General features: G+C 46.2%; 56 protein-coding genes and 1 other annotated feature (2 of these 57 running past the window's edge). Of the genes, 14 read left to right on the top strand and 42 right to left on the bottom strand.

Features of this window, described 5'->3' with window-relative positions; translation table 11 throughout:
* From HU147_RS02830 to HU147_RS02810, 5 genes are all read right to left on the bottom strand, one after another.
* Window positions 1-675: the beginning of a M4 family metallopeptidase gene (locus HU147_RS02830; protein ID WP_224074793.1), read on the bottom strand. Its footprint begins 954 nt before the window's first position; 675 of the gene's 1,629 nt are visible here — the first part of the coding sequence; the start codon lies at window positions 673-675; the stop codon falls past the left edge of the window.
* 256 nt (window positions 676-931) lie between these two features.
* Window positions 932-2,176 carry a dicarboxylate/amino acid:cation symporter gene (locus HU147_RS02825; RefSeq protein WP_224074792.1) on the bottom strand — a complete coding sequence of 415 codons (1,245 nt, stop codon included), beginning with the start codon at window positions 2,174-2,176 and terminating at the stop codon, window positions 932-934.
* 245 nt (window positions 2,177-2,421) lie between these two features.
* A complete protein-coding gene (locus HU147_RS02820; RefSeq protein ID WP_224074791.1) occupies window positions 2,422-3,408 on the bottom strand; it encodes a quinone oxidoreductase family protein in 987 nt (328 codons plus the stop codon).
* Window positions 3,409-3,446: 38 nt separating this feature from the next.
* The gene (locus tag HU147_RS02815) at window positions 3,447-4,031 is read right to left on the bottom strand and encodes a TetR/AcrR family transcriptional regulator (protein ID WP_224074790.1); all 585 of its coding nucleotides are present in this window, start codon (window positions 4,029-4,031) and stop codon (window positions 3,447-3,449) included.
* A 138-nt stretch (window positions 4,032-4,169) separates the two neighbouring features.
* A complete protein-coding gene (locus HU147_RS02810) occupies window positions 4,170-4,886 on the bottom strand; it encodes a YebC/PmpR family DNA-binding transcriptional regulator (RefSeq protein WP_036801785.1) in 717 nt (238 codons plus the stop codon).
* A 201-nt stretch (window positions 4,887-5,087) separates the two neighbouring features.
* On the opposite strand from HU147_RS02810, the gene HU147_RS02805 reads away from it, so the two are divergent.
* A complete protein-coding gene (locus tag HU147_RS02805; protein WP_224074789.1) occupies window positions 5,088-5,831 on the top strand; it encodes an SDR family NAD(P)-dependent oxidoreductase in 744 nt (247 codons plus the stop codon).
* A gap of 49 nt (window positions 5,832-5,880) precedes the next feature.
* On the opposite strand, the gene HU147_RS02800 is transcribed toward HU147_RS02805, so the two are convergent.
* Window positions 5,881-6,120, bottom strand: coding sequence for a hypothetical protein (locus HU147_RS02800; RefSeq protein ID WP_224074788.1), 240 nt, complete (start codon window positions 6,118-6,120; stop codon window positions 5,881-5,883).
* Between the two features lie 13 nt (window positions 6,121-6,133).
* On the bottom strand, window positions 6,134-7,228 hold the full coding sequence (locus HU147_RS02795; protein WP_224074873.1) for a nitric oxide synthase oxygenase: 1,095 nt from the start codon (window positions 7,226-7,228) through the stop codon (window positions 6,134-6,136).
* A 146-nt stretch (window positions 7,229-7,374) separates the two neighbouring features.
* On the opposite strand from HU147_RS02795, the gene HU147_RS02790 reads away from it, so the two are divergent.
* The gene (locus tag HU147_RS02790; RefSeq protein ID WP_224074872.1) at window positions 7,375-8,160 is read left to right on the top strand and encodes an HAD family hydrolase; all 786 of its coding nucleotides are present in this window, start codon (window positions 7,375-7,377) and stop codon (window positions 8,158-8,160) included.
* A 570-nt stretch (window positions 8,161-8,730) separates the two neighbouring features.
* On the opposite strand, the gene serA is transcribed toward HU147_RS02790, so the two are convergent.
* Both serA and HU147_RS02780 read right to left on the bottom strand, forming a co-directional pair.
* Window positions 8,731-10,317 (bottom strand): phosphoglycerate dehydrogenase, encoded by a 1,587-nt coding sequence (serA, locus tag HU147_RS02785; RefSeq protein ID WP_224074787.1) that lies wholly within the window; start codon window positions 10,315-10,317, stop codon window positions 8,731-8,733.
* Entirely contained in the window at window positions 10,314-11,477 is a 1,164-nt protein-coding gene (locus tag HU147_RS02780) for a pyridoxal-phosphate-dependent aminotransferase family protein (protein ID WP_224074786.1), read from the bottom strand. The genes serA and HU147_RS02780 overlap by 4 nt, the downstream gene beginning before the upstream one ends.
* Before the next feature lie 67 nt (window positions 11,478-11,544).
* Window positions 11,545-11,773, bottom strand: a binding site (T-box leader).
* A gap of 237 nt (window positions 11,774-12,010) precedes the next feature.
* Here HU147_RS02780 and HU147_RS02775 point away from each other — a divergent pair.
* A complete protein-coding gene (locus HU147_RS02775) occupies window positions 12,011-13,441 on the top strand; it encodes a M20 family metallopeptidase (protein WP_224074871.1) in 1,431 nt (476 codons plus the stop codon).
* Between the two features lie 527 nt (window positions 13,442-13,968).
* Here the strand turns inward: HU147_RS02775 and HU147_RS02770 are convergent.
* The 16 genes from HU147_RS02770 to HU147_RS02700 form a co-directional block, all read right to left on the bottom strand.
* The gene (locus HU147_RS02770) at window positions 13,969-15,144 is read right to left on the bottom strand and encodes an acyl-CoA dehydrogenase family protein (RefSeq protein ID WP_224074785.1); all 1,176 of its coding nucleotides are present in this window, start codon (window positions 15,142-15,144) and stop codon (window positions 13,969-13,971) included.
* 38 nt (window positions 15,145-15,182) lie between these two features.
* Window positions 15,183-16,367, bottom strand: coding sequence for a CaiB/BaiF CoA transferase family protein (locus tag HU147_RS02765; protein ID WP_224074784.1), 1,185 nt, complete (start codon window positions 16,365-16,367; stop codon window positions 15,183-15,185).
* 32 nt (window positions 16,368-16,399) lie between these two features.
* Window positions 16,400-17,821, bottom strand: coding sequence for an SLC13 family permease (locus HU147_RS02760; protein WP_224074783.1), 1,422 nt, complete (start codon window positions 17,819-17,821; stop codon window positions 16,400-16,402).
* A 63-nt stretch (window positions 17,822-17,884) separates the two neighbouring features.
* On the bottom strand, window positions 17,885-18,577 hold the full coding sequence (locus HU147_RS02755) for a class I SAM-dependent methyltransferase (RefSeq protein ID WP_224074782.1): 693 nt from the start codon (window positions 18,575-18,577) through the stop codon (window positions 17,885-17,887).
* Window positions 18,578-18,605: 28 nt separating this feature from the next.
* Window positions 18,606-18,740, bottom strand: a complete 135-nt coding sequence (locus HU147_RS19385; protein ID WP_263427599.1) for a hypothetical protein — start codon at window positions 18,738-18,740, stop codon at window positions 18,606-18,608.
* Window positions 18,741-18,928: 188 nt separating this feature from the next.
* Entirely contained in the window at window positions 18,929-19,993 is a 1,065-nt protein-coding gene (locus tag HU147_RS02750) for a tartrate dehydrogenase (RefSeq protein WP_224074781.1), read from the bottom strand.
* Between the two features lie 34 nt (window positions 19,994-20,027).
* Window positions 20,028-20,693 (bottom strand): GntR family transcriptional regulator, encoded by a 666-nt coding sequence (locus tag HU147_RS02745; protein ID WP_224074780.1) that lies wholly within the window; start codon window positions 20,691-20,693, stop codon window positions 20,028-20,030.
* A gap of 89 nt (window positions 20,694-20,782) precedes the next feature.
* Window positions 20,783-21,670: an NAD(P)-dependent oxidoreductase gene (locus tag HU147_RS02740; protein WP_224074779.1), complete on the bottom strand. Its 888-nt coding sequence runs from the start codon at window positions 21,668-21,670 to the stop codon at window positions 20,783-20,785.
* 36 nt (window positions 21,671-21,706) lie between these two features.
* Complete coding sequence (locus HU147_RS02735; RefSeq protein ID WP_224074778.1) at window positions 21,707-22,261, bottom strand: Fe-S-containing hydro-lyase; 555 nt, start codon at window positions 22,259-22,261, stop codon at window positions 21,707-21,709.
* A gap of 15 nt (window positions 22,262-22,276) precedes the next feature.
* Window positions 22,277-23,119 (bottom strand): fumarate hydratase, encoded by an 843-nt coding sequence (locus tag HU147_RS02730; RefSeq protein ID WP_224074777.1) that lies wholly within the window; start codon window positions 23,117-23,119, stop codon window positions 22,277-22,279.
* Complete coding sequence (locus HU147_RS02725; RefSeq protein WP_224074776.1) at window positions 23,116-23,643, bottom strand: PaaI family thioesterase; 528 nt, start codon at window positions 23,641-23,643, stop codon at window positions 23,116-23,118. Before HU147_RS02725 ends, HU147_RS02730 begins: the two co-directional genes overlap by 4 nt.
* A gap of 29 nt (window positions 23,644-23,672) precedes the next feature.
* Entirely contained in the window at window positions 23,673-25,013 is a 1,341-nt protein-coding gene (locus HU147_RS02720) for an MmgE/PrpD family protein (RefSeq protein ID WP_224074775.1), read from the bottom strand.
* A gap of 51 nt (window positions 25,014-25,064) precedes the next feature.
* On the bottom strand, window positions 25,065-25,859 hold the full coding sequence (locus tag HU147_RS02715) for an enoyl-CoA hydratase/isomerase family protein (protein ID WP_224074774.1): 795 nt from the start codon (window positions 25,857-25,859) through the stop codon (window positions 25,065-25,067).
* A 49-nt stretch (window positions 25,860-25,908) separates the two neighbouring features.
* Complete coding sequence (locus HU147_RS02710) at window positions 25,909-26,835, bottom strand: hydroxymethylglutaryl-CoA lyase (RefSeq protein WP_224074773.1); 927 nt, start codon at window positions 26,833-26,835, stop codon at window positions 25,909-25,911.
* Between the two features lie 267 nt (window positions 26,836-27,102).
* Complete coding sequence (gene pcaC, locus HU147_RS02705) at window positions 27,103-27,498, bottom strand: 4-carboxymuconolactone decarboxylase (RefSeq protein ID WP_224074772.1); 396 nt, start codon at window positions 27,496-27,498, stop codon at window positions 27,103-27,105.
* Between the two features lie 104 nt (window positions 27,499-27,602).
* Window positions 27,603-28,628, bottom strand: a complete 1,026-nt coding sequence (locus HU147_RS02700; protein WP_224074771.1) for a DctP family TRAP transporter solute-binding subunit — start codon at window positions 28,626-28,628, stop codon at window positions 27,603-27,605.
* A gap of 408 nt (window positions 28,629-29,036) precedes the next feature.
* On the opposite strand from HU147_RS02700, the gene HU147_RS02695 reads away from it, so the two are divergent.
* Together HU147_RS02695 and HU147_RS02690 are read left to right on the top strand one after the other, a co-directional pair.
* Window positions 29,037-29,543 carry a TRAP transporter small permease gene (locus HU147_RS02695; RefSeq protein WP_224074770.1) on the top strand — a complete coding sequence of 169 codons (507 nt, stop codon included), beginning with the start codon at window positions 29,037-29,039 and terminating at the stop codon, window positions 29,541-29,543.
* Window positions 29,531-30,793 carry a TRAP transporter large permease gene (locus tag HU147_RS02690; protein ID WP_224074769.1) on the top strand — a complete coding sequence of 421 codons (1,263 nt, stop codon included), beginning with the start codon at window positions 29,531-29,533 and terminating at the stop codon, window positions 30,791-30,793. The genes HU147_RS02695 and HU147_RS02690 overlap by 13 nt, the downstream gene beginning before the upstream one ends.
* Before the next feature lie 48 nt (window positions 30,794-30,841).
* Here the strand turns inward: HU147_RS02690 and HU147_RS02685 are convergent, their stop codons facing one another.
* From HU147_RS02685 to HU147_RS02675, 3 genes are all read right to left on the bottom strand, one after another.
* Entirely contained in the window at window positions 30,842-32,140 is a 1,299-nt protein-coding gene (locus HU147_RS02685) for an amidohydrolase (RefSeq protein ID WP_224074768.1), read from the bottom strand.
* 30 nt (window positions 32,141-32,170) lie between these two features.
* The gene (locus tag HU147_RS02680) at window positions 32,171-33,700 is read right to left on the bottom strand and encodes an AbgT family transporter (protein WP_224074767.1); all 1,530 of its coding nucleotides are present in this window, start codon (window positions 33,698-33,700) and stop codon (window positions 32,171-32,173) included.
* Window positions 33,701-33,817: 117 nt separating this feature from the next.
* Window positions 33,818-34,990 (bottom strand): M20 metallopeptidase family protein, encoded by a 1,173-nt coding sequence (locus HU147_RS02675; protein ID WP_224074766.1) that lies wholly within the window; start codon window positions 34,988-34,990, stop codon window positions 33,818-33,820.
* Between the two features lie 133 nt (window positions 34,991-35,123).
* Between HU147_RS02675 and HU147_RS02670 the strand changes: the two genes are divergently transcribed.
* Window positions 35,124-36,356 (top strand): Zn-dependent hydrolase, encoded by a 1,233-nt coding sequence (locus HU147_RS02670; RefSeq protein WP_224074765.1) that lies wholly within the window; start codon window positions 35,124-35,126, stop codon window positions 36,354-36,356.
* Window positions 36,357-36,982: 626 nt separating this feature from the next.
* Here HU147_RS02670 and HU147_RS02665 read toward each other — a convergent pair.
* The 9 genes from HU147_RS02665 to HU147_RS02625 form a co-directional block, all read right to left on the bottom strand.
* Window positions 36,983-37,561 carry a TerD family protein gene (locus HU147_RS02665; protein WP_224074764.1) on the bottom strand — a complete coding sequence of 193 codons (579 nt, stop codon included), beginning with the start codon at window positions 37,559-37,561 and terminating at the stop codon, window positions 36,983-36,985.
* An 18-nt stretch (window positions 37,562-37,579) separates the two neighbouring features.
* Window positions 37,580-38,662 (bottom strand): toxic anion resistance protein, encoded by a 1,083-nt coding sequence (locus HU147_RS02660; protein ID WP_224074763.1) that lies wholly within the window; start codon window positions 38,660-38,662, stop codon window positions 37,580-37,582.
* A 21-nt stretch (window positions 38,663-38,683) separates the two neighbouring features.
* Window positions 38,684-40,297: a YceG family protein gene (locus tag HU147_RS02655; protein ID WP_224074762.1), complete on the bottom strand. Its 1,614-nt coding sequence runs from the start codon at window positions 40,295-40,297 to the stop codon at window positions 38,684-38,686.
* Window positions 40,298-40,309: 12 nt separating this feature from the next.
* Complete coding sequence (locus HU147_RS02650) at window positions 40,310-41,122, bottom strand: HAD family hydrolase (protein ID WP_224074761.1); 813 nt, start codon at window positions 41,120-41,122, stop codon at window positions 40,310-40,312.
* The gene (locus HU147_RS02645; protein ID WP_440137285.1) at window positions 41,119-42,228 is read right to left on the bottom strand and encodes a cysteine protease StiP family protein; all 1,110 of its coding nucleotides are present in this window, start codon (window positions 42,226-42,228) and stop codon (window positions 41,119-41,121) included. The genes HU147_RS02650 and HU147_RS02645 overlap by 4 nt, the downstream gene beginning before the upstream one ends.
* On the bottom strand, window positions 42,228-43,598 hold the full coding sequence (locus HU147_RS02640; RefSeq protein ID WP_224074759.1) for a phosphoribosyltransferase domain-containing protein: 1,371 nt from the start codon (window positions 43,596-43,598) through the stop codon (window positions 42,228-42,230). The genes HU147_RS02645 and HU147_RS02640 overlap by 1 nt, the downstream gene beginning before the upstream one ends.
* On the bottom strand, window positions 43,531-44,676 hold the full coding sequence (locus HU147_RS02635; RefSeq protein WP_224074758.1) for an HpcH/HpaI aldolase/citrate lyase family protein: 1,146 nt from the start codon (window positions 44,674-44,676) through the stop codon (window positions 43,531-43,533). Before HU147_RS02635 ends, HU147_RS02640 begins: the two co-directional genes overlap by 68 nt.
* Window positions 44,677-44,788: 112 nt before the next feature.
* A complete protein-coding gene (locus HU147_RS02630) occupies window positions 44,789-45,367 on the bottom strand; it encodes a TerD family protein (protein ID WP_224074757.1) in 579 nt (192 codons plus the stop codon).
* A gap of 14 nt (window positions 45,368-45,381) precedes the next feature.
* Window positions 45,382-45,996, bottom strand: coding sequence for a TerD family protein (locus tag HU147_RS02625; RefSeq protein WP_224074756.1), 615 nt, complete (start codon window positions 45,994-45,996; stop codon window positions 45,382-45,384).
* Window positions 45,997-46,344: 348 nt separating this feature from the next.
* Here HU147_RS02625 and HU147_RS02620 point away from each other — a divergent pair, with 348 nt between their 5' ends.
* From HU147_RS02620 to HU147_RS02595, 6 genes are all read left to right on the top strand, one after another.
* Window positions 46,345-47,283: a glycosyltransferase family 2 protein gene (locus tag HU147_RS02620; protein ID WP_224074755.1), complete on the top strand. Its 939-nt coding sequence runs from the start codon at window positions 46,345-46,347 to the stop codon at window positions 47,281-47,283.
* A complete protein-coding gene (locus tag HU147_RS02615) occupies window positions 47,273-47,683 on the top strand; it encodes a GtrA family protein (protein WP_224074754.1) in 411 nt (136 codons plus the stop codon). The genes HU147_RS02620 and HU147_RS02615 overlap by 11 nt, the downstream gene beginning before the upstream one ends.
* A gap of 4 nt (window positions 47,684-47,687) precedes the next feature.
* Window positions 47,688-50,276, top strand: a complete 2,589-nt coding sequence (locus HU147_RS02610; RefSeq protein WP_224074753.1) for a YfhO family protein — start codon at window positions 47,688-47,690, stop codon at window positions 50,274-50,276.
* 116 nt (window positions 50,277-50,392) lie between these two features.
* The gene (locus HU147_RS02605) at window positions 50,393-50,971 is read left to right on the top strand and encodes a superoxide dismutase family protein (RefSeq protein WP_224074752.1); all 579 of its coding nucleotides are present in this window, start codon (window positions 50,393-50,395) and stop codon (window positions 50,969-50,971) included.
* A 119-nt stretch (window positions 50,972-51,090) separates the two neighbouring features.
* A complete protein-coding gene (locus tag HU147_RS02600; protein WP_224074751.1) occupies window positions 51,091-51,969 on the top strand; it encodes an SDR family oxidoreductase in 879 nt (292 codons plus the stop codon).
* A 121-nt stretch (window positions 51,970-52,090) separates the two neighbouring features.
* Window positions 52,091-52,486, top strand: a complete 396-nt coding sequence (locus HU147_RS02595; RefSeq protein WP_224074750.1) for a YndM family protein — start codon at window positions 52,091-52,093, stop codon at window positions 52,484-52,486.
* Window positions 52,487-52,532: 46 nt separating this feature from the next.
* Here HU147_RS02595 and HU147_RS02590 read toward each other — a convergent pair whose 3' ends face one another.
* The 4 genes from HU147_RS02590 to HU147_RS02575 all read right to left on the bottom strand — a co-directional run bounded on the left by HU147_RS02590 (window position 52,533) and on the right by HU147_RS02575 (window position 54,995).
* Window positions 52,533-53,225 (bottom strand): YqjF family protein, encoded by a 693-nt coding sequence (locus tag HU147_RS02590; RefSeq protein WP_224074749.1) that lies wholly within the window; start codon window positions 53,223-53,225, stop codon window positions 52,533-52,535.
* A 56-nt stretch (window positions 53,226-53,281) separates the two neighbouring features.
* Complete coding sequence (locus tag HU147_RS02585) at window positions 53,282-54,106, bottom strand: manganese catalase family protein (RefSeq protein WP_224074748.1); 825 nt, start codon at window positions 54,104-54,106, stop codon at window positions 53,282-53,284.
* A 29-nt stretch (window positions 54,107-54,135) separates the two neighbouring features.
* The gene (locus tag HU147_RS02580) at window positions 54,136-54,408 is read right to left on the bottom strand and encodes a hypothetical protein (RefSeq protein ID WP_224074747.1); all 273 of its coding nucleotides are present in this window, start codon (window positions 54,406-54,408) and stop codon (window positions 54,136-54,138) included.
* Between the two features lie 167 nt (window positions 54,409-54,575).
* A complete protein-coding gene (locus HU147_RS02575; protein ID WP_224074746.1) occupies window positions 54,576-54,995 on the bottom strand; it encodes an organic hydroperoxide resistance protein in 420 nt (139 codons plus the stop codon).
* A 185-nt stretch (window positions 54,996-55,180) separates the two neighbouring features.
* Between HU147_RS02575 and HU147_RS02570 the strand changes: the two genes are divergently transcribed.
* Together HU147_RS02570 and HU147_RS02565 are read left to right on the top strand one after the other, a co-directional pair.
* Window positions 55,181-55,885, top strand: a complete 705-nt coding sequence (locus tag HU147_RS02570; RefSeq protein ID WP_224074745.1) for a type 1 glutamine amidotransferase domain-containing protein — start codon at window positions 55,181-55,183, stop codon at window positions 55,883-55,885.
* A 61-nt stretch (window positions 55,886-55,946) separates the two neighbouring features.
* Window positions 55,947-56,156 carry a hypothetical protein gene (locus HU147_RS02565; protein ID WP_224074744.1) on the top strand — a complete coding sequence of 70 codons (210 nt, stop codon included), beginning with the start codon at window positions 55,947-55,949 and terminating at the stop codon, window positions 56,154-56,156.
* A 442-nt stretch (window positions 56,157-56,598) separates the two neighbouring features.
* Here HU147_RS02565 and HU147_RS02560 read toward each other — a convergent pair whose 3' ends face one another.
* A protein-coding gene (locus HU147_RS02560) for a S1C family serine protease (protein ID WP_224074743.1) crosses the window boundary here: on the bottom strand, window positions 56,599-57,671 show its 3' portion. 115 nt of this gene lie beyond the right edge of the window; 1,073 of the gene's 1,188 nt are visible here — the last part of the coding sequence; its start codon lies beyond the right edge, outside the window — the gene reads right to left on this strand; the stop codon is at window positions 56,599-56,601.

The raw sequence follows: 57,671 nt of genomic DNA, 5'->3' as shown, positions 1-57,671 counted from the left end.
TTCGTGATGGTTGTCCACATGCATCAATGCATTATACTGGTCGATGGCTTTCCCGCTTTTCGCATCAATAAAGGCAAACCAGTTCCCTGGTTTTTCACCGAGGAAGTTGACGTTCACTTTATAGGCCAAATGATTGGTTCCTTCAAAAGGATAAATCACCAGTTCCGCTGAAGGAGTTTCTTCCAGTTGTGCTGGAGCGTTTACCGCCTGCTTCGCTGCTTCCACCGCTGCCGATTCACTGACAACTGCTGATGTGTCGATCTCCTCGGTTGCTTCCGGAACATGGCTGCCATTTACAGACACCAGTTCATCTTGTTTATTATAATGGACAACCACTTCTGCTCCTTCTACTGGAATGCCTTTCACGGTCTGGTTAAAGCGGATATGTTTCATGCCAAGCGAATCTTTCTGGATGTTTTTCACTTTCAAGTTCTTATCCGGTTGGGCTACGCCAACATGCTTTTCATTCTTCTTCAAATAATCCAAAGCATGGGCTGCCGTGCTGCCCACCTGCTTTTCACCAAACTTTTCTTTCACAAAAACGGGTACGCTGCTCGTTTCGTTCCCCACCTTGCCGGAATCATCCGGTGGCGCAGCCAAGACATTAACTGCAGAAAATGAACTAAGTACAAGAGCTGAAGATAATAAGACTGGAACAAAATAATTTTTCTTCAAATTTATTCCTCCCTTTTCATTCTGACATTAGTATAGAAAAGAATTTCTATTCGAACAATAATAAACTGAAAAGTTTTAATATTTGAATTATACGACCTATTAATTCGATTCTCGAATTATATCTATCCACTTAGCCTAAAAAACTGCAGCTGTAAATTTAAGGGATAGCTAGGCACTTAGACCTTCCTCAGAAATAGAAAAAACCTCCTTCTACTCGTCCGGAAATTCCGAGCGGAAGAAAGAGGTTCTTTTATTTTTACGCTTCTGCTTCTTCTGTTTTCAAGACACGCTTGCCTTCAGTTTCTGCCACATATACCGCACATGCCGCATCTCCTGAAATATTGATAGCTGTCCGTGTCATATCGAGCAAGCGGTCAATTCCGATAACGAGACCGATTCCTGCAACCGGCAAGTTGACACTTCCCAGAACCATAGCGAGCATAATAAGCCCCACTCCAGGAACTCCTGCTGTTCCAATACTGGCTAGTACTGCGGTTAATACAACCGTCGCCAGTTCAATAGCCGTCAAATCAACGCCATATGCCTGTGCTATGAACATGGTAGCCACACCCTGCATAATAGCTGTTCCATCCATATTGATTGTTGCACCGAGCGGCTGTACAAATGAGCTGATGGATTTTGGCACTCCCAAGTCTTTCTGTGCTACTTCCATAGATACTGGAAGCGTAGCTGTACTGCTTGATGTGCTGAAAGCCACCGTCATAGCCGGTGCGAACTTTTTGAAAAACCAAATCGGATTTTTCTTCGCCAAAAATGCAACTGTTCCGCCGTAAGTGAAAGCCGCATGGAGCAGCAATGCTGCTAAAATAACGACCATATACGAACCCATGGCTTTCATGGCAGAGAAACCTTGCGATCCTACAGCAGTCGCGATTAAACCGAATGTACCGTATGGCGCAAATTTCATAACTAAGCCGACCAGATACATCATAATTTCATTTCCTTGTTCAATTAATTTGACGACGCCTCTCGTTTTTTCTCCGAGCGCAGTCAAAGCCAAACCGACAAATACAGCAAACACAATAATTTGCAGCATATTGCCTTCTGTCATAGCAGCCAATGGATTAGCTGGAATAATGTTTAAAAGCGTTTCAGCTACTGCCGGAGCTTCTTCCACTTCGAATGAAGCGTTTTCAAGATCGAAATCACCTGCAAGCCCCGGTTTAATTACCGCTGCCAAACCAAGCCCAATTAAAATTGCAATAGTTGTGGTTACTAAAAAGTATGCAATGGTCTTAAAACCGATGCGACCAAGCTTTGCCGGATCACCAAGACCTGTCGTTCCAAGAATGATTGAAAACAGTACGAGGGGTACGACAAGCATCTTAATCAGGCTTAAAAAGATTTGGCCAAGTGGGACAAATAAATATGTATTTAAATTTTCGAATGCCCCGGGTGCGAATAAATTAATCAGCAAGCCCACAATTGCCCCGAGAACAAGTCCGGATAATACTTTCACAGTCAAACTATTTTTTTTCATGCATCTCTTCCTTTTTTTTCAGACTTAAACAATAGTTTAACCGAAACATAAAATAATATACAAGCTTTAAATATATCTTAATATAATGATATGTCATTATATTTAAATAGCGCTATTCAAAAACGCTACTATTATCATAAGTGCACTACTATTTTACTGAATTAAAAAGTAAAATAGTTGCTATTCTGATTATAACAAAAATAAAAAGCTTCTCTCCTTCAAGAGAAGCGGGGTTTCAGAATGCTTTAGGGCATCAGCAAAATCTTGCCGATGCTTTTTCGGCTTTCGATATGGGCATGTGCTTGTGCTGCTTCTGCCAGGGGAAAGCGTTTTGAAATCGCAATCTCCAATTTTTTCTCAAGCATCAACTCTGTTATTTTCGCCGCTGCCTCTTCCAAAAATTCAGGGCGCCGTTTCCGGTAAGTTCCTGTGCTGTAGCCGAGGACAGAACGGCAACTGGAATGCAGATCGGCAGTGGTAAGCGTGCCCGGCACCGACCCTGTATTGCCATGGCCAAATGAAACAATCCGGCCAAACGGAGCCAGACATTCCATGCTCTTTTCGAAATTTTCTCCAGCGACTGTATCCAAAATGACGTCTGCTCCTTTGCCGCCGGTCAATTGCTTGACCTCCTCAACAAAATCGCCTGATACGTAATTGATGACATGATCCGCTCCAAACCCTTTTGCGGTTTCTATTTTTTCATTGCTGCCTACTGTCCCGATAATTGTGCCTGCTCCAAATAGTCGAGCCAGCTGAATGGCCGTCGAACCGATGCCGCCAGCTGCCGCATGAATCAAAATGGTTTCTCCCGGAGCGAGGCGCGCTATTTTTCGAATAACATTGTACGCTGTAATGCCCACTGTCAGCGAAGCCGCCGCTGTTTCAATATCCAATTCATCCGGAACCGCATAAGTCAACGCTTCATCCGCTGCCACGTACTCGGCGTAGGACCCGTCTTTCGGAAAAGCCATCACCCGCTGCCCCGGCCTAAACTTCGTTACGCCGCTTCCCACCTTGATAATTTCCCCTGCGCAATCCAGTCCCGGGATAAATGCAGCACCCGCTTCGGCGCCGTGGTACTGGCCTTGGCGTGCCTTAATGTCCGCAAAATTCACGCTGATCGCCTGTACTTGGATCAGCACTTGATGCGAAGCAATTTCCGGTTTATCCACTTCCTGAAGCTGCAGCACTTCCGGCGCTCCAAGTTCCTTCACAACGATTGCTTTCATTTCCCCATCTCCCTTAGCTTGAAAGATCCTTAATCATCTTATGTTAAGATTTTCAATAAATAATCCGCATAAACTTGTTCGATTTCCTCTTTGCTAAATTCCCCTTCAGGCAAATACCATACCTGAATCCAATTGGCCGCCCCTAAAATAATCATCCGTGCCATTTTCTTCTGTGAAACCGAAAATTCGCCTTTTTGGACTCCCTGAAGAATCAGCTGATCGAAAAGCTCCGCATATTCGTCCAGTTTTTGTACAATGACATCCACATAATCACCCGAAAAAATTTGTTCCGGCTTTACCGCCAGGTTGAATATTTCTCTTTCTCGGATAGCGGTATCCAAATGGATTTTGATGGCTGCTTTCATTTTCTCACTGGAAGAGATGTCCTGTTGGCTGATTCTCCTCAATTGGTCCAAAACAGTGGTTAAAATCTGCTCGTGGCAATAAAACAGTAATTCTTCTTTATTCTTAAAATAATAATACAGGGAACCTTTTGTCATCAGCAATTCGGCCGCAATGTCTTCCATTGTAGTCTGGCGGAACCCTTTTCTCGAGATAACCAAACTGGCGGAACGAAGAATATCTTCTTTTTTCTTGGCCGTTTTTCTTTCCCTCAGGTTCATTTCAACACCTCATACCGTCATTTTCTCGTCACTTGCCTTCTAAGCTTTTTCCCTAATCTAAAATTCCCAAAACAATTTTGAAATCTTTATCATATAAAAAAGCTCTCCATTTTAGAATGAAGAGCTTTTAATATGTTATTAAGCTAAATCAACGTTATGGTAGACCTGCTGCACATCTTCCAAATCTTCGATGGCATCGATCATTTTTTCGAATTGGGCTTGTGCGTCTTCCGGCAATTCCAGTTCGTTTTGTGCGAGCATTGTCAGTTCAGCAACGGTAAACTCCGTGATGCCGACGTTTTTGAATGCTTCCTGGACAATATGGAATTGATCCGGTTCTGCATAAACGATCACCGAGTCTTCTTCTTCGCTGATATCGCGTACGTCAACGTCCGCTTCCATCAATAGTTCCAGCACTTCATCCGCCGTTTTGCCTTCGATGCCAAAAACGGCCGTATAGTCAAACATATAAGCAACTGAGCCGCTGACGCCCATATTGCCGCCGTTCTTGCCGAATGCCGCCCGGACATCTGAAGCTGTGCGGTTTACGTTATTCGTCAACGTATCGACAATTACCATAGAACCGTTCGGCCCGAAACCTTCATAGCGCAATTCATCATAGCTTTCTTCCGAACCGCCTTTCGCCTTTTCAATCGCTCGGTCAATGATAGCTCTTGGCACACTGTATGTTTTAGCGCGTTCAAGCACGACTTTCAGCGCCTGATTCGATTCTGGATCCGGTTCGCCTTGTTTTGCGGCAACATAGATTTCACGTCCGAATTTTGCGTAGATCCGGCTTGTGTTTGCGTCTTTGGATGCTTTTTTCTCTTTAATATTGTTCCATTTGCGTCCCATAGGGTTTCCCACTTTCTTTGAACTTTGAATGTGAAGAACGTTCACTATCTCCTATTATATAATAAACTCCACTTTCCTATCGACTTATATACTCAAAAACTTAATTGCTTGTTTTAAAGCAGGGTCTTCAGGGCAAGGTACTATAGAGAGGGCAACCATACTTTAAACCAGACTCGGCCAAAATCAAAAGGAGGAATTCATATGGCAGAAAACAAAGTGATCATCATTACAGGCGGAGCCAGCGGCATCGGACGGGAAGCGGCTTATCAATTAGCCGAAGCCGGAAACGCCATTGTCGTAGCCGATTTCAACGAAGAAGGCGCTAAAGAAACTGCAGCGAAGATTGAAGCACAAGGCGGCAAAGCGGCAACTTTCAAAGTGGATGTTTCCAAAGCGGAAGAAGTGGAAGCCATGGTTAATTACGCGGTGAAAACATTCGGTACATTAAATGGCATTTTCAATAATGCCGGCATCGGCCTTGTTAAACCATTGCTTGAGATGGATCCGGCTTCTTACCACAAAGTAATCGATGTCGATCAGCACAGCGTCTATTACGGCATTTACTACGGCGCAAAGAAAATGGTTGAGCTTGGAGCCAAAGGCACAATTGTCAATACCGCTTCCATTTACGGTTCCATGGCTGCAAAGGGCAGCTTCAACTACAATGCGGCAAAAGCCGCAGTGGTCATGATGTCTAAATCCGGTGCGCTGGAACTCGCTGAACACGGCATTCGGGTAGTCGGGGTCGCTCCCGGATTTATCGATACGCCGATTCTTGGAGAAGATGAAGAAATGAAAAAAGCATTGTCTGCACTTCATATGCACAACAAACTGATTCAGCCTGAAAAAGTGGCAAGCGTCGTGAAGTTTCTGTTCTCTGAGGAAGCTGCTGCCATCAATGGGTCTACCGTTGCTGTCGACGATGGCTTCCTGAGCTTTAAATAAGTAGAAACTCCATTTAACGCAATTAACGAATGACAGAAAAAAGCCGCCTTCAGTCAATGGCGGCTTTTTTGGCTTTGCTTTTATCCACCCGGAAATACTCCGAGATCTGGATAACGCGGACTTTTCCTGTATGCAGTTCATGGTAGATTCCTCTGCTGTCAGTAAACGAGATATATTGATCTCGTTCGCTGCGAATTAAAGCTTCCGCTTTTTCCTGGGACTCGACATGGATAAACCGGCGGATGTAATGCTCTTCGTCAAAAAAATACGTGACTTTGAATTCTTTCATACTGTTTCACTCCTTAGAGATGATAGGGAGCCTTCTGATAGAAGTAATTCGGTTTCACAATATCATTTTTATAGGGCTTAGGGAAAATATGAGTGGTTGCCGGCGACATCGGCGGAATCAGCCAAGCCCAGTTGCCGGTCAAGTCCCGCCCGGCTGTTTCTTCTTTTTTCTCAAAGCTTTTGAACTGCTTCGCAGCGGTATGGTGGTCGACAATTGTAACGCCGGCTTTTTGGAACGAATCCAGCACGGCAATATTCAATTCCACCAGAGCTTTGTCTTTCCATAGCGAACGGTTGGAGTCGGTATTCAGCCCCATGATTTCCGCAACAGCCGGAAGCAAATTATAGCGGTCTTCGTCGGCAAGGTTGCGCGCACCGATTTCCGTCCCCATATACCAGCCATTAAACGGCGCCATTGTATAATGGATGCCGCCGATTTCCAGCTTCATCTCTGAGATAATCGGCACCCCGTACCATTTGGCCTTCAGCTCTTTGAAACGGCTGATTTCGGGATGTTCCAATTCCACTTCGATAATGGATTCTTTCGGCAGTTCAAAGTAACAAGGTTCTTCCCCCTTCACTTGGATGACCAACGGCAATATGTCAAAATGGCCGCCTTCGCCTTGCCATCCCAATTTCTCGCATTGCTTCGTGAACTCCAGGGAAGTTGAATCTCCTATAATTTCTCCATTCCTTTCGTAGCCGGCGTAGCGGATCAGTTGATGGTTCCAAATGCGCATGGCATCTTCCCCATTTCGAGACGCCGGAAACACCGTGATCGCCGGACGGATTTTGCCGCCATTCGATGCAAATTCAATATGGTTCATCAAGGCGTCAAACGCGCCTTCGGCAGTAGACTGGCGGCGTTCATCAAAGACGGTCAGGGAATTCCAAAATAACCGGCCGATGCAGCGGTTGTTATTGCGCCAAGCCATCCGGGCGCCATGTTCCAATTCTTCAAATGTATGTGTGTACGTATTTGTCTGTTCAATTTCCTTGGCAATTTCAGCAATTCGGGTTTCGACTTGGTGTTCATTTTTTCCTAATTCGTAGTAGCAGACGGACAAAAACTCTGTTGCTTCATCGAGTAAAGCATTGGGTATCCCAATGACAGTCAAGTTCATCACTCCTCGCCCATATCATATCATCATCCTTTCAGTTTTTTCACTTCCCGCCCTTTCGCCTGCTTTGTTTTTTCCAGAAGGTGCAGTACACTTGAATTGAGTGAAAATACAGTCAAGAGGAGGCGGCACTGATCGTAAAAGCTATTTTTTTTGATTTAGACGATACCTTATTATGGGATAAGAAAAGTGTGGCGGAAGCGTTCCGGAAAACTTGCGAGCGGGCAGCGGAAAAGAGCGGACAAACTTGCACGGGACTCGAAGCAGCAGTCCGCGCAGAAGCGACTGCGCTTTATTCTGCCTATGCCACTTATCCTTTCACCCAAATGATCGGCATCAACCCTTTTGAAGGATTATGGGGAACTTTTGATGACGAAGGTGCCGATTTTCAGGAAATGAAAAAAATCGTTCCTGACTACCGGCGCGAAGCCTGGACAAGGGGATTAAAAAAGATTGGCATCGACGATCCTAAACTGGGTCAGGAGCTGGCCGATTACTTTCCTGAAGCCAGAAGGCAAAGCCCGATTCTTTATGAAGAAACGCTCGATGTACTCGAAGAGCTGAAAGGAAAATACGAGCTTCTGCTGCTGACGAACGGTTCTCCTGCCCTGCAGAATATCAAACTTGAAATCACCCCCGAAATTACGCCTTATTTCGACCATATCGTCATCTCGGGAGCCTTCGGAAAAGGAAAACCGGCTCCTGAGATCTTCGAACATGCCTTGGCGAAATTCGGCTACCGGGCAGATGAAGTATTAATGGTCGGCGACAATTTAATGACGGATATCATCGGTGCCGAAAGAGCCGGCATCCGCTCAGTCTGGATCAACCGGGAACAAAAAGCGCCGCACGAAAGCATCATCCCTACATACGAAATCAACCACCTGAAACAACTGCTTCCGATATTGGAAAGGTTATAAACTAGGAAGATACCCTCATTGAGGGCATCAAACTGTAAACAAATTTTAAATGAAATGAATACCCATGCATAAATCCAACCGGACCGGCCACTTCGCTTTCCGTGGGCTCAGCTTCAGTCTCCTCGTCGCTTCGAAAACCCGCTGCTCCTGCATCGCTACGCTAGCTCCGTCGCAAAGGCTTGCCCTCGCAAGCTTCGGCCAATGCCTTGCCTGCGGGGCCTTCAGCTTTCGCTGGTCCCACAGGAGTCTTCGTGGCCGGACCGGTTGGGCGTGTCACTTTCATTCGAAAGTAAACAATAGACCGAATGACGCTCAGCTTTTTAGTTACAGAAGAAAAGCGACACCTTTGGGTAGCCTCCACACTAAGGATCCGAAGTGAAAGCCGGCGACTCCTGCGGGACAGCGAAGTGCCGAAATCCACTCGGGACGCAAGTTCCGAGTTAGTTCGGCGCGAGCCCGCGGAACGCGTCCGGCTGTAACGAAGGATCCGGCTTTTCCGATTGTCTGTTTATTTACCTTTCACACCAAATTGAAAAAGAGACCCTCAATGAGGGTCTCTTTCAAGTTCACTTACATATTAATCGCTGTGACATGTTCAATTTCAGCCAAGCTTTCCAATTGCGCCAAGCCACTGTCTTCGGCTACTTTGTCGATTGACAGCATCATGATGGCGTCTCCGCCGGCATTTGAGCGGAATACCTGCATCGTTGCAATATTGACGCCTTCTTCGCCAAGCAAAGTTCCGACTCGTCCAATTACACCCGGACGGTCATTATGGCGGATGAAGACCAAATGTCCTTGAGGGACGATGTCCACTAAATAATTGTCTACTTTAACAATGCGTGCGCCTTGTCCGTTCAACAAGGTGCCAGCCGCTGTCCGCGTACCGTTGGCATTTTTCACTTCCATCGTAATTAAGTTCGTGAAGCCTTTTGCCGTAGTCGACTTGCTTTCATTGACCGTGATGCCTTTTTGATTGGCCAAATACAATGCATTCACGTCATTGACGTTTTCTCCGAGATGGCGTTTCAGCAAGCCTTTCAATGCGTTGCGCGTCAAGGGCCCGACTTCTACATTCGCCAAATCCCCTGAATACTGGATATTCACTTCTTCCGCCGTGCCATCGCTCAGGTCGGTCAGGAATCGCCCAAGGCGTTCCGCAAGATCAAAATACGGTTCGATTTTTGCCATAACTTCTTTCGGTACAGACGGCAAGTTGACTGAGTTGCGGACAGTGCCTGTCGTGAAATAGCTGATAACGTCATTGCTGACATCGACTGCGACACTTTCCTGCGCTTCAATCGTACTGGCGCCCAAGTGCGGCGTTGCCACCACTTCCGGCAAGTCAAGCAAACGGAAATCAACCATCGGTTCTTGTTCAAAAACATCTAATGCTGCGCCGGCCACTTTTCCGGCTTTGATGGCATCATACAGGGCGTTTTCGTCAATAATGCCGCCTCTCGCGCAGTTGATGATCTGGACGCCGTCTTTCATCAGCTTGAATGCCTCTGCATTGATCAAATGGCGGGTTTCCTTCAAAAGCGGTGTATGGACAGTGATAAAATCCGCCGCTTTGATGACGTCTTCCACCGAACCGAAATCAACGCCCATCTTCGCCGCTTTTTCAGCTGTCAGGAAAGGATCGTAAGCGATAACGTTCATGCGCTGGCCTTTTGCCCGAGCCGCTACTTCCGTACCGATCCGGCCGAGTCCGATGACGCCGAGCGTCTTATTCTTCAGTTCTACCCCGACATACGACTTGCGGTCCCAGTTCTGATTGCGCAAGGCATAGAAAGCTTGCGGGATTTTGCGTGCCATCGACATCAGCATCGCAATCGTATGTTCGGCAGCCGAATTCGTATTGCCATCCGGCGCGTTGACGACAATGATGCCGTGTTCTGTCGCTGCTTCCAAATCGATATTGTCCACCCCGACGCCGGCACGGCCGATGATTTTCAAATGCTGTGCTTTTTCGATGATGTCGCGCGTCACCTGCGTCTGGCTACGAACAAGCAAAGCATCAAAATCCTTGATCCGTTCTCCCAGCTGCTCGGGCGTCAAATTGGTTTCCATCACAATATTAAAGCCGTCCGCTTGGCGCAACGGATAAATGCCATCTTCGCTTAATGGATCGCTGATTAGGATATTGTATGTCATTGTGCCAACTTCCCTTCATTTAAGTAGATTTGCTGTGCAGCTCTTACGCCTTTTCCAAGTTCGATTTCTTTGCCGGCTTTCATGACGCCGATTTCCATGATTGCAATCGCCTGCAGCATATCAGCTGGTGAACAATAGCCCATATGGCCGACGCGGAATATGGTTTTCGCCAAATGCTGCTGGCCGCCTGCCACTTCAAAACCGAATTCCTGTTTCATGATTTTCCGGAACGCTTCTGCATCGAAGTCTGCAGGCTTAACTGCTGTGACCGTTGGAGAAGCGGCGGCATCTGTAGTGAGCAGCGGAATATCCAAAGCTTGGAATGTAGCCCGTGTCATCTTCATCATCAACCGGTGCCGTGCATATACCTGCTCCAGCCCTTCTTCCTCCATCAGCTGCAAGACTTGCTGCAAACCGAAAAGAATCGATAATGCCGGCGTAAATGGCGTGGTGTCTTTCAGGATATTATCCCGATGCTTTTTCAAATCGAGATAAAACCGCGGCTGCGGATTTGCTTCGATTTTCGCCCATGCGCGTTCGCTCGCCGCTACAAATGCGAGCCCGGCAGGAAGCATAAATGCTTTTTGCGAACCGGTCACTACGATATCGATTCCCCATTCATCCATTTTTGTCTCGGTTCCTCCGACACAAGAAACTCCATCGACAATAAACAAGGCATCCGATTCTTCTTTTACAGCTGCTGCAAGTTCCTGCACCGGGTTCAGCACGCCGGTTGAGGTTTCGCAGAACGTAGCGAACACCGCTTTCACTTCCGGATGTTCTTTTAGGAATGCTTTCACTGCTTCCGGATCTGCCGCTTGCCCCCAGTCCACATCCAACACATGGGTTTTAATTTCATAAGCTTTGCAGATTTTCGCAAAACGCTCACCAAAAGCACCTGTTACCACTACTAATACTTCTTCACCCGGTGCTACAGTGTTAACGACCGCCGTTTCAAGACCAGCCGTTCCACTGGCAGTTAAAATCATGACTTCCTGCTGTGTACCGAAAACACGCTTTAATTTCGGGCGGATATCCTGGATCATATCGGAAGTGCTTTGCCCTCTATGGCCAATCATCGGTTGGCTCATCGCACGGTTGACGCTTGGCGGAATGGGTGTAGGTCCTGGAATTCGTAAAATTTGTTGGTCAGTCAGCATATTGGTTTCCCCTTTCGTGTTTAGAAGCAGCAATAAAAAAAAGACTCCACGCCCCTCACATAAAAATGCAAGGGGCGAAGAGTCTTTCGATTCGCGGTACCACCCTAGTTCACTGCTTCAGGAATTGATGCAGCCTCATTGGTTCACATGCGTAACGGGCACGAGCCGGATGAACCTACTGAATTTCAGTCCATCTATTCAGGAGTGCTGCAAAGGACCGGAACCGCTGATTCTCACCACCCATCAGCTCTCTAAAGATTCCTATGTACTCCGCCTATCTCCATCGAAATAGTTTTTTGATATTTGAGTTGAATCCATCATATCAAATCCGAAAAAGTTGTCAATATAGAATAAATATTCAAACTACTTTGCAACCGTTTTCATCTTTCACGATGCCAGTAACCATGCGCCTTAAAAATTTTTGAAATATTTTTCGCCTCTGACGCAATCATTCAGAAAAAATCAATGATTTAAAATTTTTGCGGTTTTTTTGATATACTGGATATAAGAATTTTAAAGGAGGCTGCAATGTGATTAAAACTTTTTCTGTAGAAGATTACTTATCAGCGAATAGAGAGCGCTTTGAAGCAATCAGCGCCTATATATGGGAGCATCCGGAAACCCGTTACCAGGAATTTGAATCTGCCCGCTTTTTAGCAGATGAACTTGAAAAAGAGGGGTTCCACGTGGAACGCGGAGTTGGCGGAATTGAGACAGCTTTTATCGCCACATTTGGAGAAGGCAAGCCGGTCATCGGATTTTTAGGAGAATTTGATGCTTTGTCCGGACTTAGCCAAAAAGCCAACAGCACCGAACAGGAAGCTTTGGTTCCGGGCGGAGTTGGCCACGGCTGCGGGCATAACCTGCTCGGTACGGGCGCACTCGCTGCTGCCTATGCAGTCAAAGCCTATTTTCAGGAAAACGGCATCAAGGGCACGTTGAAATTTTATGGCTGTCCGGCAGAAGAAGGCGGTTCCGGCAAAACCTTCATGGTCCGGGAAGGCGTTTTCGAAGGGCTCGATGCGGCATTGACGTGGCATCCCTCCTATTCGAATACCATCATGAGCTTATCAAGCCTTGCCAATTACCAGGTCTATTTCCGCTTCAAAGGCATTGCCTCTCATGCCGCCAACTCTCCGCATCTCGGCAGAAGTGCACTGGATGCTGTGGAATTGATGAATGTCGGAGTCAATTATCTGCGCGAGCATGTTGTTCAGGAAGCACGCATCCATTACGCCATTACGAATAGCGGCGGTATTTCGCCGAATGTGGTCCAATCCGAAGCGGAAGTTCTGTATTTGATCCGGGCACCGAAAGTTGCGCAGGTTGATGAAATTTACAAACGCGTCTGCAAAATTGCGGAAGGTGCTGCGCTGATGACCGAAACCGAAATGACGATTGTCTTTGATAAAGCTTGCTCGAACTATGAACCCAATCGTACTTTAGAAGAAATCCTCTACCAAAAGCTGCAGGAAGCCGGCCCGATCCAGCCGACTGATGAAGAAATCACATTCGCCAAAGGCATCTGGAACAGCTTGTCCGAAGGTGAAAAGAAAAATTTTGTCTCCGGCATGGAAAGCTTCGGCTATTTCGGCGACGGCAGTGAATTTGAAGGGAAATTCCTTTCCGATATCATTTCAGACTATGTCGCTGCCGACAAAGTCATGCCCGGATCTACTGATGTTTCCGATGTCAGTTGGGTTGTGCCGACTGCACAGTTAACGACTGCCACAAGCGCTATCGGTACGCCGCTGCATACTTGGCAAATGGTGACTCAAGGCCTCAGCTCATTCGCCCACAGCGGCATGTTGTTGGCCGCACAGTCCATGGCAGCTGCAGCCATCCACCTATACGAGAACGAAAACGCTCTCCAGGCGGTAAAAGCTGAACACGAAAAGAAACGGGCAAAAGAACCTTATTTCTGCCCAATTCCAAAAGACGTCAAACCTTCTGCAGTGAAGTAAATAAAGCTACTTAAAAAGGATGCCGAAACCACTCGGCATCCTTTTTGAAGCTGTTTAGAAACAAAAGAAGTCTTTATTTATTTCGCTCCAAGTGAACGCTTTCCGCTTCATTCGGTTCACTCTTTTAATAAAGAATTGTTCTTATTAGAAAGAGTAGATGAGTATACATGCTTTTTATTCACAGTTCACTATCGATATGGAGCAAACCAGCGGAGAAAACCGTACTGCTCCTGCGCAAGCTCGTCGCAAAGACATGGCTTCGCAAGCTTCTGCCATTGTCTTGCCTGCGGGAAAGCGAGACAGCCGAGACCCCGCAAGCCGCACAGCGGCTGAGGAGGCTTGGCGCTCGCCCGCGGCTAAAACATATGCTCCTGCGCAAGCTCGTCGCAAAGCCATTGGTCTCGCTAGCTTCGACCAATAACTTCGCAGCTGGGTTGCGGAATATCAGTTAATAGATTATATCTTTCTCGATAAGCTGAAAAAGGATGCCGAAACCACTCGGCATCCTTTCTTATTCGCTTTTAGTTTTAGTAAGATCTCGGCATGCCCAGCACGTTCTGTCCAAGGAAAGCCAGGATCATATTATTGCTGACCGGCGCCACTTGGTACATGCGGGTTTCCCTGAATTTCCGCTCCACATCGTACTGGTCTACAAAGCCGTAGCCACCGTGCGTGTCCAGGCAGACATTGGCCGCCTGCCAGCTCGCTTCACTCGACAAATACTTCGCCAGGTTGGCCTGTTCTCCGTATTTTTCCCCTTCATCGTATTTCCGTGCCGCTTCATAGCGCATCAAATCAGCTGCTTTGATGGCTGCATAAGCGCGGGCAATCGGAAACTGGATTCCCTGGTTCGTGCCGATTTTCCGGTCAAACACTTCGCGTTCGTTGGCATAGCTGGTCGCCTTATCGATGAAGAAATAGCCATCTCCAATTGCTTCTGCTGCGAGCAAGGTACGTTCAGCATTCATGCCGTCAAGTACGTAGCGGAACCCTTTCCCTTCTTCTCCAATCAAGCATTCCGAAGGGATTTTCATATTCTTATAAAAAACTTGGTTGGTGGCATAGTTGAACATCGTGCGCACCGGCTCCACTACGAATGTTTCCGGCTGCTTTTCGCGGATTTCGCGCAAATCGACCAGGAACAAGCTGAGTCCCTCCGTTTTCTTTGCGCCCACTTGGTCCGCCGGAGTCGTTCTGGCAAGCAGCATTAACAAATCCGACTGCAAAACACGGCTTGTCCAGTTTTTATGCCCGTTGACAATGTAGCCGTCATCCGTTTTCTCTGCAAATGTCTCAATTGCTGTTGTATTGGATCCCGCCGACTCTTCCGTCACGGAAAAAGCCTGGAAACGGAGGCTCCCACTTGCGATATCAGGCAAATACTTGCGCTTTTGCTCTTCGCTGCCGTGCTTCAGCAAAGCGCCCATCGTATACATCTGGGCATGGCATCCGGCGGCATGGCCGCCTGAACGGTTGATCTCCTCGAGAATGATGGTGGCTTCTGTCATGCCGTAGCCTTTCCCGCCATACTCTTCAGGAATCAATGCCGACAAGTAGCCGCTTTTCGTTAACGCACCCACAAATTCATATGGATACTCACGTTCAATGTCAAGCTGTCTCCAATACTCATTTGGATAATCCGCACATAATTGGCGGATTTCTTCTCTCAACTGTTCTCTTTCCTGCACATTCAATTTAGCCACAAGCTTCTCCGTCCTTTCAATTTCGATTCAATCTTGTTTTATTTTTCAGCAGCATCCGTCGATGTAGATGCCTGCATTTTCTCCGGATCAAACCCAAACTCTTTTAAGATAGCTTCTGTATGCTGCCCCACTTCCGGGATCGGCTTCATCACTGAACTGATTTCATCAGACGTAACAGGCGGAATCAAGGCTTTTAGCGGTCCCACCGGTGAATCTACTTCACTCCAGCGATTGCGCGCTTGTAATTGAGGATGGTCGACCAGTTCCTTCAATGTGTTCAAGCGGGCATTGGCAATTTTCGCTTCTTCGAGAAGATCAATAATTTGAAGGGATGCGCTTTGCTGAAAGACGTCTTCGATGATTTCTTTTAATGCTTCTTTGTTTACCACCCGCTTGGAATTGTTATCGAACCGGCTGTCTACTGCAACTTCCGGTTTCTTCAAAACTTCCTCGCAGAAACGCACCCATTCCCGTTCGTTCTGGATGCCCATAAAGACGAACTTCTCATCTCCGGCTTTGAACGGACCGTACGGATAAATGGTGGCATGGCTCGCGCCGGTCCGTTTCGGTTCTTGTTCTCCATAAGCGGAATAATACAGCGGAAAGCCCATCCATTCCGCAAGCGCTTCAAGCATCGACACTTCGATGACTGCGCCTTTGCCGGTTTTCGACCGGGCAATCAAAGCCGTTAAAACGCCTGTATACGTATACATTCCCGCTGCAATATCCGCGATGGAAATTCCTGCTTTTGACGGCGTATCTTCAGTGCCAGTAACCGATACCAATCCTGCCTCGCATTGAATCAGCAGGTCGTATGCTTTTTTATTGGTGTAAGGGCCAAAAGTGCCATAGCCGGAAATGGAACAAATGATCAGCTGCGGATATTTTTCCTTTAGTTCCGCTGCACTGAAGCCGAGCCGGTCCACAGCACCCGGTGCCAAGTTATGGATGAACACATCCGCTTTTGACAGCAGCTCCTCCAAGACTTTTTTCGCTTCTTCGTGCTTTAAGTCCAAAGCAATCGATTCTTTTGAGCGGTTCGCCCAGACAAAATGGCTCGACATCCCCTTCACCGTTTGGTCATAGCCACGGGCAAAATCCCCCGGTCCCGGCCTTTCCACTTTAATGACGCGGGCTCCTAAATCTGCAAGCTGGCGTGTGGCAAAAGGCGCTGCAACTGCCTGTTCCAATGACACCACCGTAATTCCCTCTAATGGCAACATAACAGTCCCTCCTTCTAAATTTTAGTTTATATTTAAACCAATCCGATCCAGCTCCACCAAGTAGAAGCGACCAGGACAGTGGCAGCTATTGAAATGATGGTGGCGTATAAGCCGGGTTTCAAAAAATCTTTTTGGGTAATCATGCCGGTACTGTGTGCAAGCAGATTTGGCATCGATTCTACAATCAATACAAAACCGAACAAGCAACTCAGGCCGGTCGCAAAGCCGGTAACCGTCGGGTCGATGCCGGCATTTTGGGCAACGCTGATAATGATGGGCACAAGCACCACCACGGCGGTCGCCACATTTGAAATCAATTTATGGAAGATCTGCGCCAGGATTGTCACGATAATGACCGCAGGCAACGGATTTTGAATCAGTGCCATAAACCAGCCGACGCTTAAGTATTCGCTGATCGTGTCTGCCGCACCCGAGTCAACAAAGGTATAGCCCATCGACAAGGTAACGCTGATCAGCAGAATCGTATTGTAATTTATTTTCACCACCGGCTCCCACTCGGCTACACCGATTTTCGGCAATGTCATCAAGACAACTCCGATCAATGCCGGGATGCTGGGATGCATGCCATGCAGCGGTTCAGCCAGCCACAAAGCGACGATGAACAGCAAAATGGCAAAGCAGCGGACTTCCCGCCGGTTGACGGGTCCGAGTTCCGTAAGTTTCTCCTGCATTTCTTCTTTGATCTTGGGAAAGTACTGCTGCTCTTTCGGCAAAGGGAAAATTTTAAGCAGCAGCAGCCAAATAGCCGGGATTAAAATTGCCCATAGGGGAAAGGTATAGTAAAACCATTGAAAATACGTAATCTTGATTCCGGCAAATCGGTTCAGCAGTTCGACGGTCAGGATATTCCCAATCGCCGCAGTCATCACGGAGGTGCCGCTGATAATGCCGCCGAAAGCCACACCAAGCATGATCATTTTCCTCAGATTGCTGCCTGCTTTGGCTCCAGTCGTTTCGATGATCATGGTGGAAACCGGCAAAATCAGAGCAGATCTTACCGCCGTGGAAGGAATAAAGAATGCCTGCAGCTGCTGAATCATAATAATACTGCCCAACAGTCCTTTCGAATGGCTTCCCCACCTTTTCAGGATGATATAACTCATTCTTTTAATGAGAGAAGTTTCATCGACCGCAGTCGCAAGCATCATTCCCCCGACAATCAAATAAGTGGCCGGCGAAGCAAATCCGCTGAAAATAACCGCTGAATCGGCGACATCAAACAACAGCATCGCCAATAAAATCATTAAAGCCGTCAGCCCCAAGGATATCGGTTCTAACGCCCAAAGAATCACTCCGGCCACAATAATCGCTGTCATGATCTTTCCTGAATAACTAAAGGCATCCGGCAACCCATAGTAAACGGCGATAAAGGCAAGAACAGCAAATGCAAAAGAACCGTATACTTTTATATCTTTACTGGTGAATTGTTTCATGCTTCCCGGCCCCCTGCTCCAGCCCCTTATTTACCGCATAATTTGGAGGAATCCACCCTACTTTTACTTGGCGTAGCAAATCCAGCCGCCAAAATGATTGGTTTTGAAGAAGTTGGCAATCCGGTGAAAACCGGCTTCTTCCATAAGTTCTCTTAATCTTTCTTCCGGAATTACCGACTCCGTTAACGTTCCTTTCATCAGCTCTTCCACTTTTTCTTCGGTCATCCGTGTATTATCCAGCCAGTAATTTTTCCATAATGCTACCAATTCCTTAAATTCGGGAAGGGTCGGATCGCCAACTTTCGAAACCAGCACAAACGGAGAACCCGGCTTTAAATGGGACCGCACTTTCTTCAAAAGTGCCAATTTGTCTTCCACTTCAGCAAGAAAATGGAGCACGAGGATGCATGTGGCGCCGTCGTAACCTGATTCAGCAGGCACATCCGCGACCGTTCCATGAATAAATTCTACGCGTTCCTGCATTTCCAGTTCTTTCGCTTTCATATGCGCCACTTCCAGCATCGCTTTTGACGGATCCACGACTGTGAAATGCCAGCCTGGATTAGCCGGCCCAAACGCTGTCAGCTCTCCTCCGCCTCCTCCTCCGACAATTAACAAAGAGGCATCCGAATCCAAATTGAAACGCAGAAACGTCTTCGCAAGCCGGAGCATCGGGTCATAAGTCGGCAGCGTCCGCCTCACCCCTTTGTCATACTCCCGCGCAAGTTCCGTATCAAATTCCATCTTTTCAGCCATTGCCTCAACTCCTTGCCTTTTTTAAATTCTAGTTGCCGATATTCGACAACAGTTCGTATAAATTCGATTTCGCCTCTAAATCGATTTCCGGCATATTCGGCGTTCTGACATAGTTGCCAGCAAAACCGTCAAATGGATTGAAACCGCTTTCTTCCTTTCGCAAGCTGTCGCCTGCGCCTGCCCTTTAAAGGCAGAATCCATTCGAATATAATGATTGGGATATTGGATACAATATTTTATTAATTTAAATACTACTAAAAATTCCGACAATTGTAAACGTGTAAAAAAGGAATCTAAAGCAAAAATCAGCTTTTTATACTGAAGATCTTTTGCCCGATTCCCTGCTATTCATCAGCCTGTTTGTTCTTTCAACGCCGCAATAATGGCATCTGTCACTTCTTGCGTTGAAGAGCTGCCGCCAATGTCACCCGTTTTCACTCCGGATTCCAATGTACGTTCAATTGCTTCTAAAAGAATTTCGCCCATTTCTGGTTCACCTAAATGGTCAAGCATCATTTTCGCTGTCCAGATTTGGCCGATTGGGTTGGCGATGCCTTTTCCGTAAATATCCGGGGCAGAGCCATGGACCGGTTCAAACATCGATGGGTATTTCCCGTTAAGGTTGATGTTTGCTGCTGGCGCAATGCCGATGCTGCCCATTATGGCTGCACCCAAATCACTTAGAATATCGCCAAACAAGTTGCTCGCCACAACGACGTCCAGTGTTTCCGGACGGGTGACAAAAAAGGCGGAAAGCGCGTCGATATGTTCGCTTCTGGTTTTGATATCCGGATAGCTTGCAGACATTTCTTTGAATATTTCATCCCAAAACGGCATGGAATGTGCGATGCCGTTCGATTTGGTCGCACTTGTCAGATGCCCGTTTCTTTTTCCTGCAATTTCAAAACCATATTCCATCACTCGGGACACGCCTTTTTTCGTAAAGACGGCGTTTTGAACCACAATTTCATCTATTCCATTGTGGACCCTGCCCCCGATGCTGCTGTACTCGCCTTCGCTATTTTCCCGCACGATTAGAATATCGAAGTTTTTAGGATTTGATAACGGAGATACCATCCCTCTTAGCTGCTTGGCCGGACGGACATTGATAACCTGTTCAAATTCACGGCGGATTCTCAACAACAATTCACCCAATGAAATATAGTCCGGCACTAGATTTGGATCTCCGACAGCCCCAAGAAAGATGGCGTCGCTTCCTTTGATCAGTTCAAGCCCATTTTCAGGCATCATCGTTCCATGTTCGATATAGTATTCAGAACTCCACGGGTAATGCGTATAGTTGAACTTTAATCCTCCGTGAATATCTGCAATTGCATCCAATACACGAAGTGCTTCCGGCACAACTTCTTTTCCGATTCCGTCACCTGGAATGACGGCTAGTTCCAATGTCTTCATGAACTGATCTCCCTTCGTTTTCCGCTGTCAGCAGCTATTTGTTCCCAATCATTTGAATCAAGTTTTCTTTTGTGCGAAGAATATGGTTGATGGTTACTTCTTTCAGTTTTTCTGCATTTTTTTCTTTAATATATTGCAGCATCAGGCCATGCTCTTTGTGGGATTCCGGCAAATGATTGGCCAGTAAACTTGGCGTATAAGGCGGAATGCCTTTCCATAGCGTTTCGATAAACCCTTGGATTCTTCTCCACGGACAGCCTTCCCGGATGATTTGGTGGAACTCCGCGTTTAATCTCATATAAGACTCCATATCAGTCTCATCCGCCTTTAACTGAAGCATCTTCCCATAAATCGCCTCGAGCTCCTGAATGTCTTCTTCGTCTAAAAACGGAAGGGATTTTACGACAGCTTCTCCTTCGAGGAGCGCCCGCAATTGATAAATCTCTTCAATGTCTTCTGTAGAAACCGGCGTTACGACCGCGCCTCTTCTTGGCTCAATGCGCACCAGGCCTTCCACTTCCAGCTGGCGCAGAGCTTCGCGGAGCGGCATTCGGCTTACCCCTAGCTTCTGTGCCCATTCTTCCTGCATCAGGCGTTCGCCCATTTTAAATTCGCCCTTCAAAATCAATTCTCTTAATTTAGTTGTAACTTTGAATTGTAAAGTGGCTCTGTCTTGTTCGGTCAATCTGATATTCTCCATGCTGCACCCCTTAAATACTTTTCTCTCAAGATAAAGAAAGATGAAGTAATTTTAGCATTCTTTCGAAAAATCCGGTACGGATGAGGTGCTCATCCCTTTATTTCGACGCCAAACATTTCTTCAATGTATTTAACAATAGCTGTATGGTCCTCGCTTCCCCCTCCTTGTGACCAAGCATGCTTCCAGAGCTGGAAAGAAGCACTGGAGATGAACATCGGCACTTTTTCTTCCTCTGCCATGCTCATGGCAATCTTCAAGTCTTTGACCATCAAATCCAGTGTGAACCCGACTTCGAAGTTTCTTGTCAGCACTTGGTTCGGAAATTTAAAGTCACTTGAAAAGCTTCTTCCCGTACTGGAATTGATGACATCCAACATCTTGTTCGGATCGAGCCCCAGCTTCACCCCAAGCGCCATGGCCTCACCCGTGGCTGCTAAAGTAGTCGCAGAAATCATATTATTCAATGCCTTGATCGTATGGCCAGCCCCTGATTCTCCAACATGGAAAATATTCTGTCCAAGCAATGAAAGGAGCGGCTTTGCTTCTTCAAAATCATCCGCTTCGCCTCCCACCATAATCGACAAGCTTCCGTCCTCCGCTTTTTTCACACCCCCGCTTACAGGAGCATCAATCATCCGGAAGCCTTCCGTTTTCATTATTTCGTTCAATTCCTTCGTAACGGAAGGGATGGACGTCGTCATTTCGATTAACAGGCTGTCCGGTTTCATGCCTTTAATCAAGCCGTTTTCTCCTGTCAGCGTTTCTTTGACAATAAAAACATTCGGCAAAACGGTAATGATGTATGGGAACTTTTCAGCCAGCTCCGCAGGGCTTTCGGCTTCTTCAGCCCCCAACTCCACAAAAGAACGGACAAACTCTTTATTCAAATCGAAAACGCCGACTTCCACCCCTTGTTCCAGCAATCTTTTGACCATTCGGCCACCCATATTGCCGAGCCCTATGATTCCCGCTTTCATCCATTCTCCGCCTCCTTTTGTAATGGTCCGTTCAGGCTAATGGTCTTGCCTGAACTGGGCAATGCCTTCTTCGTAAATATCACCGCCATGCACGTCATTGATGACAAACACCGGGAAGTTCTCAATCGTCAGTTTACGGATTGCTTCGGTTCCCAGATCTTCGTAGGCAATCACTTCCACAGCTTTTATCGAGCGCGCGATTAAAGCTGCGGCGCCTCCCACTGCTCCAAAGTAAACCGCCCGGTGCTTTTTAATCGCCGCCTTCACTTCTTCGTTCCGATAGCCTTTTCCAATCATGCCCTTTAAGCCTTTCTCCAAAAGCCGCGGCGTGTATAAATCCATTCTTCCGCTTGTCGTCGGCCCTGCCGAACCAATGACTTCTCCCGGTTTAGCCGGCGTTGGGCCCGTGTAGTAAATCACTTGCCCCGCTACATCAATCGGAAATGGGATGCCTTCTTTTTCCTGGTCCACCATCCGTTTATGCGCAGCGTCTCTTGCGGTATACACGGTGCCGGATAATAGCACGCGGTCTCCTGCTTTCAATGAATCAAGATCCGCATCCGTTAATGGAAGCGTGATTTTCTTTTGCACAATTCGCCCTCCTTGCTATAAAGTTGTAGTTTGATGGCGGCTCGCATGGCAATTCAAATTGACTGCCACGGGCAATGCAGCGATATGGCAGGATTCCACTTCCACTTTGACATCCAATGCGGTCGTGCTGCCCCCCATCCCTTGCGGTCCGATTCCCAGCCGGTTGATTTCGCCCATCAGCTCTTCTTCAAGCTCCGCGACTGCAGGGTCTTCGTGGCGCTCTCCTATTGGACGAAACAGCGATTTCTTCGCCAAATACGTACAGCGTTCAAAATTGCCGCCAATGCCGATTCCAACGATTAACGGTGGACAAGCATTCGGACCTGCCACTTTAACAATTGATAAGATATAATCTTTCACACCTTCAATGCCGTCGGAAGGTTTCAGCATTTTCATGGCACTCATATTTTCAGCACCGCCGCCTTTTGCGGTCATATGAAGCGTCAGTTCATCCCCTTCCACCAGTTCAAGATGGACGATGGCCGGTGTATTATTGCCGGTATTTTTGCGGTTCAGCGGATTGTAAATCATCGAATTCCGCAAATACCCCTCGCCATAGCCTTTAGACACTCCCTCGTTAATCGCGTCAACCAAACTTCCACCGGTGATATGGCAATCCTGGCCCAGCTCGACGATAAAAACAGCAGTTCCTGTATCTTGGCACATTGGGACCCGTTCAGCTTTTGCGATATCCGCATTATCAATCAGCTGAGTGAGCACTTCTTTTCCCGTTTCCGACTTTTCAGCAGACAAGGCTTTTTTGAAAGCCGTGTAAACATCGTCTCCGAGGTCGTAATTGGCTCTTTTGCACATATCGCTCACTCCTTCAACAATCGCCTGGTAGTGTATTTCTTTCATGATGTCTCCTCCTCTTGAGCTTTCCGGGAGCTGGTGATATAAAAAGTGCCGAGTGCTTTTGCTACTAAAATTCCTTGTTCATCGGTTACGGCGCATTCAGAGACTACGGTGCTTCTTCCGCGGCGCAAAATGATCGGAGAAGCAATCAGCCGGGATCCTTTCCCTTTTTCGATAAAGTTGACTTTCAACTCTAAAGTAAGCACTTTTTGCCCTTCTTCGACATCCTGCAAAATGCTGAACCCGATGGCGACATCTGCCAATGTATAGATGGCGCCTCCCTGTGCAACCCCGTAAGTGTTGGCATTTTGCAAGCCCAGTTTCATTTCGGAAGTGCCGTCCTGGTTTTGGGTAATCCCTAAAAATCTGCCTAAGAAATGCATCGGCACTGCACTCGGATGGTCTTCTGAAACTGTCTGATCTTGATAAAGAGACAGAATGTGCGCCATTTCCTCCAGTTCATGGCCTTTTAATGTATTGAGTTGTTTCTGGATTGCATTTATTTGCTCACTTCTTTTATCAATCATCGTTTCTCCCTCTTTGCTGTTGGGATAAGTTATAACGTCACCATTACTTTTTCAACTGTTTCAAGCTTTTCCAAATCCAGCAAATCATCAGCCAATTGTTGCCGTTGGTCTGCCGGGTACTTGCCCGTCATTGCCAGGAATTTGTCCCGGAGCTCTTCAGCCGTTACCGCATTTTCCGGGTCACCTTTTGGAAAATCGGTTTGCTTTTTGATGGTTTCCCCGTCGGCAAAGCGGACTTCGACTGCCGCCCCCCATTGCTTCGGGTAACCGGCGTCAATTTGCGGATCAGTAACCACTTTCACTTTTTTCAATAATTGGCGGATTTCTTCATCCCACAGCATCGAATCGCTAAAATCGTCCAATGTTGCACTGCCCTTCAACAAAGCGAGCGCAGAACAAAATTGCAGGCTGAATTTTGCAGCATACTGTGTCTGTGGATTATCATTGTCCGTAATATTCAGCGCCACCTGGTAAGATTCGACTGTAACCGATTCGATTTCTTCAAGCTTAGGCCGGCGGTCATTGAATATATCAATCAACAAATCGACCGCATGGTGGGTATGCCGGCAGGATGCATGGATTTTAAAGGAGTTTTCCATAATTTTAAATTCATTGCCGAGTCCTTCCGTAACCCGGGAAGCATCGTATTCTTCGCTCATCGCTTTGAAAAAGCCCCGGTTCCCTTCCAAAATTTTTTGAGGCCCGGTAAACCCTTTTTGCGCTAGAAGTGCGGCCAATAATCCATTCATGGCTGCTTTACCTGTATGCAGCTGTTTCGTCATCGCACCGTCTTCGATAAATTCCCAAAGACCGGCCGCCTGTGTGCCGGCATTGCCGAGCGCAGCAATCGTCTGTTCCGTAGTTAAACCGAGCAATTTAGCTGCGGCAATAGCTGCACCAAATGTTCCACAAGTCGCTGTGTTATGCCAGTAATAATAGTGGGAAGGCGAAACGGCTTCCCCAATTCTGAAGCATACTTCATATCCCGCAACGACTGCGGCAATCAATTCTTTGCCGGACAGCCCTTTCCATTCCGCTACTGCCAGTGCTGCCGGAATGACGACCGTCGCGGCATGGATAATCGATCCCTTATGGATATCGTCCAGCTCCACTACATGGCTCGCTGCCCCGTTCACCAAAGCGGCGTTTAATACGGACGATTGTCCGCCGGTCACCAGATGCGCTTGTTCCGCTCCGCCCATTTCTTTCGCCAGCTCGCTGATCATCTGGACCGGCACTTTTTCCGAACCGGCAATCGCTGACCCGAAATAGTCCAAAATGCAAAGCTTTGTGAATTCCACCACTTCTTTCGGCAGGTCTTCATAAGACAGCCCCAAGCTGTACTCCGCTAATTTTTTGCTAAGCTCCATCGTTTCCGCTCCTTTTCTTAGGAATAAACATCTGTTTTCCCTATCTCCGACTTATTTCCCCTGCCATTGCGGCTTGCGTTTTTCATTGAACGCCAGTACACCTTCTTGCCGGTCTTCTGAGTTTGCGCATTTATAGTATTGGTCCAATTCAATCGTCAAAGCGGTGTTGAGATCGGTTTCCAATCCGGTATTGATGGATTTCTTAATGGATTTCAAAGACAAAGGAGCGTTTTTGGCAATTTCCTTGGCAACTTCCAAAACGCCTGGCAGCAACTCTTCTTTTGAAAAAACACCATTTAAAATCCCAGCAGATAAAGCTTTTTCTGCCGGTATCTTATTTCCTCTAAATAGGAACTCTTTGGCCAATCCGACCGGAATGGCTCTTGGCAGCAATTGTGTACCGCCGACGCCGGGAATAATGCCGAGCGTCACTTCCGGCAGCCCCATTTTGGCGTGGTCTGCAGCATAACGCAGGTCGCAGCTCAACAGCATTTCCATGCCGCCGCCTAATGCAAAGCCGTTTACTGCGGCGATGACCGGAAACGGGAAGTTTCGAAGCTGCTCATAAGCATCTTCAAAAATGTCATGCTGCTCTTTCCATTGCTCATTGGTCATGCCTTTTCGTTCTTTTAAATCAGCGCCGGCACAAAAGCTTTTTTCTCCGGATGCAGTTAACACCAAAACGCGCAAGTCCGGCTTTTTCTGCAGGGATTTCAGGCATTCGATCAATTCAATGCCCATTAAAGTATTCAAGGAGTTCATTGCCTCCGGCCGGTTCAATTCCAAAATATATACATTGTCGGAAACGTATTCTTCGTTCACTAAAATCGTTTGCCATTCTGCCATCATTCAGCCTCCATTTTTGTTATGAGCTAGTATGAACTTCAGATAATTTTTAATTGGACGGCACCGGGTATTTGCGGTCAGAAGGACCAGCCTTCAAAAGATGACTCGGTGTCCGGTGTTCAACGATTTTTTCGAGTGCTGCCGATGCTTTTAAAAGACCTTCCAAAGATAAACCGGTCTCAATGCCCATGTTATGGAGCATATGGACAACGTCTTCTGTACAGACATTTCCGGTAGCACCAGGTGCAAACGGGCAGCCTCCGAGTCCGCCGAGTGAAGTATCGAAGCTATCGATTCCTGCCTGCAGGCTTGCCAGGATATTGGAAAGGCCCATTCCTCTTGTATTGTGGAAATGCAAATTGAATTTTTGGGACGGAAATTCATTTCGCAGCAACGAAAGCAAATCGTAGACTTGTTTTGGATTTGCCATTCCTGTAGTGTCCGCCAATGTAATCGTATCGATTTCCATGCCGACTAACCGGCGTGCCAGGTTCTGAATTCTTTCCACCGGCACTTCCCCTTCAAAGGGGCAGCCGAATGTTGTCGCGATGGAGACATTTAATGTGATGCCATGCGAGTTGCAAAATTCCAATATGCTTTCGAGTTCGGCGAGTGATTCCTCCGTGTTTTTGCGTACATTTTGCTGGTTGTGGGTGTCACTTGCGGAAAAGACAAAATTGAGCTGGCTGACACCATGCGACTGGGCATTTTCCGCTCCTTTTAAATTCGGGATCAGGGCGATTAATGCGGGGCGTTGGGTTTCTGCAGCAACAGCAGCAAAAAGTTCTCCGCTATTTGCCATTTGGGGAACTAGTTTAGGATGGACAAAAGAGCCGAATTCAAGAGTCTTCACATGGGATTTTATCAGCAAATCATACAAGGTCTTTTTTTCTTCCAAAGAGACAATTTTCGCTTCCAGCTGCAGACCATCTCTTAAAACCACTTCATTTATTTGGACACGTTCAGGGAACTTCATGAAAATCCTCCTCCATTTAATGGAAACAATCGCTTATCATCTAAAAGAATAGTCTCTTGGGCTGCATCTGTCTATTTGGCCTTCTTATTTAAACAATATGGATATTTGCATATATCATGAGCCCAAGCTATAAAGGGAATCTGGTTTGAATAAACTCCGACGCTTTTCTTTTCGTATTTTGTATCCAAAATATAAGAAAAAATTTAAGCCGGCATTGATTCCAAACCAGATTCTTTTCTCGTTTCCAGGGCTTTCCATTACACCACGTTAAGAAGGATTAACTTCTTCTTTGTCCATCTCGTCCAATACCTCTTTGGCGGTTCTGAAACTGTCAATTGCCGCCGGCACACCGCAATAAATGGCAGTCTGCAGGAATACTTCCTGAATTTCTTCCCGGGTTAGCCCATTATTGATGGCCCCTCTGACATGCAATTTCAGTTCGTGCGGCCGGTTCAATGCAGTGATCATTGCCAGGTTTATAATGCTTCGTGTTTTTCTCGACAAGCCCGGTCTTGACCAAACCTCTCCCCAGCAGTATTCCGTGACTAACTCCTGCATTGGCATATTGAAATCGGTGGCATTTTGAATGGATTTCTCAACATATTCTGCTCCTAACACACTTTTGCGAATTTCCAGTCCTTGCTCGAATTTTTCTTTGTTCATCATCATTCTCCTTTTTTTAAAATGGATGGTTTCACGTTTTATTAAACTGAAAAAGCTGGCTATATACACAGCCAACTTTTTCAATTAAAGATATGAATCAATGATTATTGGCCTGCTGCAGCACGGGCTGCCTCATACACATCAGCACCGATAGATTCTTCAAACTCATCATAGATCGGCTCTAATGCTTTTCTGAATTCCTCGATTTGTTCCGGGCTTAATTCAGTGATTTCAACTTCACCGCGTTCTTTGATAATTTCATATGCTTCTTCATTCAACGTGATGGCTTCTTCACGCGCCACTTTTGTTCCTTCTTCAATTCCAGCTTCGACAATTTCACGTGTTTCATCGTTCATGCCTTCCCAGAATTCCGTGTTAGTGAATATAGCGTAGTCTACACGTGTATGATTCATTACAGTCATGTAGTCTTGAACTTCATCAAACTTTCTGGACTCGATATTGCTGAATGTGTTTTCCTGGCCATCTACTACGCCTTGATCAAGTGCAGTATACAGTTCAGAGAAAGGAATCGATTCGGAGCCCGCTCCAAGTTCCGAGTAAAGTGCTTCCAGCACCTGGCCGCCTTGTGTACGGAATTTCAATCCTTTCAAATCGTCTGGAGAATCGATTGCGCGTTCGTTATTGGTCAAATGCTTACCGCCGTTCGGCCACATTTTTAAGCCGAGAACTCCATCTCCTTCAAGGCTGCTTAAGATTTCCTGCCCTTTTTCTCCATCCCAGAAAGCAATCGCTTCTTCGTCATTATCAAACATGAACGGCAATGCCGGAACGTTGAACTGCGGGTTATTCCCAACAAACTTCGTCAAATCGGGTGCAATGAATTGAACGTTATTGGAAACTAAGTTTTGGTATTCATCCTGGTCTCCGAATAACGAAGAGTTCGGATAAATCTCGACTTCGATCTTGCCATCCGACTCTGATTCGATATACTCTTTCATCGCCAAAGCGCCTTGATGCTTCGGCGTGTTTTCCGCTACTACGTGAGAGAATTTGATTGTCATTTCCTCAACGCCGTCTGCGCCTCCACCGCTTGCTGGCTCATCACTGCCACAAGCAGCCAAGAATGCACTGGACGTCAGTAAAAATAAAGATAAGGCAAACTTCTTCATACACTATTTCCCCCTTGTTTGTTTTTTGCGCATAAAACTAATCCATTACAGACGCTGCATTTTGAAAGGGTTTTCATTTCAATTCGCATCCCTCCTGCTAAATTGAATTTTATGGCTGAATCAGAGTCAAATTAATCCATCTTGATTTTTGGATACAACTCACCCCAAAATTAGCACAGAAAAAACTTAATGTAAAGAAAAAATTTAATATTCTAATTATTATCATGCCAAAATAACTTATATTTTCACGGATAAACTATAGTAGTTTTTTCTGAAATAGAGGTTATTATTAGTTTAAATTTTTAAAATTATTTAATTATTTGCACTTGTTATCCTTTTCATCTTATATTATGATTTAGCTTATAATCTCGTATCCAAAATACATTGAGGTGTGAAGGAGGAAATGATGTGAAAGTTTTAAGAGCTTTGGATTTAGTTGAAAGCGCTTTCTCCGCTCTATTCTTTATGTTCGGCATTGCAATTAGTCTTTATTCCGTTTTCATGAGGTATGTCTTGGGGCAATCGCAGAGCTGGGCTACTGAAATTTATACCATGCTCCTGGTTTGGGCAATTTTTATCGGCTTTTCGACTGCACTTAGAGATAACAAGCACATTGCCATTGATATTCTGTATGACAGAGCAGGTCCGACTTTCAGAAAAATTTCTCAAACACTTACTTTATTAGTGGGCCTATTTTTCAGTATCTTCATTTTTTGGACTGGCATGGATATGGTAATGACCGCTTATGAACAACAGATTAAAACGATCGACCTTGGTTTCCCTATCTGGATCAATTACTTGATCATGCCGCTCGCAGGTCTTCTCCTGTTCATTCGTTTTTGTGAAAAAGCATACCGGTTCTTTGTTAAAAAAGAAGATGACACTGGAGGGGATGATATTCTATGGAAACAGTAATCGTCATTGGTCTCTTATTTATACTTGCTTTAATGCGGGTACCGATTGCCATAAGCTTAGCGGTTTCAAGTATTATCGGCCTTTACCTGGTGGACTTTTCCCTTAACACCGTTATCCAAAGAATGTTTACCGGCGTCAACAGTACCACTTTGATGGCCATTCCCGGATTTGTTTTTGCCGGGTTGATCATGGCACAAGGCGGCATCTCGAAATATCTGATTGAAGCCATCCGCGTTTGGGTTGGACATACAAAAGGCGGATTATCAGTTGTAACGGTAATTACTTGTATGATTTTTGCGGCTATTTCCGGATCGAGTCCGGCAACAGCAGCTGCCATTGGCGCTATCATGATTCCAATGATGGTCAAAGCTGGATACGATAAAAAGTATTCAATGGGCTTGGTTGCCTCAGCAGGTACGCTTGGAATCCTGATCCCTCCTTCTATTCCCTTAATCCTTTATGGATCTGTGTCGGAACAGTCGACGGGAAGATTGTTTTCTGCAGGCATCTTGCCTGGTTTAGTGTTAGGGCTGGCACTAATCATCTATGCAGTTATCGTTGCCCATAGAAAAGGCTACGGTGGTCTGCCTAAAGTTCCATTAAAAGATCGCTGGAGACCGACAATCAAATCCATCTGGGGATTGATTATGCCAATTATTATTTTAGGCGGGATCTATACTGGAATTGTCACGCCGACAGAAGCGGCTTTCCTTGCTGTATTATATGCGCTTATTATCTCAGTTTTCGTATACAGAGAGCTAAATCTATTCCAGTTCAGAAGCATCTTGACGGAATCCATTAATACCACTGCCATGATCTTCCTGATTATCGCAGCTGCTCTCGTTTTAGGAACATTCTTAACAACTGAGCAAGTGCCGCAGGATTTTGCCCAGTGGGTCAGCGACAGCGGATTCAATAAGTGGACGTTCCTATTGATTGTGTCCATCTTGTTCTTTGTGCTCGGCATGTTCCTTGAGCCGACGGCTATCATCCTGATTACACTGCCGATTCTCTTGCCGATCATCACAGCCTTGGAAATCGACGTCATCCACTTTGCCATCATCATGGTAGTCAACATGGAACTCGGGATGATTACTCCGCCTGTCGGACTAAACCTCTTCGTGGTCAGTGGGATATCCGGAGAAAAAGTGGAAGAAGTCATCAAAGGCGTTGTTCCATTTTTCGCCATCTTTATCATTGTGCTTGTTATCATCATCGTGTTCCCACAGATTTCGCTAATGCTTACTTAATCAATTTGCTAAACAAAAAAGACAGGGAATTTGCTCCCCGTCTTTTTCTTATGCGTTGCTTATTTTTACAGCCGATCGGTACAATACATCAACAGCTGCAAGCATTGAATCTTCATCAAAATCAAAGCGTTCATTATGGTGCCCCGCCGCCAAATCACTGCCGACGATGCAGTAAGTGGCAAGGCCGCCGAGCTCTTTTACGCGTTCCATATAATAAGTCGCATCTTCCGATCCTGCCGAATCGGTGGACCATTCGATTGTTTTCTTCAGCAGCGGCGACGTTTCTGCAGCCCGAGCTAAAGTTTCCACCAATTCTTTGCTTGGCATACTGCTTTTCGCTTCCCCGACAATGTCCACTTCAACTTCCACACCGTACATTTTAGCAGCGCCTTCCAAGACATTGATGGCTTGAGAACGGATGTAGTCATTGATTTCTGAAGTTTCTCCGCGTGTCTCTACTTTCAGTTCCGCCAGTGAGGGAATGATGTTGCGGCCGGTTCCGGCATTTAAGACGCCCACATTTACCCGGGAAGCTCCTGCCGAATGGCGCGGAATTCCGTATAAGCCGAGTACCGCCGATGAAGCAGCCATCAGCGCATTGCGCCCTTCTTCCGGCTTTCCGCCGGCGTGTGCCGCTGTTCCTTTAAACACGATATCCATTTTCGTTGTGGCTAAAAATCCGGAGTTCCCGGCCACAAACTCCCCGGACGGCACCCCGACGCCTAAGTGCATGGCGATAAAGAAATCGACGTCATCTACAACGCCCGCTTCCACCATTGATTTGGCTCCGCGCGTCCCTTCTTCGGCCGGCTGAAAAATCAGCTTGATCGTTCCAGATAGCTGTTCTTTATTGTCCATCAGTGTTTTCGCAAACCCAAGGCCAATTGACGTATGGCCATCATGTCCGCATGCATGCATTTTGAACTCGTTCAACGAAGTGAAGCCTTTTTCAAACGGAATGTGGCCTGCAGACATGTCTTCCTGGATATCGAGTGCATCCATATCAAATCGGTAAGCTAGAACGGGGCCTGGTTTGCCGGTCTTCAAAGTGGCAACGATTCCCGTCATGCCGTTTTTGAATTTCGGAAGCCAGTCGATATCGGCTCCGTTTTGCTCAGCCCATCTATAATGCGCATCTAAAATATCCTGAGCAGGCACGCCCATGCGCGCCTCTGCCTGCATGACTTCTTCCGCAATGCTCAAGCCATAGCCCAATGAATCCAAATATGCGGCGACAAGAGAAGCTGTGCGCATTTCCAGAAATCCAGATTCAGCGTGTTTATGCAAATCACGGCGCCAGCGGATCATCTGTTCATGCAAGTTTTCATCCAATAATTGCTCTGCCATATTATCTCTCCTCTTTCTTCTAATATTCGGTTACAAGAAAGGCGTAATCCCCGGACCAAACTGTAGGCCTGTGTAGAAGAAAATCAAGAACATGATAATCCACACAACCAAGAATGATAATGTGTACGGAATCATCAAGGAAATCAATGTCCCCATCCCGGCTTTTTTATCATATTCCCGTAAGAACGACAGGACGACGATGAAATAAGGATTTAATGGTGTGACAATATTTGTAGAAGAATCCCCGATCCGGTAAGCCATCTGCGTAAATGCCGGATGGTAGCCAAGCTGCATGAATAATGGCACGAAAACCGGTGCTTCCAGAGCCCATTTCGCTGAACCGGACGAAATCAGGAAGTTCAGCATAGACGTAAAGAGAATGTAACCGATAATCAAATAGATGCCTGTAAAATTGATTTGCGTTAATAATTCAGCTCCGTTAACCGCTACCCAAGTTCCTATATTGGTCCACGTGAAGTAAGCGATAAATTGTGATGCCGCGAAAATTAAAACGATAAAGCCTGACATGTCTTTGATGGATTCGCTCATGTAGCCAACCGCATCTTTGGAACTTTTGATAACTCCGACAGTTTTTCCGTAAGCGACTGCCAGAACAACGAAAAGACCTAAAATGACAGGCACAATTCCCGTCAAGAACGGCGAAGGAATCAAACCGCCTTCTTCATTCCGAAGCGATGAGCCCGGCAGGAAGATGAGTAAAGCCAGGACTGCCAGATAAGCCAACGCGGCAAGACCAGCATTACGCAAGCCTTTGTTCGCCTTCGGATGCTCTTCTGCATCTACATCGATGACCGAATCCCCTTCGTATTTCCCTAGTTTCGGTTCAATAATTTTTTCTGTAACCAATGCGGCTACTACTGTTAAAACAAAAACCGATACGATGTTGAAATACCAGTTATCTGCTGGTGTGACAACAATCTGATCATTCAAGATAGCAGCAGCTTCCGTCGAAATCCCGGAAAGCAAAGCGTCTGTTCCGACAATCAGCAAGTTTGCCGTAAATCCGGCACCGGCACTTGCAAATCCGACTGCCAGACCAGCTAGCGGATGGCGTCCAATTTTATAGAAAACCATTGCCGCAAGCGGCGGAATCAAAATCTGTGCAGCATCTGAAGCGATGTTCCCCATGATGCCGACAAATGCAATTGCGTATGTAACAAGTCCTCGTGGTGCTTTCAAGATGGTTTTGCGAATAGCGATTTCCAATAATCCAACTTTTTCAGCTAAGCCGATACCAAGCATGATTGCGAGTACCGTGCCGAGCGGCGCAAAGCCTGTAAAGTTTTCAAGCATAGACGTTACGATATATTGTAATCCGGCCCATGACAGTAAGTTTTGAATGGCAAGAGTTTCTCCTGTACCCGGGTGGACAACGGACGCATTGAATAAACTAAAGATAAATGAAGCAATCATGACGGCAATTGCCAAGTACACAAAAATCATAAAGGGATCAGGAAGCCTATTCCCTAATTTTTCGACGACGTTCAAAAAGCGTATAAAAAATCCGCGCTTTTCTTCGTTCTGTTTGGGCTCTTTCATCTTTCTCCTCCTCTAAGTGCATAATTACAACAATACCTTAATATTATATTCGCAAATACTTTGTTTTATCAAGAGATTCCGACAATTTTAAATAAAATAACGTCTTAATGTTCGGAATTAACGTTTTTCTTCTAATTTTCTCAAGGCGTTGACTGTCACTTTCACCATGGTTTCGACTCCAACTTCAATAGCCTCTTCATTAAAATAGAATTCCGGATCATGAAGCGGTTTGGGTTTTTCTTCACCTTCTTTGGCACACCCAAGCCAGTAAAATGCACCGGGATATTCTGCCAAAAAACGTGAAAAATCTTCTCCAGCCATGGATGGGTCTACTGGTGGCAATGCCTTTTCGCCGAGTGAGCCGGCGGCAGTTTCCCGTACTAACTCTGCCCATTCCGGTGTATTGACGGTCGCATCGTAGCCTTCAATATAGTCATAATCAATTTTGACTTCGTATGCAATTTCAAATCCTCTTACCAGATTTTCGATTCTTCGTTTAATCGTCGCTTTTGCTTGTTTGCTGTAGGTCCGGACCGTTCCATTCAGTTCTACATGATCGGCAATTACGTTATAGCGGTATCCGCCATTGATGGTTCCAATTGTAATAACAGCTGATTCCAACGGATTTGTGTTCCGGCTGACAATTGACTGGAGCGAAGAGATAAATTCAGCAGTGACGACAATCGCATCTTTGCCTTGATGCGGCATACTTGCATGTCCCGCTGCTCCCTGTATCTTAAATGACAGCCTATCCGATGCCGCCATCATTTCCTTGTCGCGAACCCCTATCTGTCCAACCGGCAAATCCGGCCATACATGCTGCCCGAAAATGACATCCGGCTTGTACTCATCAAAAACGCCGTCTTCCATCATCGGCCGCGCACCACCGATTGGCGTAGATTCTTCATTCGGCTGGAACACAAGCAAGACACGACCCGGCAATTGATCTTTCATTTCCTGCAGCTTGAATCCTGTACCAAGCAGCATTGATGTATGCGCATCATGTCCACATGCATGCATCTTTCCGGCGACCGCCGATTTGAATTCCACATCTGTTTTTTCAGTAATCGGAAGCGCATCAATGTCCGCACGCAGTGCCACTGTTCCACCTTCGCCGCTTCCTTCGATAATACCGAGCACGCCAGTTTTTGCAAAACCAGTTTTAAAAGGAATGCCGGCTTTCTCCAATTCGGCCTGAATGCGTTTAGACGTTTCCCATTCCTCACCGCCCAGTTCTGGATTCCGGTGCAAATCTCTGCGAATCTCTTTTACGCGTTCAGTGATCGTCATACATATTCATCCTCTCCATGTATATAACCTTCTTTTCGAGCTTAGCATAAAATAAAAACCCTATGTCGAATAAATTCAATTACGAGAAAATTATGATACTATAGGCGGATAAGGGAACAAGAGGAGGATGCACATGAAAATCAATATTGAGCGTTTACTGGCAGAAATTGAAAAGTATGCTTCTTACGGGAAAGAGCCGAGCGGAGGAGTGACAAGGCCAAGTTTTTGTGAAAAAGATTATGAAGTCCGGCAATTATTTGTCCAGCAGCTAAAAGAAATTGGACTCCAAGTACATATTGATCCGATTGCGAATATATGGGGAACATTAGCTGGAAATGGAAACAGCAATAAACCGATTGTCCTCGGTTCTCATCTCGACACTGTGCCAAATGGCGGGAAATACGATGGCGCGTTAGGTGTATTGGCAGCAAAAGAAATTGTTCAGACCTTAAAGGAGCATGGCCATACCTTAAATCACCCTTTGCAAATCGTTTCTTTTACTGCCGAAGAGTCGAATGAATTTAATTTCTCTACTATGGGGAGCCGCGCTATCACCGGGAAATTGTCCCGAGCCGATTTAAGCGAAGCAAGCAATCAAGATGGATTGTCTTTAAGCGAGGCGGTAGTTCGGGCTGGTGGAGATCTCGACAAAATTGAGGCGATGGAACGAGACGCTATTGCCGCATTTTTCGAGTTACACATTGAACAAGGAAAAAAACTGGAACGGCAAAATTTGCCACTTGGTGTGGTTGACCGGATTGTCGGAATTTATCGGGACATTGTCACAATCGAAGGTGAACAAAACCATTCGGGAACGACGATGATGGACGAGCGAAAAGACGCTTTGGCCGCTGCCGGTGAAATGGTTGCTTCTGTCCAGAGAATCGCCAAAGCGCTTAATTCGAGTGCCGTCGCCACCATCGGCAAATTCGATATTTTTCCGAATGCCGCCAATATCATTCCGGGCCGTGTGGAATTCATCTTAGAAGTTCGCTCAGCTGATAAGGAAGAACGTGAATCTTTGGTTGAATCCATCCATCAGTCATTCGATTCCATTAAAGAGGCTTACGGCGTCTCCGTTTCTTCCAAAAACATTTACAATACCCAGGAAAGCAAGTTTGATGAAGAGTTGATCGGTTTCCTGAAAAATGCGGCTGAGCATCTTCAAATTCCCTATACAGTATTGCCAAGCATGGCAGGACACGACGCTATGCATATAGCAGATTTCACAAAGACCGCCATGCTGTTTGTCCGCAGCATCAACGGAATCAGCCACAATCCTGCGGAACTGAGCTTGCCTGACGATATTGAAAAAAGCGTCAACGTCCTGTTAGAAGCGATATTGCAGGCGGATAAAGGATTATAGAAACTTCTAACCAGATAAAATCTCGCAAAAAAACGTCCATCAATTACTTGATGGACGTTTTTTCAGCTTGTTGAGAAAGATATAGAAAAAATTTTTTGAATATCTCCGATATTCCGCAAACCAGCTGCGCTTGCCGCGGGCGATCCGCCAAGCCTCCTCAGCCGCTGCGCGTCTTGCGGGGTCTCGGCTGTCTCGCTTTCCCGCAGGCGTCTCCGCTGGTTTGCTCCATATCGAAGGAAAGCACTGAATAAATAGCATGCTTACTCTTCCACTCTTTCTGATAGATAAGAACTTTATTAAAAGAGTGAGCCGAATGAAGCGGAAAGTGGCGAGGGCAATCATTGTGCTCCTGTTTCTGCATCGCTTCGCTAGCTTCGAAACATGAAAGAGCGTTGCATCGCTGCGCTAGCTTCGTCGCAAACAAGTCTGCTTCGCAGCCTTGTTTCCTGCGGGAGCAGCACGAGCTGAAGACCCTCGACTGAGCTGAGCGCAGCGAAGGAAGCGGCTGAAGCCGTGCCCGTGAAAAGCGTCCGCTTGGAGCGAAATGGCTTAGAGAATGGAATGTTTCTCAGTAGCCTAAAAAAACGTCCATCAATTTCTTGATGGACGTTTTTTTATTTCGTTTATTAGCTCAAACCGAAATCGCTGACAAGGGCTGCTAAGCCGCCTTGGTAGCCGCTTCCGATGGCGTTGAATTTCCATTGGCCCGCGTGGCGGTACAATTCACCGACAACAAGCGCGGTTTCAATCGAGAAATCTTCTCCTAAATCGTAGCGCAGAATTTCTTCGTTCGTGCTTTCATTCAATATGCGTATGAATGCATTTGATACTTGGCCGAAGTTTTGTCCGCGGCTTTCAGCTTCGTGGATCGTTACCGTAAAGACCACTTTGTGGATATCGGCAGGAACGTTCGGCAAATCGACCAGCACTTGCTCATCGTCCCCATCGCCTTCCCCGGTCAAGTTATCCCCGGCATGGACTACGGAACCGTTGCCGCCTGTCAAATTGTTGTAGAAGATGAAATCTTCCGGACCGCGGGATTTTCCGTTTTCAGCTACTAAGAAAACGGACGCATCCAAGTCGAAATCTCCGCCGCCGCTGTATTTGTTTGTATCCCAGCCAAGACCGACAAGCACTTTCGTCAATCCCGGGTTTGTTTTCGTTAAATCGATTTTTTGGCCTTTTGTTAAGTTAATTGTAGACATACTGATTTCCTCCTCCGATTAATTCGCTTTTCGTTGGGTGTCTTCGTATTTCTTTTGCAATTCCTCAATGCGCAAACGCCCTTGCTCACGCATTTTGCGGTTTTCTGCTTCAATTTCACGCGTGTCGTTCATGCCTTGCATAATCGTTTCCCATGTCTGTTCAATGGTTTCGATTTTGATGCTCGGTTGGCCGGACATCCGGGCAATATCAACACTTTGGCGCGAAATATCATTGGCGTTATTCAGCAGCATTTCATTGGTGCGGCGATCCAGTTCATTCATGCCTTCTGCTACCAAGTTCTGGCGTTTGGCCGCAATGGCATTGATCAAGCCCGTCTTGAAGATTGGAATCGTTGTGACGAACGCAGAATTGATCTTTCCAATCAGTTTCGTGTTCCCACGCTGCAGCATGCGGATTTGCGGAGCCGACTGATAAGAAACCTGCTTCGCCATTTCCAAATCATACACGCGCTGTTCCAGCAATTCGATGGCGTTTTGCAGGGAATTCAGTTCCATTAAGGCCATCTGGTTGCCGGATTCCGCCCGTTTGCGCACTTCAGGTTCTTGCGCTTTCAGTTCCTGGACTTTGATGTCTCCAGCGGCGATGTACTTTTCCAGTTCCATAAAATAATTGAAGTTCTGGTCGTACAACTCTTCCAAAGTCGATGTCGACTTTTTCATTTCAGTTTCGTATTTTGTGATTTCAACGTAGACTTTGTCAATTTCCGTACCCATTGTCTGGTACTTATTGAACAGCTGTTCAATCACTTTATTGCCTTTATTGAAAATTTTGTTGAGAAAGCCTTTCTTTTCAACAAAATCTTTCTTATCGAATTTGTCCATGATCTTCCCGAGCTGTTTTAAAAGTTCACTTGATTCTTCCATGCTGTTAGCCTGGACCGAATTCAAGACTTTGCCGGTGAAAGCGGAGATTTCATTTGCGGGCTCACGTCCGAATTCCAGCAATTCAATCTGGTTTTTCGGGTTGATTTTTGAAGCTAACGCCAACACTTCAGGGTCTTTCTTCAACTGGACTTTCAAATTGTTTTCATCTTGCATGACCAGTTCTTGCTGTTCGATTTGATTTGGTATGGTGCTCATTGGTATCCCTCCCTTTAATGGTTAAAGCCATTTTCTAAATAACTTTTTAACTACTGACGGTTCCCGGTATGGCTCGTTGTAGCTCCGGTCATCCAGCCAGTGCGTATCAATCGATTCTGCGTCGATCCAACGCTCAATGTCCTGGTGTCCTTGCGGATTGATGATGATGACATCCAGTCCGAAAGTATGGATCAAGGAAATGGCATTGGCATCGGCGCGGCTTAATTCACCGTCTTTTTCTTCATTGTAAAACAACAAAGTCGGAACAAACTGCGGGTAATCGAATTGCTGAATCAATTGAATGACGGAATCCGGCACAGACATCGATTGGGAAAATTGATAAAGCTGGAGATCCTCAAATGATTCGCCGTTTTGCGGAGTGAGCATCGGCTTTTCTACAAGGCGTGCAATTGCCTCGCAAAGGGCCGTTTGCAGACCATCCGGCAAGCGCCCATATTTCCACCAGTTCGCCGTTTTCATCTTCTCGGGATCCAGCCGCCCGTTTTTCCCCAGCGCCGCCCGGTAATGGAACTGCTGGTTCCCTTTCCGTTCTTCGATAAACGGAAAGCTCCGGACCAGCAGTGTGTCCTCGCGTTCGGTCAACCCATGGATATTGTCCCAGAAGCGCTTCCGGTCTTTTTCAATCCCCATGATTTTGGCAAAAACAACCGGAATGTTGACGCTTCCACGTTCCACTCCGAATGATGGGCGGACCATCGCCCGTTCTTTTGCGAGCATAAAGGCTTCATCAATTGTCGTTTTCAGCCGGATGGATTTGGTTAAATAGGATTTAAACTGATAAGGCTTATAAAGGCCGGAATCGTCATGATGCAACAGGCGATCCACTTCCTGCGTGGCGCGGTATGCAACCGTTCCGACACGCTCCGGTTTTTCTTCCGGAAACGGCAGAACCGCATCTCCCGTTACTTGAAAGCTGTGGGTCGGCAAATCTTTTTCTTCCAAGACGGTTTCCAGCCAATGTTTTCCGGTCGGATCAAAAACGACGATGTGAAAGCCGAAAGCAGCTGAAAATTTCAGGAACCATTTCTCGCTTTCTGTCGTGTCGCCGTACCATAGGAAGGCAGGAAGCCCTTTTTCCAGGTCCAGCTTTTCCAGCTCAGGCTCGATGTGGTTGAACGTCCATTTGACCAAATCCGTTGCAATGCGGCGGAACGAGGAATGAGTCGTGCTTCCGCCGGATTGAGTTTGGAAGGCTTTTAATATATCAATCATGACCAGGCGGATCCGCCGATTCAAACCTGCGTCTTTTAATCTTGGCAGCAAGCCTTTGCCGTCAAGAAAAGCCACAATCCGGTTTGGCGACAGCCCCCGTTCCTTATTATTCATTTCAAACAAATCCTGCAGGCTGCGCAGGCGTTCAGCTGCAATCTGCTTGTTCAAACGGCCGGATAGCCGCACGAGACGTCCGTTCGATTCTTCCAAAAGATCATAAATTGAAGCAAAATAGTCGTCGGCGTCGAGCGGCATTCCGACAAATTGGCCGAGCAGCTGCGGATAAGTGATGGTATCTTCTTCAATTTTTGTTTCCGGGTGATTGACAATCGGCTTCGTCAGCCAGTCTCCCAGTTTTTCCGGATCCCACGTTCTCACGCGGACCGGATGCAGTTGAACCATGGGATTTCCTCCTTACTCAAACTTCCGGGAAATACTCATCACTTTCTCCATGATTTCTTCCCCGGCTTTGATTCCTTTTTTCTCGGTTATTTCAATATGTTCAGCGATAGCATGGCTCTGGACCGCTTCTCCGTGAGCCGGCAGCAATCCCAAATCCGCACTTTCAAGCAAACACATATCTAAGAGCGAATCTCCGGCTGCCACTACGTATGTGGCATTAATGCGATGTTTCACGTATTCCATTGCTCCCGCTTTTGTAATGCTTTCCGGCATAAAGTACAACTTTCTGCCTTGAAGCGACATCGACCAGCCGATTTCCTTGAATGTCTTCGTGTAAAACTCTAACTTTTCAACTGGAAATTTCTCACGGTCAATGATCAGGTAGACAAACCACCCGTCAGCTTCTCTCACCCGCAAGACCCAATCTTCGGAAAAATACTGGTCAATTTTCGGCAGAAGCTCCTCGACAATTGTCTTTTTGCTGACACATTGTTCCCGGATACGGTCCGACCATTCTTTTATCGGTTGGCCATTTTCCAGGATAACCGCACCGTTTGAAATAACCGCGAATCGTGGAGGCGCCTCTCCTTCGTAAATCCCTGTAACACGTTCATATTGAGTTTGCGTTCTTGTTGTAACGGGCAAGAAAAAAATCTGTTTTGCTAATTGGTGGAGCGCTTCCTGGCTTTTCTTCGTCATAAATGACTGAGGTTTCCCTTCAAAGCGCTCAACTTCTTGTAAATCGTCTTCTGAAACGGACTCTCCCATAGACTTTTGCGAATAGATTAATGTCTGATCCAAATCACTGGCGAATAGTATGGTCATATTTCTTTTCCTGACTTGATCAAGCCGATTGACCGGTAAAATAATTCGGGAACGACTTCGACTGGTACGTCTTTTTCTTTCGCCAGAATGAGGAGGTGCTCTACATCAGGATGATCCAGACTTTTTACTAATATTTTCCACGGACTTCTGCGCAATAAGACGCGAGTAGTTTCCCCTACCCCTGGTTTAATCAAGTGATAGTCAGTTTCACTATACATCTTTTGACCTATTTCTTCCACTTCTTTCATTCCCTGCCACGTTCTTTCAACAGTTACAGGGCTTGAAAAAGCGGCTTTTCGAACGGCCTCTGCAGTAGCAGGGAAACAAGAAGTTACCTCGTCTACAAAGTTATTGGATAAATCTTGATCGATTAGCTCTCCATAAAATTTAGCCCCGTGAAAATCATCTTCCCCGATAAAACGATCATTTAAAATAGTCCGGCTGACAAGCCCGGATACAGTGGAATTTAAACATGCGCTCGGTATCAAAAAATCTTCTCTGGTTCCGAAAAGCACAGCACAAGCTCCAGGGTCTGAAAGCACCGCCATATCGTCGTGCAAATCCCATTTTTCCCGGTCGTTTAAGAGCTTCACAGCTTTTGTCAATTCCTTTTGAATTGCGCCTTTGCCCGTCCACCCATCTACAAATTGGATGCGGCTTGTCGGATGGGCTTCGCGGATTGTCCGGATCGCTCTTTCATCGATGCCTTTATCCCGTAAAATTGATACGCTATAATGCGGCCAGTGTAACCCGAGTATTTGCTCAGCGTAGCGATGGATCAAAATGCCAACCGGACTTCCCGCCCGGGCAAGAGAAACCAGAACAATATCTTCAGTTTCTGCATTTAACAGAATGCGATGAGCCACTAATCCGACCAGGTAGCTAAGGCGCTCTTTCGTTTTCTCGACAGCTGCATGATACAGGTCTGTATATTCCTTAGATGGCTGATATTCCATCGGCAGCCGTTCCGCATAATGAGCCCCTGTCCGGACTGCTTTTTCACGTTCTTCCAATGTGCTTTCTGTAAATTCTCCAGTGACATCCTTCAATAAAAAAGTGATGTCTTCCTTAGGGTAACTTGTTTTCACCAATCCGGTCGCAATCATTAAACTGACTCTCCCTTTTTTGCCGCCGTCAACGAAATCCATTCGACAGGCGCTTTTTCTTCAAGATATGAGATTAACGGCCGCCAAGCAGCTTCATCGACTACTGATTCGGCAATTAGATAGATTTTATTAATATCCAGCTTGTTTAAATTGTACAGAAATTGATCCACGCCTTCTGCATCGGGCAAACGGAACTTCACTTTTTCTTTAATTGGATAAGCTTCTGTATCGGAAGCAAAAATCGGGCTTCTCGTTGCCGTCTGCACCAATGCATTTGCACCTAGTGCATAAGCGAAGCGAAGAGGCAGATACATGTTTTCGCCTATGCCGATGACCAGTGGTTTATCTCCGGATTCGGCGGCTACACTACTGGCGATCTGTTCAGCCCATTGATCGATTTCTTCGTGTTTGCTGCTTGTCAGGCTAAATCTTCCTGTCAATGCCATATAACGCTGTCCTGTTGTAGAATTCAAGGGCAATTGATCAACTTCAGCCATTTCTTTCAATGGAATTGCACCGTCGCCGGTTAAGTAATCGATTGGCGCTTCTTCCGGCGATTCGCTATGGTGCAGCTCAAATTGGCCTTTCATCAGTGGCAGCACATCTACTTGTATATTGCGGCTTGCTGCCAGTTCTGCAATTTTTTCCCGCTGCGCTTTGCTGCGCCAATCCAAAATTGCCAATGCTTTGTATTTTTTTCCGGGAAATTGATCATCGAGTGCTTGGATTAAATTCACCAGAGTATTGCCGGTTGAAATCTCATCATCAACCAAAACAATAGTCTCCGCTTCTTCCAACATTCCTCTCGGAGCATATACGATATGGGAAGTAGCGTGGGAATGTTCTTCTTCGAAGACAAAAGAAGGGGTCAACCCCTCGATGTGTTCGCGGGTTGTATGAATATAGGCAGCGCCTTTAAAATGATGGAATACAGCATGGCCAAGCCCTGTTGCGGTTTCTGCCATGCCGATAAAAATGGTTTCTCCGGGAAGCTTTGTTTTATAAGCTAAAGCTTTATCAATCGTTTTCCGGTCACTTTCCCCTGTTTTGATTAATTCGACCAAGGCTTCCGCATGCGAAGGATAAGCCAGTCCTGCATCTTCCATCAATAAATAAGCAAGTAATGTTCCTGTCCCCAGCGCAATTTGCGGGCGCACGGCCAAATGTTTTGCAATTAAAGGGCTGACAAACAGGAACTGCCTCTTTTTGTTCACTCTTAAAGCCATAGTGAAAAGAGACTCCGGAGAAAGCCCTTTATATGTTTCATGTACCTCAATTGACAGATCCAGATTTTCCCACAATTTAAAATTGGTTTGATAATCGGTTTGATCCAATATAGTTGAGGACATCGATTGGTTTATAGTTTTCATTCAGCACCCCATATACTTCCGCCTGGGCCATCACTTTCCGTGCCCAGCTTAAATGCGGTTTTACTTCATTCATTTTATTGCGCTTCGGGCTCTGCAGGACCCCGTTGGACCTGAAACTTTCAGACATGATCAGCGACGCATCTTCATACGTTTCAAGAGACACGATATGACCCGCATTGACGATTGAGATCTGGGAAGGGTGAATGCAAGTTTTGCCCTTAAAGCCGTTTAGTACATCCACTTGCACTTCCTGCCAAAGCACTTGTTCCGCTTTGGAAGACAACGGACGTTCCTGACCTGAAGAGAAGTGCTCGTATACCGGACCCGAGACGACAAACCCATCTTCCGCCCGACCGAACTGGTTTAAGATGGCAGTTAAACCGTCCCGGATCACATGGACCTCGTAAACCATCCGCTCCGCCGGACGCCGGAGGCCGTAAAGGCTGGAAAAATCGGTTGCCCCGACCCGCACCGTCAACACCCGGTCTATTTCTGCCAATAAAATCCGGTGGATTTGCTGGAGATTTTGTTCACGCAGTTCGGAATACAGCACTTCTTTTGTTTCGAGCAAAGGCAAGGCATAAAGGTTCCGCCCTGCCGCTTCACTCGCCCGGTCTAATGCAGCGAAAAAGCCCGGAAGGTTTTCAACGCTTCCTTTCGGAAAAACGATTCCGGTCAAAACGCCAAAAGCTGTTCCGGCTTCTGCAGTCAACTTATCAAGCTGAGCCGCATTCCGGACACGCAAAAAAAGCGCTGGTCCGGCTTCAGCCTGAAAAAATGCCGTTTTTTCCAGCAGTTTTAACTGCTCGATGACATTGGCTTCCGCCTTTGGCAGTTCCGAATCGGCAACCGCATCTTCCAAACAGATGATCAACGTGGCCAGTCCCGAAAAAGCCCCGCGTCTATACTGCCCAGATAAAATCTTCTCACCAAATTGAGGCCTTGACCCAGGTGTGTAAAGAGCTGCACCCAGCGCCAATCCCAGTGTTTCCCGTTCCGTATCACGGTTAAATTCTGCCGGGGAATATTTAAAAAATGCCTTCAGCTCAGAATCAGTCAATACGTCAAAATGTCTCATAAATTGTTTCCTCCCGGCACGCTGCAAAAGCATGGCCAAAATTAATAACTAAAGTTATATAAAAAAAGGCTAAAAAAGCAAGGAGATATGCTCCTTGCTTTTTTCTTTGCCCTTAAGCGTCCAGTCCGAAATCCTTAACAAGTGAGCCGAGGCCGCCTTGATAGCCGCTGCCAATCGCATTAAATTTCCATTCATTGTTGTGGCGGTAAAGTTCTCCGACGACAACCGCTGTTTCGATCGAGAAATCTTCCCCTAAATCGTAGCGGATCAGTTCTTCGTTCGTGTCGCCGTTCACGATGCGCACGTAAGAGTTGCTGACTTGGCCGAAGTTCTGGCCGCGTGCTTCCGCGTCGTGGATTGTAATGGCGAATGTAACACGTTCGATTGAAGATGGAACCGTTGATAAGTTCACTTTTACTTGTTCATCGTCGCCTTCCCCTTCGCCTGTCTTGTTATCGCCTGTATGCTCAACTGCGCCAGCTGCACCGACTGTGTTGTTATAGAAAACAAAATCGGCTTCAGAAGAAGCTTTTCCGCTTGAGTTTAATAGGAATACGGAAGAATCGAGGTCAAAATCCTGTCCTCCGTCGTACTTGTTTGTATCCCAGCCAAGTCCAACAATTACATTCGTTAATCCTGGATTTGATTTTGTTAAATCCACTTTTTGCCCTTTAGATAAATTGATTGCCATTCTTCCTTCACTCCTTATGCGTATTTGTTTGCGATTGAACCGATATCCGGATCGATGGTGCCTTCTCCGACAGCTGAGAATTTCCACTCAGTTCCCTGGCGGTACATCTCACCAAGAATCAGCGACATTTTGCCTGCATAGTTCTCGGTCAAATTGTAATGGATCAGTTCTTCTTTGGACTGATTGTCCACCAAACGGATAAAGGCATTTTGGATCATGCCGAAATCCTGTTTCTTTTGCTTGGCGTTATAAATGTTTACAACAAACACCAAACGGTGAACCGATGGCGAAATCCGCTTCAAATCGACTTGGATGGTTTCATCGTCGCCTTCGCCGGCACCTGTCAAGTTATCGCCGGAATGGACAACGCTGCCGTCTTTGCTTTTTTTGTTGCCGAAATAAATGAGGTTTTCTTTCCCTCTTAATTTTCCGCTTTCATCCAGCATGATGACAGAAGCGTCACAGTCGATGTCAGCTCCGCCGCCACCGCCGCCAAGCAGTCCACTTAGGAAGCCGCCGCTTTTTTTAGTTGTCACAGGGTCCCAGCCTAGGCCGACCATGATGCTTGAAAGTGTGGAACGTCCTTTGGTTAAATCAATTTTTTGACCTTTTACGAGATTGATAGCCATTCTTCGCACTCTCCATTCATCGTTATGTACTCTAAGTTCAATAGTATTTGTAAATCCGGAAAATTTCAATTATTAAGGGCTATTGCCGTTCATTCCCCTGTTAAGGAACCAGACGTCCCCACACACGTCCCAATTTAAAATGGGAACTTTTTACTGTGGTAAAATTAAAATTATCCCGATACTAATATATACGATTAACTTGTCCTTAGGTTTCGTTTGTCACAGAAGATACAATTCTTCCATTAATCCAACAAGTTTCAGCATACTTTTCTTAAACAGCGGGTAAACAAAATCATAGTGTGTATTTTATGAGTACATAGCATCAGGGAATGAAAGGGGGAAGTATAGATGAAGCTTATTTCAATTGTCGTTCCAGCTTACAACGAAGAAGCGAACATCCAAAACATGTATGAAAAGTTGGTCCAGGAACTTCACCTGCTTCCATACCGGTATGAAGTTATGTTTATCAATGACGGCAGCAGTGATGGGACTTTACAGGAAATCTTAAAGCTCGCCGAAAAACATCCGGACGTAAAATATATTTCGCTGACCCGCAATTTCGGCAAAGAGTCCGCCATTTTGGCAGGATTGCACCGCATCCAGGGCGATGCAGCGATTTTAATGGACAGCGATTTGCAGCATCCCCCGGAATTGATCGGCCAACTGATCGAAGGATTTGAAGAAGGCTTCCATCAAGTGGTCGCCAAGCGATCCCGGACGGGCGATTCAAAATTCCGGAGTTTTCTATCTTCCTTCTATTATAAAATCGTCAATTCCGTCACAGATGTGGATTTCGTGGATGGCGAAGGAGATTTCAGACTGCTTAGCAGAAAAGCCATCAATTCCATCCTCCAGCTCAGTGAAAGCAACCGGTTTTCAAAAGGATTATATTCCTGGATCGGCTTGAGCAAAAAAATCATCAGCTATGAAAATGTCCAGCGCGCGAAAGGAACGTCCAAGTGGTCGTTCTGGAGCTTGGTCAATTACGGCATCGACGGCATTATTTCATTTAATTTGAAGCCTTTGCGCGTCTGTTTTTATACCGGTTTTCTCGTACTCATCCTCTCGCTCATCTATATCGCGGTGACTTTGTACGAAATCCTGAAAGAAGGCGTAGGAGCACCGGGATATTTTACAACCATAACCGCAATCTTATTTTTGGGAGGAATTCAATTGATCAGCTTAGGCGTGATTGGAGAATACGTTGGCCGTATTTACAATGAAACCAAAAGACGGCCGAATTTTTTAATCGATATCAGCAATGCGGATGATTACGATGAATCTTAAATCGCTGAATACCGAATTTACCCGTTTCATATTTGTCGGTGTCATCAACACAGCAACGTATTATTCCATCTATCTGATTTTGCACAATCTGTTGTCGCTGCCTTATCTACTGGCACATATCGTCGGCTTTTTCATTTCGTTGAACATTTCTTTTTTCCTGAATTGTTATGTTACGTATAAAATCAAACCGACTTTAAAAAAATATTTATATTTCCCGCTGACGCAAGTCGTCAATATGTCTGTTTCCACTCTGCTGATTTTTATATTCGTGGAATTTTTGAATCTTAACAGCAATATTGCGCCGTTTGCGGCAGTATTATTTACCATCCCCATCACATTTGCAGTTTCCAGTAAAATTCTGAAAGGATCGGTCCGGACTGCCGGTGCGAAAAGAAGGTGAATTGATGAAAGAAAAATTCCCTAATCTCAAATTCTATTTAATCTGCCTTGGCTTGGCTTTTCTTGCCCATGGGGTCTTTTTGTACCAATGGACCCGCCAGCATTATATGATCGGCATCAATGACGGCGGCTCTCAAATGCTGCCGTTTAAACATTTGCTTTACAATCAGTACACGAACGGCGAGTTCTTCTACTCATTCGATTTCGGGCTGGGTGCTGGCACCTTCAGCGAACTGTCCTATTACTTTTCCACGTCAATCGTGTTTTTAGTGTCCGTCATTATTGTGTATGGACTGGAATCGCTGAACGCCATCGGTTCGCCTGATGTCTTGTTCTGGGCGAATGCCGCGGTCTGGATCAATGTAGTACGGCTGAGCCTGGTGCTGTTCCTCACGACCCGTTTGTTCATGTATATGAAAATCAGCCGCTTCCCTGCCCTGCTCGGCGCCAGCATCTATGGAATTTCCGGCATGTATTTCCGGCATGCCACCTATTGGGAGTTTTTTGCGGATGCTTTCCTGTGGCTGCCGATTCTGATTTTCGGGATTGAAAAAGTGTTGAGAGAGCAAAGACCTGGCTGGTTTTTGTTCGCTGTATCAATTTCTTTGATCGACAATTTCTATTTTTCTTATATCAATTTTCTGTTAGCCGGAATATACATACTTGCTCGCTTTGTGATTCGCCAGGAACTAAATGAAACCGGCTGGCTGAAAGCCGTCGCGATGTTTCTAACCACTGGCATCATCGGCTTTGGCATCAGTGCAGTGTCTTTTGTGCCCGCCGTTTATGCGTTTTTGAACAACCACCGTCCGGATTTTAAACAGGACATTCCGTGGCTCGATTTGACCGACAACATCCTGTTTACGAGCCGTTTTATTGTACTGCCGGCTATTTTCGTGTTATTTCTTTTCTGCTTTTCGCTGTACCGCCACAAAACGTTCCGGTTGTTTGCCGTTTTGGGCATAGCCGGAACACTGCTTCACTTCAGCCCGGTTGTAGCCAGCATTTTTAACGGCTTTTCAGCTCCGCAATACCGCTGGGAATATTTCCTGTCATTGGTTGCCGGCGGTGCCGTTGCAGTCGGACTGCAGCAGATTGATGAGCTATCGCGCCGGCAATTCGCTGTGGCAGGCGTTTTAACTCTTGCTACTTATATTTTTGCCATAGTGATGGATCAGACATTCGAATGGGACGCTCAGTCTACTAAATTAATCTTGCTTAGCCTGCTGCTCACTTTCCTTTTGATATTTGCGGTGCTGCAGTTTAGACAGGCAGGTGTTAAAGCCTTGCTTGCAGGGTTTTTGATTATTTCCACTCTTGGTTTTGCCAACGTCTATCAAGTCGAGAAAATACTTGAGGATGGCCAGATTGAACACGTCAATAAAGAGCTGCTGACGAGCCCTGGCTATGATACGGCAGAAGTGCGCGAACTAATCGAAGACATACATGAACACGAAGACGGCGTTTCCTACCGCATCGACTGGATGGAAGGCGTCCGGAATAACACACCGATCGTTCAGGACTTCCGCGGATTAAGTGCCTATTCAAGCATCCTGAATAAAAACCTGCTGTATTTTTACTTGTATGACCTGCAAATCGATATGGGACGGGAAAGCGTGAGCCGATATGCCACTCTCGGAAACCGTGCCAATCTTCATAGCCTATTGCAGGGCAAGTATTCCATCAAAGAAATAGGAGATCCGAACGTTCCATACGGTTTCAATGAAATCATGTCTTCCAAGAATTACACGGTATACGAAAACAGCAATCCGCTGCCGTTTGCCCGTGCGGCTTCGGTTGCTTATTCCGAACAGCAGCTCGAAAGCGAGCCAGCCATCGTTCGGGAACATGCCATGTTGACAGGAATTGTCCTCGAAGGCGGGGAATCTTCACAAACTCTGCCGAATGTGAAGGATCAAACCGGAGCTTTTGACGTCCAGGAAGCTGGAGCCACTTACCGCAACAGCCTATTGGAAGTTCCCGGAGATTCAGGTGGAATCGACTTGGTCCGCAGCGATTCATCTTTTGCTGAAGGAGATTTGTATGTATCCTTCCGTTTGGAACATATCTCGCCGGACAAAGGCTTTCCATTAACAGTGAACGGCTACGAAACCAGCCGGAAATCAAATACCTCAATCTATCGGACCTATGTCGATGATATTACAATCCGGATACCGGCAGAAGACCGTATCAAAATCCGGATGCCGAAAGGTTCTTATCAACTCACAAACCTTCAAGTTTTTGAAGAACCTTATACCGTACTGCGGGAGCAAAGCCAAAAAAACACCGGCTTGCAGGCATTGGATATTGATGGAAGCAAAGTAAAGGTGGCGTATAACAACTCCGCCGATGAAAAATATTTGGCGGTGAACATCCCTTATGAGCGCGGATGGAAAGCGGTAGTGAACGGACAGGAAGCGCAAGTGCTAAAAGCAAACTATGGTTTTGTGGCAGTCCCTCTTTCAGAAGGAGCCAATGACATCACCTTTACTTATCGCCCGCCCTTTTTCTATCTGACATTGGGCATTAGTCTATTTTCTCTTCTAATCGGCGGCCTGTATGTTTTCTGGAACCGCCGGAAAACTCGAACATGATGTGGATTTTCTCTGTTTTTCCTCCTACAAAAGGATCCATTTATCTGAATTGCGTTTATTTTCCGACTAAAATGTGTAATGAAGAATAACACGAATTCAAGGGAGGAAATGACGAGATGAAGCGATGGGCGATACTGATCCTTTCAATACTGCTGCTTCTGATTCTTGCAGCCTGTGGAAATAACGAAGATCCACCCACTGAAACCGATGGAGCCACTGAAGTTGAAGATGAAAACGTGAACGAAGGCGGTGAAGATCCGCCAAACGGCGAAGAAGCTGAAGACAATTCCGATGAAGGCTCAAGCGAAGATTTGATGTTTGTAACGGTTGAAATGATGGACAGTGACGGCAATGCAACGGGCACTGCTGAATTGAGCACAGAAGGAAACGGTGTCGGTGTGGCCCTTCAACTTGAAAATCTTGAATCGGGCGGCCATTCCGTTGAATTCCGGGATGCCGGAAAATGTGAAGCTCCTGACTTTGAAACGACTGGAGAGCCATTCGGCGGCGACATACCGGATATTGAAGTTGGCGATGACGGCAAAGTAAACGAAGAATTCGTAGTGGAAGGCGTCACTATGAAAACAGGGGAAGAAAATTCCCTGTTGAAAGAAGGCGGAGCTTCCCTCTTTGTCCAAGGCAATGACAATTCAGAATCAGTGGCTTGCGGTGTTATTACCGCAAATCCTCAATAACCATAAGAGCGGGAATGGACCCGCTCTTTTTTCGTGCAGTTTTCTCTTCCTATTTCAAGTTTAGCTGTAATTCTACAGGGAATAAAAACCCTAGACACTATTTTAAGGAGGACAATTGCATGTCAAATGAAGATAAATATGAAAAAATTGATGAAGAAGTAGAACCACAGGAACAGCCGGAACAACCCGGACATGAATCCGATATGTCTCCAGAACCTATTTACGATGATCAGGATTATAAAGGCTCGGGGAAACTTGCAGGGAAGGTTGCCTTGATTACCGGCGGTGACAGCGGAATTGGGCGTGCTGTCGCAGTAGCTTATGCCAAAGAAGGCGCCAATGTTGCGATTGCTTACCTGGATGAACACGAAGACGCCGATGAAACCATTAAAGCCATTGAGTCCTACGGGGTAAAAGGCTTTAAGTACGCTACAGACGTCAGCGATGTGGAAAACTGCAATCAGTTGATCGTTGACGTAGTTTCTGAATTCGGCCAATTGAATGTTTTGGTGAACAATGCCGGAAAACAATTTCCGCAAGATGACTTTTTGGCAATTACGCCGGACCAATTAATGGAGACCTTTACGACAAACATTTTCTCGATGTTTTATTTATCGCAAGCGGCGATTCCTCATATGCAAAAAGGAGATTCCATCATCAACACATCTTCTGTTACAGCGTACCGGGGCTCTTCATCGCTGATTGACTATTCATCAACCAAAGGAGCTATTACGTCATTTACCCGCTCCCTTTCACAAAGCCTTGCTGAAAAAGGCATCCGGGTCAACTCTGTGGCTCCCGGCCCGATTTGGACACCGCTGATCCCGGCTACATTCGGCGCCGAAAAAGTCGGGGAACATGGCGGCGACACGCCAATGGAACGCCGCGGACAACCTGCGGAAGTGGCACCTGCTTATGTATATTTCGCTTCCAAAGACTCTACTTATGTCACTGGTCAAGCCATCCATGTAAACGGCGGAGACTTCATTTCTTCCTGATGGTATCCAGCCAAGGCGTTGTCGCGCCTTGGCTTTTTTGATTTCTCGCAGAAATGCGGTTTCAAGAGCTAAATTGGGGTATAAGAGAGATAAGAATCTCTTAATTGGGGAGGTGAAAGAATTGAGATATATTGAAGCATTGCTTATGAAGTTTGCCATGATATTTGCCGTCCTGTTTGTCATTTTAGGGCTTACTTACGGAGTTGAAGTTTTAGATATTTTCCTCATCAGCCTGGTGATTACACTCGTTGGATTTGTCGGGGATTTGGTGCTTTATCCGCGTACATCCAATAAAGTGGCGACCGGCGGCGACCTTGTCCTTTCTTTTCTAATCGTATGGCTATTAGGCATGGCATTGATTGAAAATCCGGATTTCTCGCTTGTAACGGCTGCTATCTTTTCTGCTATCGTCCTTGCGGTCGGTGAGTGGTTTTTCCATATTTACCTTACTAAACGCCTTTGGGAGCAGAAAGAAACTTCTAAAACAATAAAACGCGATGCCCCACGGCAATCGTAAATTTTAAGACGCTGAAGCAAGCGCTTCAGCGTCTTTTATCTATGCATTATTCAATTGCAGGCGGGAAGAAGAGAACTTTTTGGGCCCCTCCGTAATGAGCTATGGGCCGCTCGAGATGAAAATTTTTCGGCAGAAAACTGGCCATCGTATTTTCATAGATTTCCCCTTGGACATATTGAAGCTCCCAAGGAGGATGGTCGATGTCCACGCGCAGCAATCTGTTCTTCGGTTTTGTCCATAAACAATAACGTTCCGTCAGCCACGAATCAAAAAAACTCTTTTTTATGGGTGCTGAGGCAATATTATAACTTAAGCTAAGCGTTTCGGGAAATGTATGCCGGTGTGTTCTGCGGCTTCTAAAAATGCATTGCCCCTGCTTTTCATCCATTTTCACCCGGGCATGGCGATATGGCAGAAAATTGCCTGTGCTTGCGGCTTTCACTGCTAATGCACTGTCTGCATCCAAGGAAAAAAAGTAAACCTCTGACCGGCCATTGTATTTCACATAAGTTCTTACATTCAATTCCAGATACGGCGGGACTGCCGGAATTAAAGAAATCCCCCTCAAGCACGTTCTTTTGGCTTTAAATAAGACAATGCCAATCCAGGCAAATCCATCATATAAATCCAGTTCAAGTTCTGCAGGCACATGCTTCCTCATCCATTCTGCCTTTACAGGCCAGTGCAGGAAAACAACTTCATGCCATTCTTGTTTCATGACCCAAGGGCGATTTGCCATAAATCCACCTCTTTCACAAAAGAAACAAGCCTCTTCATTGAAGAGGCTCGTTTTCCTTATTTCATGTCTTCTGCCGGAAGCGTGTTGTGGGCTTCTGGAGGAGCTGGTTTCAGTACCGGCCGTTCGCTCAAAGGTTCCGGTTTTTGCACCGTAATCGGATGGCCATCCGGAGCAGGCTGGCTGACCCACGGCAATTGGTCTGCTGTGCTTGTTTCCGGATTTACGTATAGAATATGTGAGAATTCTTGTGCTTCCCATTCAGGTGGAACAGTTGATGGTACGATTGGGCCTTCTTTGGCTTCCAAATCTTTAATTGCCGCAAGCCACTGGTTTTGGTGCATGGTGTCACGTGCAATTAAGAATGAGAACAAATCTTTGACGCCTCTGTCATCGGTCATGCTGTACAAGCGCGCAACTTGAAGACGTCCTTGTGACTCCGCATTGACGTTTGCACGGAAATCCGCCAATAAGTTCCCGCTAGCTACGATATAGCCTGCATTCCACGGAACACCGTTGCTGTCTTTAGGGGACGCTCCCAAGCCATGGACAATGGCGTGCTGCGGGTTCATGCCGCCCATAATGGCTCCGACAATCGGATCCGCTGCCGCTTTTTCCTGCTCATAGACAGGTGCCCCTTCTAACAGGCGTGCCACAAGAGTTGCCAGCATTTCGATATGCCCAAGCTCCTGTGTGCCTGTATCCATCAATAAGTCTCTGTATTTTTCATTTCCTCTTGTGCTCCACCCTTGGAATAAGTATTGCATTGCTACCGACATTTCGCCAAATTGGCCGCCGATCAATTCCTGGACCTGTTTAGCGAATACCGGATCTGGAGACTCCGGTTTGACGTGGTATTGAAGCTCGCTTCTGTGGAAAAACATAGACATTACCTCCTGAATGATTTTTAGTTTTATTTGGAGTTCGTTGAGTTGGAGTTAATATGGCCATCACTGTCAGGCGACACATCTTTTGGATGCCCGCCATCATAATCGGAATCATTGCCGCCGGTGTTAAACGTTCCTCTGTTTGTTTGTTCGCCATTATTTTGTTGTGAGGAGTTATTTGCTGATTGTTCTCCGGTATTCCCGCCAGTGCCCGAACTGGTTCTGTTCTCTCCTGACTCTCTGCTTTCGTCTTCTTTCTTCTTCATAGCCGCTTCGTGCTCTCTTTGCTCCTTGTCCATTTGTTTCCCTCCTTTCATGGTTTTGACGGCATATTATCTGAATACCCGCCCATTTTCACTTAAAACCATTTTCTGTCTTCCGTTTCATCTATTCGTCCAAAAGCCATGCAGCTTCTGGATATAAAAAAACAAGAAGAGGCAAATCCCTCTTCCTGTACGGAATAAATTCAAGTTATTTTCAATTCAACGTCAATATTGCCGCGTGTTGCTTTGGAATACGGGCAGACCTGATGCGCCTTTTCAACTAGTTCCCGCGCTTTTTCTTCGTCAACGCCTTGGACCGAGACGTTCAATGTTACCCCGATTTTATAGCCGCCGTCTGATTCATCTTTTAGAAAATGGACGTCCGCTTTTACGGATGTACTTGAAACATCAGCCTTTTCCTTTCGGATGACCAATCCGAGTGCACCGTCAAAACAAGCGGCATATCCGGCAGCAAAAAGCTGTTCAGGGTTCGTGCCCTCACCTCCGGGACCTCCCAGTTCTTTCGGTGAGACCAATTGAAAATCGATGATATTATCTTCTGATACGACTCTTCCTTGGCGTCCTCCAGTTGCTAATACGGATGTTGTAAATAATGCTGACATTCTTCCAACTCCTCTTCTTGTTTAAATTTTCAAATAAATTAGCGAACAATTAAAACGTACTAGTTTTAAGGTCACTAGTCAACCGATTTGATTAATCTCCTGCTTCCTTTTTCTTACGTTTCAGGAAGCGGTGAGAGGGTAAATGAACAAATAGACAAGTGAGATACTCTGAGGAGGAAGATACGATGGCAAAAGTAATGGCAGTATTATCGAGCGGTTATGTAGATGAAGAAAACAATTACGTGACGGGATGGTGGGCAGAAGAATTGTTCGCACCTGTCCTTGCACTCGAAGCAGAAGGCCATATAGTCGGGCTCGCTTCACCTAAAGGCGGAAAACCCGTTGTAGATCCGATAAGCCTGAGTGAAGAGTATGATCCGGAAGGCAAGTATAAAAAATTATATGACTCCGGTGTTGCCGATAAAACAACGCCGATCGTCGATGTCAAAGCGAGTGACTACGACGCCATTTTCATCGTAGGCGGCCACGGTGCGATGTTCGATTTGGCGCATAACGAGGAACTGCATACTCTGATTAATATTGTGTATGGACAAGGCGGCATCGTTGCGGCAGTCTGCCACGGCCCTGCGCCTCTCGTCTATACGAAACTGCCGAACGGACGCGGCCTTTTGGAAGGTTTGGACGTAACAGGCTACCCTAACAATATGGAACCAAAAGAAGTAGTGGGCTTACTGCCTTTCAGCCTGGAAGATGAATTAAGCCGCATCGCCAACTACAAAGCCGAAGAAAATGAAAAGGAATACGTAGTTTGGGGCAGTGAACAAATTTTGACTGGACGCGATCCCGGGTCTTCTCCATTGTTCGGAAAAGAGCTGGCGAAAAAACTGACAAGCATCGAGCAAAAACAGGAAGATAAGTTTTTTGATTAAGCCCTTTGGTTTAGGGTATGTAGTTGGTAAAGAGGAATAGCATTAACAGGGAGGCGTAAATATGAGCGACAATAAAGAACCAAAAGAAAAAGAATACATGAAAGCCAGCAAGGAATCCTTAAAGCATCCGCCTGATCAGAAGGAAGGATTGCAGGAGCCGAGAACAACCGGCTATAAGCCGCTTCAGATCGGCATCGTCATTTTTGCAATTCTTGTAATCATCGTTGTCATTATTGGAATCAGCAATGGCATGTGGGGCCTATTCAACTGATTGCCAAACGGCAGTCAGTTTTCCTTTTAACTGAAAACGCGCAAAAACACTTGGACTAGCAAACTATTTGCTAGTCTTTTTCAGGGCTTTCCTGCAAAGAATTGGCCAGCCAGAAAAGAAGAGTAAAAACCAGGACAGTCAACAAGTTAAATTTTACGTCTACGAAAATTGTATATAGAGTGATAAAACCGAAAAACATAATAGCACTGCTCAGATTATGATTTTGAAGAAGCTTTTGTTTAAAATACATGTATTAGGACCCCTTTTTTCAGATTATTCATTCTATCTTACACTTTCCAGCGCTGGTTCGCTATCCTAATCCTGAATTACCTTTTACGGGCCAGAGCCTTGCCAATTGTTCATTTTTTCTGCAGCCTTCCCCATTGGCATACCTTTTGTCATTAAAAAAAGCTTTTCGCTTGAGAGCGAAAAGCTTTTTCTTTTATAGACTTTCAGTCAGTTCGATTTTAGCATCCACCAGTTTTCCGCCGCGGTACACTTTCACGTTCAAAGTATCTCCGACCTCAGCTTCCGTATACAGGTGCTGGCGAAGTTCCAAGACAGAGTTTACCGCTTTCCCGTCTAATTCGACGATCACATCATATGGTTGTATGCCGGCTTTTTCCGCACCAGAACCCGGCGCCACTTCACTCACTACAACACCTTCCGTTACATCTTCAGGCAATCCCAGCTGGCTATTGCGGTATTGCTGCGGCACCGAAGACAAGTCCATGATGCTCACTCCGATTGACGGCCGCTCCACTTCCCCTTTTGCTTCCAAATCTTGAATGATCGGAACGGCTGAGTTGATTGGAATGGCCAGCCCGATGCCTTCTACTGCATCCTGGGCAATTTTCATCGAGTTGATGCCGATCACTTGCCCTTGGCTGTTGATCAGCGCACCGCCGCTGTTACCCGGGTTAATCGCTGCATCTGTTTGAAGGACTTCAGCTTGCCAGTCTTCCGTGCCGTCTCCGTTGACATCAATCGGAACAAGCCGCTCGGTTCCTGATACGACACCTGTTGTGACCGATCCGGAAAATTGAAGCCCAAGCGGGTTGCCGATGGCAATCACCGGCTCTCCGGCTTTCAATACAGAAGAATCGCCAAATTCAGCAATTGTGGAGATGCTGCCGCTGTCGACTTTCAATACGGCCAAGTCTGTCCAAACATCCGTCCCTAAAACTTCTGCGTCCAGCTCTGTTTCATCAGCCAAGGTAACTTTCACTCTTTCTGCGCCTTCCACTACATGGTTATTGGTCACGATATAGGCAGATCCTCCATCTTTTTTATAGATGACACCAGACCCCGTACCCGCTTCCTGCGCTTCTGCTCCTGCAGCCGGCATGAATGGGTTTTGCTGGGCAGTTTTCAGGTTGGTCACCCCGACTACCGCCGCTGAAGTGGCATCCACAATTTCTGTGACATCTGTCGTGACGATGTCTGAAACATTTTGTATGCCGCTTGCGGTCTCTACGGTTCTCGGCTGATTTTCTGCTGCTGCGTCCACATCTG

It is taken from the genome of Planococcus chinensis, from assembly GCF_020071995.1.
GTDB classification, from domain to species: Bacteria; Bacillota; Bacilli; order Bacillales_A; family Planococcaceae; genus Planococcus; species Planococcus chinensis_A.
This window is presented reverse-complemented; position numbering and strand designations above follow the sequence as displayed.

Excerpts from the sequence above, each read along its gene's own strand:
- HU147_RS02825 (WP_224074792.1), bottom strand. The coding sequence starts at position 2,176 with ATGAAAAAAAATAGTTTGACTGTGAAAGTATTATCCGGACTTGTTCTC.
- HU147_RS02820 (WP_224074791.1), bottom strand. The coding sequence starts at position 3,408 with ATGAAAGCAATCGTTGTGAAGGAACTTGGAGCGCCGGAAGTGCTGCAG.
- HU147_RS02815 (WP_224074790.1), bottom strand. The coding sequence starts at position 4,031 with ATGAACCTGAGGGAAAGAAAAACGGCCAAGAAAAAAGAAGATATTCTT.
- HU147_RS02810 (WP_036801785.1), bottom strand. The coding sequence starts at position 4,886 with ATGGGACGCAAATGGAACAATATTAAAGAGAAAAAAGCATCCAAAGAC.
- HU147_RS02805 (WP_224074789.1), top strand. The coding sequence starts at position 5,088 with ATGGCAGAAAACAAAGTGATCATCATTACAGGCGGAGCCAGCGGCATC.
- HU147_RS02800 (WP_224074788.1), bottom strand. The coding sequence starts at position 6,120 with ATGAAAGAATTCAAAGTCACGTATTTTTTTGACGAAGAGCATTACATC.
- serA (WP_224074787.1), bottom strand. The coding sequence starts at position 10,317 with ATGACATACAATATCCTAATCAGCGATCCATTAAGCGAAGATGGCATT.
- HU147_RS02780 (WP_224074786.1), bottom strand. The coding sequence starts at position 11,477 with ATGCTGACTGACCAACAAATTTTACGAATTCCAGGACCTACACCCATT.
- HU147_RS02765 (WP_224074784.1), bottom strand. The coding sequence starts at position 16,367 with ATGTTGCCATTAGAGGGAATTACGGTGGTGTCATTGGAACAGGCAGTT.
- HU147_RS02760 (WP_224074783.1), bottom strand. The coding sequence starts at position 17,821 with ATGAAACAATTCACCAGTAAAGATATAAAAGTATACGGTTCTTTTGCA.
- HU147_RS02755 (WP_224074782.1), bottom strand. The coding sequence starts at position 18,577 with ATGGCTGAAAAGATGGAATTTGATACGGAACTTGCGCGGGAGTATGAC.
- HU147_RS02750 (WP_224074781.1), bottom strand. The coding sequence starts at position 19,993 with ATGAAGACATTGGAACTAGCCGTCATTCCAGGTGACGGAATCGGAAAA.
- HU147_RS02745 (WP_224074780.1), bottom strand. The coding sequence starts at position 20,693 with ATGGAGAATATCAGATTGACCGAACAAGACAGAGCCACTTTACAATTC.
- HU147_RS02740 (WP_224074779.1), bottom strand. The coding sequence starts at position 21,670 with ATGAAAGCGGGAATCATAGGGCTCGGCAATATGGGTGGCCGAATGGTC.
- HU147_RS02730 (WP_224074777.1), bottom strand. The coding sequence starts at position 23,119 with ATGAAAGAAATACACTACCAGGCGATTGTTGAAGGAGTGAGCGATATG.
- HU147_RS02725 (WP_224074776.1), bottom strand. The coding sequence starts at position 23,643 with ATGATTGATAAAAGAAGTGAGCAAATAAATGCAATCCAGAAACAACTC.
- HU147_RS02720 (WP_224074775.1), bottom strand. The coding sequence starts at position 25,013 with ATGGAGCTTAGCAAAAAATTAGCGGAGTACAGCTTGGGGCTGTCTTAT.
- HU147_RS02715 (WP_224074774.1), bottom strand. The coding sequence starts at position 25,859 with ATGGCAGAATGGCAAACGATTTTAGTGAACGAAGAATACGTTTCCGAC.
- HU147_RS02710 (WP_224074773.1), bottom strand. The coding sequence starts at position 26,835 with ATGAAGTTCCCTGAACGTGTCCAAATAAATGAAGTGGTTTTAAGAGAT.
- pcaC (WP_224074772.1), bottom strand. The coding sequence starts at position 27,498 with ATGAACAAAGAAAAATTCGAGCAAGGACTGGAAATTCGCAAAAGTGTG.
- HU147_RS02700 (WP_224074771.1), bottom strand. The coding sequence starts at position 28,628 with ATGAAGAAGTTTGCCTTATCTTTATTTTTACTGACGTCCAGTGCATTC.
- HU147_RS02690 (WP_224074769.1), top strand. The coding sequence starts at position 29,531 with ATGGAAACAGTAATCGTCATTGGTCTCTTATTTATACTTGCTTTAATG.
- HU147_RS02685 (WP_224074768.1), bottom strand. The coding sequence starts at position 32,140 with ATGGCAGAGCAATTATTGGATGAAAACTTGCATGAACAGATGATCCGC.
- HU147_RS02680 (WP_224074767.1), bottom strand. The coding sequence starts at position 33,700 with ATGAAAGAGCCCAAACAGAACGAAGAAAAGCGCGGATTTTTTATACGC.
- HU147_RS02675 (WP_224074766.1), bottom strand. The coding sequence starts at position 34,990 with ATGACGATCACTGAACGCGTAAAAGAGATTCGCAGAGATTTGCACCGG.
- HU147_RS02670 (WP_224074765.1), top strand. The coding sequence starts at position 35,124 with ATGAAAATCAATATTGAGCGTTTACTGGCAGAAATTGAAAAGTATGCT.
- HU147_RS02665 (WP_224074764.1), bottom strand. The coding sequence starts at position 37,561 with ATGTCTACAATTAACTTAACAAAAGGCCAAAAAATCGATTTAACGAAA.
- HU147_RS02660 (WP_224074763.1), bottom strand. The coding sequence starts at position 38,662 with ATGAGCACCATACCAAATCAAATCGAACAGCAAGAACTGGTCATGCAA.
- HU147_RS02655 (WP_224074762.1), bottom strand. The coding sequence starts at position 40,297 with ATGGTTCAACTGCATCCGGTCCGCGTGAGAACGTGGGATCCGGAAAAA.
- HU147_RS02650 (WP_224074761.1), bottom strand. The coding sequence starts at position 41,122 with ATGACCATACTATTCGCCAGTGATTTGGATCAGACATTAATCTATTCG.
- HU147_RS02645 (WP_440137285.1), bottom strand. The coding sequence starts at position 42,228 with ATGATTGCGACCGGATTGGTGAAAACAAGTTACCCTAAGGAAGACATC.
- HU147_RS02640 (WP_224074759.1), bottom strand. The coding sequence starts at position 43,598 with ATGAAAACTATAAACCAATCGATGTCCTCAACTATATTGGATCAAACC.
- HU147_RS02635 (WP_224074758.1), bottom strand. The coding sequence starts at position 44,676 with ATGAGACATTTTGACGTATTGACTGATTCTGAGCTGAAGGCATTTTTT.
- HU147_RS02630 (WP_224074757.1), bottom strand. The coding sequence starts at position 45,367 with ATGGCAATCAATTTATCTAAAGGGCAAAAAGTGGATTTAACAAAATCA.
- HU147_RS02625 (WP_224074756.1), bottom strand. The coding sequence starts at position 45,996 with ATGGCTATCAATCTCGTAAAAGGTCAAAAAATTGATTTAACCAAAGGA.
- HU147_RS02620 (WP_224074755.1), top strand. The coding sequence starts at position 46,345 with ATGAAGCTTATTTCAATTGTCGTTCCAGCTTACAACGAAGAAGCGAAC.
- HU147_RS02615 (WP_224074754.1), top strand. The coding sequence starts at position 47,273 with ATGAATCTTAAATCGCTGAATACCGAATTTACCCGTTTCATATTTGTC.
- HU147_RS02610 (WP_224074753.1), top strand. The coding sequence starts at position 47,688 with ATGAAAGAAAAATTCCCTAATCTCAAATTCTATTTAATCTGCCTTGGC.
- HU147_RS02605 (WP_224074752.1), top strand. The coding sequence starts at position 50,393 with ATGAAGCGATGGGCGATACTGATCCTTTCAATACTGCTGCTTCTGATT.
- HU147_RS02600 (WP_224074751.1), top strand. The coding sequence starts at position 51,091 with ATGTCAAATGAAGATAAATATGAAAAAATTGATGAAGAAGTAGAACCA.
- HU147_RS02590 (WP_224074749.1), bottom strand. The coding sequence starts at position 53,225 with ATGGCAAATCGCCCTTGGGTCATGAAACAAGAATGGCATGAAGTTGTT.
- HU147_RS02585 (WP_224074748.1), bottom strand. The coding sequence starts at position 54,106 with ATGTTTTTCCACAGAAGCGAGCTTCAATACCACGTCAAACCGGAGTCT.
- HU147_RS02580 (WP_224074747.1), bottom strand. The coding sequence starts at position 54,408 with ATGGACAAGGAGCAAAGAGAGCACGAAGCGGCTATGAAGAAGAAAGAA.
- HU147_RS02575 (WP_224074746.1), bottom strand. The coding sequence starts at position 54,995 with ATGTCAGCATTATTTACAACATCCGTATTAGCAACTGGAGGACGCCAA.
- HU147_RS02570 (WP_224074745.1), top strand. The coding sequence starts at position 55,181 with ATGGCAAAAGTAATGGCAGTATTATCGAGCGGTTATGTAGATGAAGAA.
- HU147_RS02565 (WP_224074744.1), top strand. The coding sequence starts at position 55,947 with ATGAGCGACAATAAAGAACCAAAAGAAAAAGAATACATGAAAGCCAGC.